The organism is Pseudophaeobacter sp. 1A16562 (assembly GCF_041008785.1).
Taxonomy (GTDB): Bacteria; Pseudomonadota; Alphaproteobacteria; order Rhodobacterales; family Rhodobacteraceae; genus Phycobacter; species Phycobacter gallaeciensis_A.
Genome location: NZ_JAXGFT010000011.1, coordinates 112,107 through 168,713 on the forward strand (window position 1 = coordinate 112,107; position 56,607 = coordinate 168,713).

Below are 56,607 nucleotides of genomic sequence, written 5' to 3' on the forward strand. Positions count from 1 at the left end.
CGCAGCGGCTGCACACCGATGAAGACTATGCAACCGCCATACATGGCAGCCTGATCGCCTCGGGCTTTCAGACCATGCTTGAGGTGTTCAAGCCGGTCATGACCGAGATGATGGTCGATGTTGCCAATATCGGCGGCATGGGCTTTGACAATTTGCGCTGGCTGCGGCCTGTGCACCCGAACGAACCCCTTGATGTCGAACTGACGGTCAACTCGGTCACACCGTCAAAAAGCAAGCCCGACAGAGGTGTTTTGCACTATACGCTCAGCGCCAGAAACCCCGAGGGCGAGGTCGTTTTTTCGACCGACACCCCCGTGATGATCCAGCGAAAACAAAATGACACAAACTGATATCCTTTCCAGCGAACAAGAAGACCTTCGCCTGTTGCGCGAGAGCGTGCGCACGTTGTTTGAACGGGCGGGCGGAAGTGACAGAGCCCGACAACTCCGTGATGCCGGGGGCGGTTTCGATCCGGAGATGGTCCGGGAACTGGCCGAGGCCGGTGTTTTCGGCGTGGCGGTGCCCGAAGATCAGGGCGGGCTTGGCATGGGCCTAGCCGCCGGGGGTGTCATCGCCGAGGAAGTCGGCCGTGTGATTGCCCCGGAACCGGTCGTGTCGACGATCGGTCTGAGCCTCGGCCTTCTGCGCCGCCTTTGTCCGGATCATCCGAAGATGGCACAGCTCATCGGCGGCGAAATTTCATTGGCGGTTGCCTGGCAGGAACGCGGCCCCGACGGGGCGCCTGCCGATGCGACCTGCCGATACGCGGACGGAAAGCTGACCGGTAGCAAGGCCTGGGTCGTCGGTGCGATCGGTTCGCACGGGTTCCTTGTCGTGGCCGAACAGGATGATGGTCCGGTTCTGGTTCTGGCTGAGGCAGACGCGCAGGGGCTTGTCATCGACAAGCGGACGCAGGCGGATGGCAGCTCTCTGGGCGAGCTTTCGTTTTCGGGAACTCCGGCCGCGGAATTGGCCAGCAGCGGTGCGGTTCTCACTGCACTGGCCGAGGCTGTCGCCGATGCAACGGCGCTTGCCGCGGCCGAGCTTGTCGGCCTGAGCGAGCGCGCCTTCGAGATCACGCTCGACTACATCAAGACGCGGGAGCAGTTCGACAAGCCGATCGGATCATTCCAGGTCATCCAGCACCGTGCCGTCGACCTCAACGTGATGTGCGAGGTCGCGCAGGCCGGAGTGCGGGAGGCGCTTGCGCAGATGGACAGCGAAACCGATCCGAAGGTTCGGGCCCCGATTGCCAGCCGCGCCAAAGCGCGCGCCGTCACGGCCGCCAAGAAAATCACCCGCGACGCCATCCAGCTGCACGGGGCCGTCGGGTACACGGATGAGTTCGATATCGGGCTCTACCTGAACCGGGCGCTGGTGCTGTCGGCCTGGTTGGGCGACGATGCCTATCACAGGCGGATATGGTTCGAGGCACGCGAAGCAGAGGGGGCAGCACAATGACCGACTGGAACGCTATGACCGATGCAGAGTTCCGCAAAGAAGTGCGCCAGTTCTTCGAGGCGGAATATCCCGAGGAGCTGCGTCACCTGCCGCACCGACCGAAGTTCGCCGAGATCGAACATTGGCACCGCAAGCTTCACGCCAAGGGCTGGGTCGCGCCAGCCTGGCCCGCTGAATTCGGCGGTATGGGGCTGAACGCCGCCAAGTTGCTGATCTTTTACGAAGAGCAGCAGCGCTGGGGCGTCAATCGCGGCCGCGACATGGGCGTGCAGATGGTCGGGCCGCTGATCATCAAATTCGGCACCCAGGAACAAAAAGATTACTGGCTGCCGCGTATCCTGAGTTGCGAAGATATCTGGTGTCAGGGCTATTCGGAACCCGGCGCCGGGTCCGATCTGGCGAACCTGCGCACACGCGCAGAGATTGACGGCGACGACTTTGTCATCAACGGACAGAAGATCTGGACCACGATGGCGCATGACGCCACGCATATTTTCATGCTGGTGCGCTCCGATCCCGATGCGCCGAAGAAACAGCAGGGCATCAGTTTCCTGCTCGCTCCGATGGATCAACCCGGAGTCGAGGTGCGCACCATCACGACCCTGTCGGGCGAGACCGAGTTTTGCGAGGTCTTCTTTGACAATGCACGGACGCCCCGCGAGAACCTCGTGGGCGAGCTGAACAAGGGTTGGACGATGGCCAAGGCTCTCTTGAGCTTCGAACGCATTTTCATCGGTTCGCCAAGTCTGGCCCAGAACGCTCTGGGACAGCTTGAAAGCTTTGCCCGTGGCCGTGGCGCGTTTGACGATCCGGTGTTCCGTGACCGCTTTGCCCAGGCGGCACTGGATGTGGAAGATCATGCCGCGCTTTATGCCCGTTTTGCAGATCAGCTCAAACGTGGCGAGACGCTCGGTGCGGATGTGTCCATGCTGAAGATTTGGGTGACTGAATGCTTCCAGCGCATCACCGAGCTGATGATCGAAGCAGCCGGTCCCGATGGCGGCTCCATCGGGCCGCTTCAGGTCGGCAACGTAAGTGTCGATGTTCTGGCGAGTTTCTACAAGGCCAGACCTACCACGATCTACGGTGGATCGAACGAAATCCAAAGAAACATCCTGTCCAAGGCCGTCCTGGGACTGCCTGGCTGACTCAATACCCCACGGAGGAAATAGAACCATGTCGGATCGTTATGCAAAATACGATAAACTGAAATTTGACTACCCGGCGGATCGCGTCCTGCGCATCACGTTCGACCGGCCCGAGACATTCAACTCGGTCGATGCCGAAACCCACACTCAGATGACGGACATGTGGATCGATATCGACCGTGACCCAGACATCAATTCGGTCATCGTGACCGGTGCGGGCAAGGCATTTTCCGCCGGGGGTGATTTCAGCCTGATCGAAAACATGATTGGCAATTCGCACGAGATCATGAAGACGTGGAAAGAAGCCAAGGATCTCGTCTATAACATCATCAACTGCAACAAGCCGATCATTTCCGCGATCAATGGCCCTGCGGCCGGCGCAGGCCTTGTGGTTGCCATCCTGGCCGACATCTCGATCGCCGGAAAGAAGGCCAAGATTGTCGATGGTCATCCCCGCCTTGGTGTTGCCGCCGGTGACGTCGCGGCGATTATCTGGCCGCTGCTGACCTCGATGGCCAAGGCGAAATACTATCTGATGACCTGCAAGCCGGTGTCGGGCGAAGAGGCCGAGCGTATCGGTCTGGTATCAATGTGCGTCGAGGATGACGAGCTGCAGCAGATCGCGCTGGATACAGCCGTCGAACTGGCCAACGGCTCGCAAAGCGCGATTCGCTGGACCAAGTATTCGCTGAACAACTGGCTGCGCCAGGCCGGGCCGATCTTTGATGCGTCGACCGCGCTGGAGATGCTTGGCTTCATGAGCGAGGACGTCAAGGAAGGTGTGTTGTCGCACCGCGAGAAGCGCGCGCCGAACTTCCGTAAGGACTGCCCGCTTTAACGCCCGATTGGACGAGGAGGCATGGAAATGTCTGATGATATCTACAAAGATATAGCTCAAGCCTATGCCGCTGCGGCCGAAAAAGCTCCTGGCCTGAAATCGCGATTTACGGCTGCCGGATTCGATCCGGCAGCTGTCACATCGGTGGCGGACCTCTCGCGTCTTCCAGTGATGAAAAAAGAAGAGCTTCTGAAGATCCAGCGCGAGAACCCGCCCTTTGGCGGGTTCCTGGCCTCGGATCTGAAGGATGTCGGGCGGATCTACGTGTCCCCCGGCCCGATTTTCGAACCGGCCCTTTCGGACGGTGGCGGCCACGGCCTTGACCGGCTGTTCAAGGCGGCAGGCGTGGGGCCGGGGGATATCATCCTGAACACCTGGATGTATCATCTGGTGCCCGCGGGGCTTTTGTTCGACGAAGCGGCACAGGCCGCAGGCGCCACGGTGATCCCCGGAGGCGTCGGCAATACGGAGCTTCAGGCACAGATCATCGCCGAAACCGGCGTGACTTCGATCTGCGCTTCGACCGCGTTTTTCCTGACGCTGGCGGACAAGGTGATCGAAACCTATGGCCGCGACGCATGGAAGGTGAAGACAGCCTTCCTCGGCGGTGAGATGGGCGACTGGATGGCCAAGCGCCGCCGGATCGAGGCCGAATACGGCGTGTCCACCTGGGCCGCCTATGCCACCGCCGATCTGGGCCTTGTCGCCTATGAGGATGGCGGCGAAGGCTACCTGGTTCATCCCGACCGCGTGGTGCAGATCTGCGATCCGGTCAGCGGCGAACAGGTCGCTCATGGCGAACCTGGCGAGGTTGTCGTGACCGCGCGCGATGCCACCTGGCCGATGATCCGGTTCGGCACCGGCGACAGCGCCTTTGCCCTGGAAAGCAACGCGGATGGCACCGTCAGCCGGATTTCAGCATTGCAGGGACGGGTCGGGGCAGCGGTCAAAGTGCGCGAGATTTTCGTTTATCCGCGCGTGGTTGAAGAAGTTGTCATCGGCACGCCGGGCGCAAAGGCCGCGCAGGCCGTGGTAACGCGCGAGAACGATCGCGACATGATCCGCCTCTCGCTTGTGCTGGAAGACGGTGCCGACGCTTCCGCCGCAGAAGCAGCCGCCGCTGATACCTTCAAACTGCATGCACGAATTCGTGCTGACGAGGTGAACATTGTTTCGGAACTACCCGAAAATGCAGAACTGATCGTCAACCAAAAAGACCGCTGAGATCGGGTTCTGTGCGCTTTGCCTGAATCCGACCTTTTAGCCGACACTGGCACGCGGGTTTTCGTGGACCCAAGACTTTCAACTTGGCGAAGGTCTTGGGGATCCCGGCCCCGCGCGCCCGTGGGGTGTCGCGGAAAGCGGCACAGGTCAAACGTGGTCGAAATCGACTGTCAGTTTTTTGGTTTTCGGACGGGCCTGGCAGGTCAGGACAAAGTTCTCCTTCAACTACCAAGGCTCCAAAGCATAGTTCAGCGTCATCTCTGCCTCGCCTTCGATAACTTTGGCGCGGCAGGTGGAACACATTGCGCCCTTGCAGCAATAGGGTAGTTCGATACCTGCTGCGGCGGCGGAGACCACGCTTTCCTGATCAGGTGTCATCACAAAGCTGCGGGCGGTGCCATCATGGATCGCCGTGACCTGAACTCCTTCTCCAGTGGCGGCTTCCGCCGTAAGCGGCGCAAGCGTGACGGTGGCGGTATTGTCAGCATCGGCGGGAGCGAACAGCTCGTCATGAAAACGGTTCTCTTCAACGCCTAGGTCGCGGAGCGCGGTCTTGAGTTCCTGAATCATCTCGGCGGGGCCGCAAAGAAAAGCATCTTCTATTTCTGCCGGAGCGAACAGGGCACCGGAGAACTTGCGCAGCTTTTCCGCATCAAGCCGGCCCGAGAATAGTGGGGAATCGGTGCCTTCGCGCGTCAGTGTATGAAAAAGAGAGAACCGTCCGGGATAGGTATCCTTGAGATCGTTCAATTCGTCGCGGAAGATGATGGAACTTAGCGTTCGACTGCCGTAAAAAAGGATGAAGTTGGCCCCGGCCTCGGTGGCAAGCACCGAGCGGATGATCGAAATGATTGGAGTAGTTCCACTGCCCGGGGCCAGGGCGAGATAGGTGCGTGGTCCGCCTTGTCGTATCTTTGATCCGAATGTGCCTTCGGGCGTCATGACATCAAGTTCGGTGCCCGGTGGCAGTTCGCTATGAACGAAAGAGGAAAACGCTCCGCCTTCCAGCAGCTTGACCAGAACGCGCAACTCGCCATCGTCTCGGCCGGAGCTGACCGAATAGCATCGCCGCACACCATCGATATCATCGGCACGGCGCAGCGTGACGTACTGGCCCGGGATGAATTGATAGTCGTCCGCCAGATCTTCGGGATTGGGCGAGCATTTCGCCGAACTGCTGGCGGGGCAGGATGTCGACGTCACATTGGCCGCCCGCCGCGTCGCCCGCTTGTCTGAGCTTTCCGCAAAGATAGCGGCGGAAGGGGGGCAGGCCGATGTGATAGAGATGGACGTGGCGGACCCGAAGTCGGTGGAAGCCGCGCTGAAGGGACGGGTCTTTGACACTGTCATCAACAATGCCGGAACGACGGCATCTCTTCCCGCATTGGAACACGGGCCGGCCGAAATCGACGCGATCATAGACACAAATCTCAAGGGCGCATTTCATGTCGCACGTATCGCCGCCAAAGCGATGATTGATGCCGGACGCGGGGGCTGTATCGTCAATGTCGCCTCGTTTCTGGGCACACGGGTGGCCAGCCATGTGTCCGCCTATGCCGCGTCTAAGGAAGGGCTGATTCAACTGACCCGGTCTCTGGCGCTTGAATGGGCGCGGCATGGCATCCGGGTGAATGCCATCTGCCCCGGTTATATCGAAACCGACCTGAACCGTGAGTTTTTTGCCACTGACGCGGGACAGGCATTGATCAAACGCGTCCCGCAGCGCCGGTTGGGGCATGATCCGTTGGCCGCCCCCCCCGGACCGGGGGCCTACGATAAGGCGACCGGGAATCCCCGGCCGCAATTCTTAGAGTCACGATTTCAGAACGCGTTAAGCCCGGTCAGGTTGCGCCCGATGACCAGTTTTTGGATTTCGGTGGTGCCATCGGGAATCGGCATGACCTTTGCATTGCGGAAGTGCCGTTCAACGTCGAACTCTTTGGTGATGCCGTTGCCGCCGTGGATCTGCACCGCTTTGCCGGCGATTTCGACGGCCATTTCGGTTGCATACCATTTCGCCATCGAGGTCTGGGTGTCACAGCGCACGCCCAGGTCCAGAAGTTGCAGCCCGCGCTGGCACAACAGGCGCGCGGCATCCAGGTGCGTGGCCATGTCGGCCAGGTAGCCTTGAATCAACTGGTGCCCGCCAATCGGCTTGCCATGCTGCTCGCGTTCCTGGGCATATTTGACCGCACATTCCAATGCCGCCTGACCAATGCCGATGCTGGTCAGGCCAACAAACACACGCGCGCTCTCAAACAGTTTCAACGTCTGGAACAGGCCGCCGCCTGCATTACCCAGAACATGCTCGGCGGTGGTTTCCGCCCGGTCGAAAAACAATTCACAGGTCGATGCACCGACAAGTCCCATCTTGCGCAATTCGCGGCTCTCATAGTTGCCGGTGTCGCGGTCGACGATGACCATGGAAATACCGTCGTCCAGATTGCAGACAACGATGGCGAAATCCGACTGGGCCCCATTGGAAATCCAGAGCTTCTGGCCAGTGACGAAAATCTTATCGCCCTCTCGGTCCGCACGTGTCTTGACCTCGCGTACGTTCGAACCGACCTCTGGTTCGGAAATACAGGTGGCACAGATCCGTTCGCTGCGCAGGAGCGGCTTCAGATAGGCCTCTTTCTGCGCCACATTTCCCAAGAGGTTGACCGCGAACACGGCATGACCCTGAATCAGCACCGCGATTGCCAGATCGGCCCATATCCGGGCCAGTTCCTCGTATAGGATGCCATAGGTCATGCGGTCGATTCCGGCACCGCCTTCCTCTTCGGGGATCAGGCCGCTGATCAGCCCGAATTCCTCGACCTTGGCGAACAGGGACTTCAGGGTTTTCGCATCGGGGGGGTGGCCGAGGTTCTCGTATTTCTCGGCCAGCGGCGCGAACTCTGCCTCGGCCATCTTGCGGAAGTTTTCCAGCAACATGCGTTGCTCATCTGTATAGATTGCCTGAGCGGCGGCGATCACGTTTTCCATGGTTCGTCTCCTTGTTTCAACGGCCCAGAATGATGACGCAGGCGGCCGCTTCTTCTACCCCGTGCAACCCCCCGCCGTTTTCGGCGATGGCATTCTTTGCCCCTTCGACCTGGCGCGCGCCAGCTTCGCCGCGCAGTTGCGTGACCAGTTCGAAAACCTGCCCTATCCCTGTGGCACCGACCGGGTGGCCCTTGGATTCCAACCCGCCCGAGGGGTTCACCGGAATGCGTCCGCCGATCTTTGTCTCGCCGCGCAGACTGGCGGGACCGCCCTCGCCGAATTCGACAAATCCGAGGTTCTCGATCTGGATCACTTCGCCCACGGCCGTGGCGTCATGCACTTCGGCCACCGATATATCCTCGGGGCCGATCCCGGCCTGTTCATAGGCCTCAAGCGCGGCAAGCCGGGTCAGGTGGTTCTTGTAATCTTCCGGCGGACGATCGGTGCCCGAGCGCAGGATCGCGGCCTTGACCTTGATCGCGCGCGCGGGATCTAGGCCCAGACGTTTTATCCCCTCGCCGGTGCATAAAACGGCCGCAGCGGCCCCGTCCGAGATCGGGGCGCACATCGGCAGGGTCAGCGGATAGGTGATCGGCGGCGCGGCCAATACCTGATCGACGCTCATGGCTTCTCGGTATTGCGCCAGTGGATTATGCACGGAATGCGCATGGTTCTTGGCGGCGACGGCGGCGAACTGTTCCTGAGTTGTGCCAAAGGTCTTCATGTGCAGCCGGGCGAAGCCTGCGTAGACATCCATGAACACGCTGTAGGGCTTGGGCGATTTCGATCCTTCGGGTTCCTCGACCCCTGCACCCAGATCGGCCAGCCGTTGCGCGACCTCTTCGCTGTTGCTGACGTCCCAGCCGCTGTCGAAGGCCGAAAACATCAACGCACGGTCGTCAGAATACATCTTTTCGGCGCCCACGGCGAGACAGCAGTCGCCATTGCCGGCCTTGAGGAAATCGACTGCCAGTTTGAACCCGGTCGAGGCGCTGGCGCAGGCGTTTTCGACATTCACCACCGGAATGCCCTGAATGCCCATTTCACGCAGCGCGATTTCGCCGCGGATCATGTGCTGGCCCTCCATGTGGCCCTGCACCGCGTTCGAGAAGAATGCGCCGTCGATACGATCTGCCGTCACTCGGGCATCGGAAAGCGCGGCGGCGACGGCCTCGCCGGTCATGTCCTTGATGGTTTTGTCCCGGAACTTTCCGAACGGCGTCATCCCGACGCCAACGATGTAAATGTCCTGCATCGTTTGTCCTCCTGACCTAGTATCCGCGAAACTGCGGTTTTCGTTTTTCATTGAACGCCGACAGACCCTCGTGCATGTCCCAGGATCGCATGTGCGCGCGCAGGTTCAGCATCTCTTCGGAAAGCGCGGCGGTTTCGTCCACGTCCAGCGACCGATTGGCAACCGTCTTCATGCGGCGTAAGACCGCCGGGCTTTTTTCTGCCAGCCTGTCGGTAAAGGCCTGCACCGCTTGTCGCAGGTCTTCGTCCGCGACGACCTTGTTCACCAGTCCCCAGTCCATCATGTCCCGTGCCGAAACGTTCTCGCCCGAGAACAGCAGGTATTTCGCGCGGTTCAGGCCAATCCTACGCGGCAGGATCGCCGCACCGCCGGCCCCGGGAAAGACGCCAAAGTTGGAATGTGCGTCGCCCAGTTGCGCGCTTTCGGCGGCAAAGACCAGATCGCAGGCCATCACCATTTCCAAACCGCCCGCCATCGCCAGCCCGTTCACTGCGGCGATCACCGGTTTCGGGCCATGTCGCATCAGCCCAAACGTGTGATCGACAAGATCCAGAAGATCCGGCTCGCCTGGTGCATGTTTGGCGCCAGCAACTTCTTTCAGATCGGCACCGGCGCAGAATGCCCGGCCAGAGCCGGTCAGGACAATTGTACGCACCCCATCGTCGGCCAGCGCCGATTCCAGTGCTGCCGCCATCTCGCGCAGCATCTGCGTTGACATTGCGTTGAGCTGTTCGGTGCGCTGGAAGGTAATCCATTCAGTTTTTTCGACCCGCTCAACGAATAGCGTCTGCTTTGCTTCACTCATGCTAAGCTCCTGATAATTATACATATTATTGGTTTTTCGCCTTGTCTTTTGCGGCGATTTGCGCTGCACTCGGGCGGACCCGCACGTGGAAAACAAAAGAGCTGGAGATTGATATGAGCACTACACCCCTGGCCGGCCTGAAAATTCTCAGCCTTGCCGAACAGTTTCCCGGTCCCTATGCCACAATGCTGTTGTCCGACATGGGAGCCGAGGTGATCATGATCGAACGACCGGGTGTCGGCGATCCGGCCCGGCAATTTCCGCCCTTGTTCCGGGCACTGAACCGAGGCAAGCGCAGCGTTGCGTTGGATCTGAAATCGGCCGAGGGGCTGGCACGGTTTCGCGAACTGGCCAAGGAATCGGATGTCATCGTCGAAGGGTTCCGCCCTGGCAAGCTTGCGGCCTTGGGTGCCGGTTTCGAGGACATGCGTCGTGTCAACTCGCGGCTGGTTTATGTATCGATTTCGGGTTACGGGCAGGACGGCCCCTATCGTGACAGGGCTGGCCATGACCTGAGCTATGAAGGGGTTGGCGGTTTGCTGGCCGATCAGGCCGATGCAAAGCAGCCCGGCCCTGTGCCGCCGATCCCCCTTGCGGATGTTGGCGCGGCGTTGTTCGCGGCGATCGCAATCCTGTCGGCGGTGGTGTCGAGCCAGCGCACAGGGCAGGGGCGTTACGTGGACGTGTCCATGTCGGATGCGGTGGTTTCGATGTTGACCGCATTCCTCGTTCCCGCCGCCAATGGAACACCGCTGGGCGAATTTATCGCCGAGCCGGGCTATGGCGTGTTCACCTGCAAAGACGGCAAGCTCTTGACCTTGTCCATCGCGCATGAGGACTGGTTCTGGAAACCGTTCTGCGATGTGATCAACAGGGCGGATCTTGCGCCGTTGACAGGCCGCGACCGTGTCGCCCGCAAGGCCGCGCTGCGCGAAGAAATCGCGGCGATTTTGGTCAACAAGACGCGCGCCGAATGGGGCGACCTTCTGGATAAGGCGGGGGTGCCATGGGGTCCGGTCAATTCCCTGGTCGAAACGTTGGACGACCCCCATGTGCGTGCGCGCCAGCTGCTGCGCAAGATTACGCATGACGGCGGCAAGGCCGAGACTTTTATTGTCCAGCCGTTGAAATTCGATGGTTTCGAAACCGCGATACCGGATCTGCCCCCCGAGCTCGGGGCAGATAATGACAGCGTTTTTTCGGACAGCTCCAACTAGAGGCGGCAGCCGTCCGATGGCGGCTCTAGCAGGCAAAAGAATACCCGCCATTCACCGGATAGGTTTGACCGGTGATCCAGCTGGCAGCATCCGAGCAGAGGAACAGGATCATTCCGGCGGGGTCTTCCGGCTCGCCCAGACGGCGGATCACGTACTGCGACAATGCCCGCTTCTCGGTCTCTGCATCCGGGATCAGGTCGGCGACAGCCGGAGTTCTTGTGCCCCCCAAGGCGACGCAATTCGCGGTGATCCCGAACCGGCCGCCGGCCTTTGCAATTGCCCGCATGAAGCCGGCCGCACCGGCCTTGGCCCCGGAATAAACCGCCAGATGCGGTTCACCGACACGGCCGGCGTCGGAAATGACGGTCACAATGCGCCCATAGCCACTGTTAACCATCAACGGCATGGCGTGACGGGTGCAGTTCAGCACCCCATCGAAATTGGTGGCCATCCAGCGGCGCCATTCGTCGGGATCGGATTCCCAAAAAGGGACCAGATCGTCGAGCCGCGATGTCGGCCCGGCGTTGCCCGCATTGTTGACCAGAATATCCACGCCGCCAAATGTGGTCTGCGTTTCGGCAAACGCCGCGCCAACCGCGTCGAAATCCGAGACGTCGAAGGCGAGTGGCAGAGCCTTTGCACCCGCTGCCTCCACTTCCGCGGCAACGCTTTCGGCCCGTTCGGCGTGAAAATCGTTGACAACGATGGCACCGGCTCCGTGTTCCGCCAGATAAAGCGCGGCTTGCCGACCAACGCCTTGCCCCGCTCCGGTTACAAATGCGGTACGACCTTTGATGGAAAGCAGGTTACTCATCTTCGTTCCTTTCTATCCCAGCCATCTCTTCCGGCGGCGATAGTGTTTGATATCTCGATAGCTTTTGCGCTCGCCCGATGCGGTGACGCCGAGATAGAATTCCTTGATGTCCTCGTTGTCAGCAAGCTTGTCGGCAGGGCCGTCCATCACGATCCGGCCGTTCTCCATCACATAGGCATAGTCGGCGATCGATAGCGCCGCGGCGCTGTTTTGTTCGACCAGGAAGAAGGTCGTGCCTTCTGACTTGAGCTGCTTGAGCACTTCATAAACATCCCGGATCATCATCGGGGCCAATCCCAACGACGGTTCGTCGATCGCGATGATCTTGGGGCTGGCCATCATGGCCCGGCCGATCAGCAGCAGTTGTTGTTCGCCACCAGACATGAAGCCAGAGGTGCGGTTGCGCAGGTCCGCAAGCCGGGGCATCAAGGTGTAAACATGGTCCAGGCGCTTTTTCAGCTCGGCGGAGTTGGGCACCATGTGCCCGCCGACGATCAGGTTTTGCTCTGACGTCAGATGCCGCAAAACGCGCCGCCCTTCCATCACATGGATGAGACCGTTCTTCACGACTTCCGAGGCTTCCATGTTCTGAATGGGAGTTCCGTCCAGAACGATGGACCCCGCCGAAACGGTTCCATCCTCGGATTTGAGCGTTCCCGAGATGGCTTTAAGCGTCGTGCTTTTTCCTGCGCCATTGCCACCGAGCAGAGCAACACATTGTCCCGCACGGACTGTCATGGACACGCCTTTGAGCGCCAGGATGACGTCGGAATATGTCACCTCTACGTTGTTGAGTTCCAGCATGGTCATATTGCCCGGGGCTAAGGATCAGAACGGGCGCCGCGACTGCGGCGCCCGGATTAATTCACCATTTCTCAACTTGCGGAACGTCGACACCCGTTGCCGCGATGGTGATTTTCCCATCTTTGACGGTGCCCACATTCACTTTGAGGCCTTCCAATGGGAACGGTGCTTCTGGCGTAAAGGACAAGGTCGGCAGGAACCCATGGGTTTCTTCGGTGGTGATCGGTTTGGCAAAAAGCGCCTCACGTACCATCTCTCCGGTCAGGCCCTCGGCGCCGTTCGCCTCGATCGCGTGATCGATCACGGTCACGGTATAGAGACCCTGAGATACGCCCATTGCGGTCACGACGTTCCAAGGTGCTTCGAGTCCGTAATCGGCAACCAATGTCTCGTAGAATTGTCGCGCGGGAGTGTCCTCATCGGCCGCAATCGCCATGCCGTAGGCTTCAAAGTCCCCCTCCATTTGCTCAAGCCCGCCAAGCGCGCCACCCGAGGCTGGAAGCCCGTTATGCGAACTCATCATGATCGGGATGTTCGCCCCGTTGGCCTGCAGCCCACGTTTCGCGGCAACCACGATAGAGGTGTTAGTTTGGATTACCAGCGCCTCGGCCCCGGCTCGTACAACGCGGCGCATTTGCCCCGTCAGATCGGTGGGTTGAACTTCGGTATAGATGACCTCGACGAGGTCGATCTCCTCGGGGTGCTCTTCGGCATAGAGTTCAAGGCCCTTTGCCATGTCGACATAGGCAGGCGATGCTTCGGAGGCGAGGATCGCAACCTTGAGCGGTTCGTCTCCTCCGCGCTGTTCACGCATCCAGTTCAGAAAGCCGACACTTTCGTGCGAATAGGTCGGGCGTGGGTTGAAAATCCAGGCATCCGGTTGCCAGGCAAAACCGTAGGCCGCTGTGGCCATGAACATCGGGATTTTGTCTTCCGGCAGGCGTTCGGAAAGGGCCGCGACGTCAGGCCCGCCGAGGCCGACAACCGCAATCGGGTCCAGTTCCGATTTGATCCCGGGCCAGAGACTTGCCACCTGTGCCGCGTCATAGCGGGTTTCGTAGTTTTTGTAGTTCAGCGTGACGCCAAGTTCCTTGCCGCGGGTTTCATTCCACCAGGTGAACACAGCTTCGCGTCCGCCTGCCAGGATGGGCATGATGTCAGCATAAGGGCCGGAAAAGTCCGACAGCAGGGCGAGATTATAGGTCTCTTCGGCCTGCGCCTTCAAAGGCATGGTCGCCGCGGCCGCCAAGGCAGCCGCTGCCAGTAAGCCGCGAAGACCTCGATTCGATTGGTAAGTCATATTCTTCCTCCCAGGTTTAGAGCCGCTCTATTTCTCAGTAAGGAAACGGCCAGATACGGTATGACGACTTCAGGATGTTCCAGCGGTGCATCAGCCCCTTGGGTTCGAGGATCATAAACAATGCGATCACGCCGCCAAGAACGACATTCATGCCAGCGAACACGATGTCACCGCCAAGGAATGATACCGAGTCGGCGATATTGGGGCCGACCGTCGCGATAATTTCCTGGATGATGCGGATAATGAAGACGCCGATCAGGGCCCCCACGATTGAACCCATCCCGCCGACGATGATCATCGCGACGAAGAAGATCGAGTGAAACAGGGTGAACTGGTCTACCCCCACGAAGCGGATCAGATAGGCCCAAAGCGCCCCGCCGACGCCCGCATAGAAAGCGCCGATCAGGAAGGCATTTGCCTTTGTGGCCGCGACATTGATCCCCATTATACCCGCGGCCACGTCATCATCCCTGACCGCCACGAAGGCACGGCCGAAGCGTGACCGAACGATCCCGAACGCGCCCGCCACCATGATCGCGGTCACGGCGAAATTCAGATAGAACTGCGAAGATTCGCTGACAAATCGCAGCCCGAAAAGCTCGGCCGGGGGCACGGTGATACCGTTCGACCCACCCAGCCAGGTTGACGGCAGGTTCAATACGGCAAAGTGGAACAGGAACTGAGCTGCAATCGTGGTCAGTGCCAGATAGAACCCCTTGATCCGCGCCGCGGTCAAGCCAAAGAGAAAGCCGAACAGCGCAGCCGAGAGCCCGGCCAGAGGAATGGTCAGCAGAAACGTAAGGCCGGTCTTCGAGGCCAGTATCGAGGCCGTATAGGCGCCGACCCCCATGAACGCCGCCTGACCCAGGTTGATCTGGCCCGCATAGCCGGTGCAGATCTGAAGCCCGACGGCGATGACGGCGCTGATCATCATCATATTCAGGATAGCGATGATACGGCTGCTCACCAGGTAAGGCGCCAACAGCAGTAGAGCCATGAATACGACGAGGGCCAGAAACTGCCAGCGCGTTCGGATCAAACGTCTGTCACTGCGATAGCTTGTCGGGAATACGCCAGAAGGATCCATGGATTACACCCGTTCGATTGTGCGCCAGCCGAACAGGCCGGTCGGCCGGATCAGCAGAATGGCAAGCATTATGATATATGGAACGACACTGCCGAGCGAGCCACCGATCAACGGATCAAGGTAGTTGGTGGTCAAGCTCTGCGCGATGCCGATGATTATTCCTGCCAAGATAAGCCCGCCGATGGATTCCAGCCCGGCAAAGAGCGCCACCGGCAGGGCCGCGAACCCGATATCCGAGGCCAGGAAGGTCAGCGATTTGCCGCTGAGAAAGATCATCGCACCAATTGTGGACAGGATTGCCCCGAGAACCCAGGCAACGGCAATCGAGCCTTTCACCGAAATGCCCATCGAGGAAGCTACGACGTGGTCCTCCGCCACAGCGGTCATACGGAGGCCGGACCGGGTCCGGTTGAAGAACCACGACAGGCCGACGGCCGCGACAATGGTGATGATCCCACCTATCAGGAGGTTCATCGGGATCAACATATCGCCGAGGAACAAGGGTTTCAGCGGAAAAATGATCGGGAAGGGTCTTACCGCGGGACCGAACACAAGCAGCACCAAACCGCGCAGCAGGATCAAAAGGCCGACGGTGACCATGACCATCGAGAAAACCGATTCACCGATCAGCTTTGTCAGGAAAATCCGTTCGATTGCGTACCCGACCAGCCCGGCCAGAACCAGCGAAAGGGGTATCGACAACCAAAGGCTAAGCCCCGCTTGCATCGTTGTGAACCAGACGATGAACCCGCCGATGATCACAAGCTCGCCCTGCGCGAAGTTGAACACCTTGCTGGCGCGGTAAATCACAACAAAGCCCATGGCCACCAGCGAATACAGAAGGCCGATCAAAGCCCCGGTAATGATGTCATTGATGAAATAGACCATTGTCGCCGACCTCCTTTAAGATTTGGACTGCCGCTTGGCAGCCTTCGATGCGTTTTCAACATCCGACACGCGAACCGTGGTCTTGAGAACGCCTTGACGGCCGTCCTGATAGGTCACAGCGATTTCGAGATCTGTCTCGTCATCGCCAGCATAGATCGCCTCGACGAGCTTGGCATACCGTTCCTCCAGAAAGGCCCGGCGAAGCTTTCGGCTGCGGGTCAACTCGCCTTCATCCGGGTCGAGTTCCTTGGGAAAATTCGCAAAACGTGCCACGCGCGAGCCTTCGGGCAGGAGCGCATTGATGCGCGCCACTTCGCCTTTGATAAGGTCCAGAACTTCGGGTTTCTGCGAGAGATCGGTGTAGGTCGAAAAGCTGATCTTGTTCTCTTCCGCCCAACGCCCGAGAACTTCCATATCGATATTGATAAGCGCGCTGACGAAGCTCCGGGTTTCGTCGCCCAAGGTCATGAGATCCTTGATGAAGGGGCTATACCGCAACCGCGTTTCGATGAATTGCGGCGGATAGCTGTGCCCATTTGCCAGGCGGCGCATATCCTTGACACGGTCAAAGAACAAAAGCTCGCCGTCGTCGGTCATCGACACCGCGTCACCGGTCTTGTACCAACCGTCTTCGGTCAATTCCTCTGCGGTCTTTTCGGGCTTGCCGTGATAGCCACCGAAGCCCGATCCGCCACGCACCTGAAGCTCCCCTTCGTCCGAGACCCTGTATTCCAGCGGTTCGCCGTAGTTCGTGTTGCTTTGCATCCAGCTGCCGCTGGTTTCCAGCTGATAGCTTTCGCCGACATGCGCGGTCAGAAGGCCGATTTCGGTCGCGCCATACACGTTGCGCAGCTTAACCCCCATCGCGTGGAACATACGAAAGACGTCAGGTGCCATCAGGGCGCCGCCGCTCATTGCGTTTTTGGCCTTACCAAGGCCAAGATTGTCGCGCAGGTGATGCAGCACCAGAGCTTCGGCAAAGGGAAGCTGCAGGCGTGCGGCAAGGCTGGGGCTACGCCCCTCCAGCCGTTCCACATAAACGTCGTGGCCGACCTTCATGCCCCAGTTGTACATCGCATTGCGGATTTTGCCCGCCCCCAGCATCCGGGCCTGAACGATGGAGGCGAGATTTTCCCACTGGCGCGGGCTGAACACCAGTGCGTCGACCGCCAGTTCGCGAATGTTGGTCAGTACGTCTTCAGGGCCTTCGGGGAAATTGACGACCATGGGCGCGATCAAACCGATCGACAGGCCGAAAATCTGTTCCGTGACCCAGGCCGGCGAAATGTAGGTCAGGTATTCGGTGCCCGGCGCGATTTCGATTGCCCCCATCACCCGCGAGCAATTGTCGAACAGGTAGCGATGGCTGATGACAACGCCCTTGGGTTTTCCCGTGGTACCCGAGGTATAGGACAGCAAGGCGGTATCGTCCGCCCGTCCACGTTTTACGTGTTCTTCAAATCTGGCGGGTTCCTTGGCGTGGATCTGACGCCCTGCCGCGCTCACACTTTCAAACGAATGCAACAGGGGATGATCATAGCCCCACAGACCGGAATCGTCCCAGTAAACGACCGCCAGGGCGCCCGAGTACTTGCCCGCAATCTCGATGCATTTATCGACCTGCTCCTGATCCTGCGCCAGAAAAATCCGCGTTTGCGAGTCTTCGGCCAGATACAGAATCTCTTCAGCGTTTTGATCCGGATAGACAGACAGGACTTTGCCGCCTAACGACTGGACGGCGTATTCAGCCCAGAAATGTTCGGGTTCGTTTTCGCCAATCATCATGACGGATTCGCCAGCCGACAAGCCCAGGTTCTCCAACCCGAGAGCCAGGGCGCGAACCCTGTCAAGAACATCGGCCCAGGTGAATTCACGCCAGATGCCCAGGCGCTTGTGCCGTTCGGCGAGGTTGGTCGGTGTGGATGTCGCTCGCGCGAGCAAAACCTGCGGCAGGGTTTCGCTATGTGTCACTGCTGGGTCCGAAAAGACCATTGCTGTCCGTTGTTTGACCATGCCGCTACCCCAGATATGCCTTTATGACAGCCGGGTCCTTCTGGATTTCTTCCGGGGTGCCTTCGGCGATGACCCGCCCGAAATCCAGCACCACGATCCGGTCGGCAAGGTCCATCACGACGCCCATGTCGTGCTCCACCAGAACTACCGGAATCTTGCGCGCCTCGCGCACATCGAGAATGAAGCGCGCCAGGTCTTCTTTTTCCTCCGAGTTCATGCCGGCCATCGGTTCATCCATCAGCAGGATCGACGGTTCCTGCGCCAATGCACGGCCCAGATCGACACGCTTGCGCAACCCATACCCCAACGTGCCCACGGGCCGGTTGCGGATTGCCTCGATCTCGAGAAAATCGATGATCTCCTCTGCGGCTTCACGATGTTCCGATTCCTCGCGCATCACGGGACCGAACTGGAAAAAGGCCTGGACTACATTCGATTTCATCAGCATGTGGCGGCCGATCATAATGTTTTCCACCACCGTCTGCCCGGCAAAAAGATGGGTGCCCTGAAACGTCCGCGCCAGACCGCGCCGGGCGATCTGGTCAACACGCAGGCCGGTCACGTCCTGCCCGGACAATTCGACACGGCCCTTCTGCGGACGGTAGAAGCCCGCAGTCACGTTCAGAAGTGATGTTTTTCCGGCTCCGTTCGGTCCGATAATTGCAAGCAATTCATCGTCGGCCACAGAAATGCTCACATCGTCGAGCGCGGTCACACCGCCAAATTTCAAAGTTGCACCACGCACCGCAAGCGGTGAGGATACGTGCCCGTTATTCGTGGTCATGTTGCGGCCCGTGCTTTTGCCCCACACCTCATGGAGGCGCGCATAGCCTGACCGCACGGTTTTTCGTTGGTTACGAGTTTTCCTCGCATTGTTCCTCCTCCCACCTCTAAATTCAGAGGTTTGCCTGGTTTATTTACCAAGTTTCTCCGCCATTCCTAACAGATGTTAGAAAATTTGGTCAACAATTGAATTCGCTACCGAAGAAAAACGATCAGACAGCCGCGTACTCTGCGGAAAAGCTTCGAAGACCGTTTTGATCCTGACACCAGACTGTCCCGGAGGTGCCGGTCTCTTCATTGTGCAGTTGCAATTCGCAGGGCAGGGTGAGTGGCGCGAGTCCGCGAAAAGAAAACCGGTGAGGCGATGTTTTCAACGCATCCGCCGCCAGATTCAGAAGTAGCGTGGCTTGCAAGGGGCCATGGACAACAAGCCCGGAATAGGCTTCGGTTTCGGTGGCGTAGATGTGGTCATAGTGAATGCGATGGGCATTGAACGTCAGCGCCGAATAGCTAAACAGCAGAACAGGATCCGGTGTCAGGGTCGATCTGAGCGTGGTGGGGTCACCCGCGTCAGGTGCGCTCTCGCCCGTGCGGGGGGCGGAAATCTCACGATAAACGATCGTTTGCTGCTCCCGGATACAAAGCCGGTTGCCACTCAGATACTCATGTTCGACGGTCACAAAGACCAATGGTCCACTACGGCCCTGCTTGGCCACAATATCCCTGATCGAAGAGCGTCGGGTGATGGTTTCGCCGATTTTCAGCGGCGCGATATGCGTAACATCGCCGCCAGCCCACATGCGGGCGGGCAGCGGAACAGGGGGCAGAAATCCACCCCTCGCGGCATGGCCGTCTTCTGACAGGGCGGTCGCTGGCACGGTATCAAGGGCAAGGCACCAATGAATTCCCAGCGGGACATCGCCCGCTCCATCCCAAAGATGCGGACCGAGCGTGGCGCGGAATTTGTCGATCAGCCCGTGCGTCAGAACATCTTCCTTAGTCTCGGTGCGTCCCAGCCAGGGCGCCAGCGCGTCAAGGTCGATCTCACCCATAATCCTAGCCTTCAGAACGATCTTGGCATGCCGAGGATATGTTCTCCGACATATGACAGGATCAGGTTGGTCGAGATCGGGGCGACCTGATAGAGGCGCGCCTCGCGGAACTTGCGCTCGACATCGTATTCCCGTGCGAAACCGAAGCCGCCATGGGTCTGAATGCAGGCATTGGCCGCTTCCCAGCTGGCCTCCGAAGCCAGCAGCTTAGCCATATTCGCCTGTGCTCCGCAATCCAGCCCAGCATCGAACCGCCTGCAGGCTTCAAAGCGCATCAGATTGGCGGCCTCGATGTTCACATAAGACCTGGCGATAGGGAATTGCACGCCTTGGTTCTGGCCGATGGGACGGTCAAAGACCACGCGGTCACCGGCATAGGCGCGGGCTTTGTCGACGAACCAGTATCCATCACCGATACATTCCGCCGCAATCAGGGTCCGTTCGGCGTTCAACCCGTCAAGAATATGGTAAAACCCGCGCCCCTCGGTGCCGATCAGGTTCTCGGCGGGGATTTCCAGGTTGTCGAAAAACACTTCATTGGTTTCGTGGCCGGGCATATTGGCGATGGGGCGGACCTCCATCCCGTTGCCGATAGCCTCTTTCAGATCGACCATAAAGATCGACAGGCCCTGCGACTTTTTCTTGACCTCGCTCAGCGGCGTGGTGCGTGCCAGCAGGATCATCAGGTCGGAATGCTGGATACGGCTGATCCAGACCTTCTGGCCATTGATCTCATACCGGTCACCTTTCTTGACCGCGGTGGTCTTCAGTTTGGTGGTGTCGGTCCCGGTTGTCGGTTCGGTCACGGCCATGGATTGCAGGCGCAACGCGCCGCTGGCGATGCCGGGCAGGTATTTCTGCTTTTGCTCATCCGAACCATGCCGCAGCAGCGTGCCCATGTTATACATCTGCCCGTGGCAATGGCCCGCGTTTCCGCCGCAGCGGTTCACCTCCTCCATGATGATCGAGGCTTCGGTCAACCCCAGACCCGAGCCACCGTATTCCTCTGGGATCATCGCGGCAAGCCAGCCCTCGCGGGTCAGCGCATCGACGAATTCCTCGGGGTAGGTTTCGTCTTCGCCGAACTTGCGATGATACTCTGGCGGAAACTGCGCGCAAAGTGCGCGCAAGGCGTCGCGCAGATCGGTGTGAGTGTCTGGGGCTGACGTCTGCATCGGTTACTTCGCTCCCGGACCCGACGTTTCAAGAATTTCCTGCTCGGCACGCTGCCAAAGCTCATAGGAAATCGGGTTTTCGCTCTCTTCGAGGATATGACCGACCAGACCGATGGCGCGTGCCATGACGCCAAAGCCCCGCACGATCTTCCAGGGGAAGCCAAATTCACAGCAGATCGCTCCGATCGCCCCGGTGGCGTTGATCGGCAGCATCTTACCCGATTTTTCTTCGGCAACGGCCTGAATTTTCTGGATCAACTCGATGTATTCACCGGACTTGCCGTTCTCGGCAGCGATCTGGAACAGGCGAGGTGTGCGCGGATCGACCGGCTTGTGCACCGGATGGCCCAGCCCCGGCACGATCATCTTGCGGGCGCGGAATTTTTCCACCGTCTCGACGGCCAGCGCATCCAGATCGACACCGGTGCCCAACTTGTCCTGTGGCAGTGCCTCGTAAAGCATCTTCGAGGCACCCTCCATAGAACCGACAAAGACGGTGCCCAGCCCGCACAAGCCAGCCGCCACAGCCGCCTGAAGCGATTCCGGCGCCCCCATATAGGTCATCCGCGCCGCCAGGGCCGAGGGCGTGATACCATGTTCGACCAAGGTAATGACGATAGCGTTAAAGACGCGGCTTTCCTCGGGCGTGGCCTTGCGACCCGTCAACTGCAGAAACGCCAGATCGCCGAGGTTCATGTGGCCCAGGATCTCGTTGGGCAGATCGAGCCCACGCACGCTGATCTTGTCAGAGGTGCTCCAGGCAATGTCGGAGCTGATTTTTTCTTTGCGTTTTCCCATCAAACCGGATCCCACGAAAAGACATCCGCCGAAACTTCGAGCGGCGTGAACTGTGATTTGAGCGCGGGAATGGCGCGCTCGGCGATTTCATCGGCGGTCCAGCCATCATCGGAATGAACCGACCGCACCGGGCGGGGCTGGTTGAACAGGAAGATCTCGTTCTTGCGAACCGCAAAGATTTGTCCTGACACGTCAGCCGCGCGGTCGCTCATCAGGAAACAGGCCATCGGTGCAACCTTGGCCGGTGTCATCTCCTTGATCTTTTCGACCCGTGCCACCTGTTCCGGGGTGTCTGTCTTGATAGACGAGATCATCCGGCTCCAGGCGAAGGGCGCGATGCAGTTTGACCGCACGTTCCAGCGTTTCAGGTCGAGCGCTACCGATTTCGAGAAGGCCGCGATGCCCAGCTTTGCCGCCGAATAATTCGCCTGCGCCAGATTGCCGATCAGCCCCGAGGTCGAGGTCATGTGCACCAGAGCACCGCCCTCTTGCTCGCGGAAATAATCGGCCGCCGCGCGGCTGGTGTTGAAGGCGCCATAGAGATGGACCTTCACCACCGCGTCGAAATCCTCGTAGGTCATTTTGTGGAAGAACCCGTCGCGCAGGATGCCGGCGTTGTTCACCACCGCGTCGATGCGGCCGAATTCCTTGACACCCGCCTCGATCATCGCGCGCGCGGCGTCCGGATCGGTGACGTTGCCGCCATCGGCGATCGCATCGCCGCCCGCCGCCTTGATCTCTTCGACGACTTTCTGCGCCGCAGTTTCTGTCTGACCGGTGCCTTTCAGGGATGCGCCCAGATCATTGACCACCACGGCGGCGCCTTCTGCGGCTGCCATCAAGGCGATATCACGCCCGATCCCACCGCCGGCCCCGGTGACCAGAACGACCTTTCCGTCAAGTGCTTTTGTCATCTTCTTGCTCCCTCAGCGTGACTTGCGGTATTTGTCCAACCCGCCGGTGTGCATGACCCGGCCCATGAGCGGCACACCGATGATCTCTTCTGCTTTGACCGCCGCTGCGATCAGCTTGTCCAGATCAATGCCGGTTTCGATGCCGAGCTCGTGACACAGGAACACTGAATCCTCGGTGCAGACATTTCCTGCGGCGCGCGCGTGGCCGTGGCCCGCGAAAGGACAGCCGCCAAGACCGGCGACGGAGCTTTCGAACATGTCCACGCCCATCGACAGGGCCGCATAAACGTTGGCGATCCCCAGCCCACGTGTGTCATGGATGTGCATACCGATGCGCGCCTCGGGCGCCAATTCGCGCAGGGCGCCGATCATCCGTTTGACCGCCTCGGGGTTTCCCCAACCCATGGTGTCGGCGACCACGAGGATCGGCACGGGGATGTTCTCTTCTTCGCATAGCTGAAGGATAAAGCGGAAATCGTCCAAGATGCGTTCTTGGGGGATGGGGCCCTCGAGGTTGCAGCCGAAGGCGGTCATCACATAGGCCGCGTCGACGGTATATCCCTCTTCCTTGTAAAGACGGACCCAGTCACGTTGTTTTTCCCGCATCTCGGCCGAGGAACAATTGTTGTTCGATTGGGCGAATGCTTCGGAAGGATAGAACAGCAGACGCGGGTCGATATCGACCTCATGCGCGGTCAGGGCCTTGCGAAACCCTTTGTCGTTCAGCCACAGCGATGTGTAGTTCACGCCCGGTTTGCGCTTGATACGCTGGAACAACTCGCCGGTGTCCGCCATCTGAGGAACGTATTTCGGGCTGACAAAGCTGCCGACCTGAATGCGTTTCAAGCCGGTTTCGCTGAGCATGTCGATCAGTTCGATCCGCTCTTCGATCGGGTAAATCTTCTTTTCGATCTGAAAACCCTCACGCGGGCCTTCTTCACGAAATTCTACGAATTTGGGAAAGTCGCTCATTTCATCACTCCTCGGATGGCAGGATCTCGGCGATGACCTGGCCGCGATCGACCATGTCCCCATTCGAGACGGATATATTGCTGGCGATCCCGGCCGCGGCCGCCCGGATCGAGATTTCGAGTTTCATGGATTCCATGACCGCGACCACGTCGCCTTCGGCCACGCTCTGACCATCGGAGACCTTGATTTCGACAATCATGCCGGTCAGCGGAGAGGTCACGGCGCGATCCGCCGCGGCATTGTCGCCGGCAAAGGCAAGGGGCGCGGCGGGCCGAAATACCAGGCGGCCTTCGGGCGTATCCAGTTCGATCACGCCCGCGTGCAGGCGCGCGTCGATCAGATGGACGGTGTCGCCTTCGCCGACACGCCAACGGCCCGGGGTCAGTTCACGTGCCGACAGTATCAGCGCCTCGCCTTTCTCCGAATGGATGGTGTACTTGGCACCCGGTTTGACAGGACTGACGCGCAGTTCTTCGGATACCTCGTCAGAATCGGTAAGCGTCACGCGCTGCCCCGCTTCAATCGCATCGCCGCCCAGTCCAAGCCGCCAGCCGGTAAAGGCATCACGGTTGGTCCAGGGATTGGCGTTTGTGTCGCTGCGCGACTGGGTCACGAAGAGAATGGCAGCGGTCGCCTTCCACAGATCGGGGCGGGTCAGGCCGGGTGCCTGTGTCAGCTCATCCAGCCTGCCGTCGATCCAGCGGGTATGCACCTGCATCCGTTCGAATTCATGGTTTCGCGCCAGCGCCGTTAGAAAGGCGCGATTGGTCTCGACACCTTCGACCGCGACATGATCAAGCGCCGTGGCCAGACGTGCCAATGCGGTTTCCCGGTCGGGCGCGTGCACGATCAGCTTGGCGATCATCGGGTCGTAGTAGGGCGTGACGGCATCGCCTTCTTCGACGCCGCTGTCGATGCGCAGGCCCGATGGCAGGCTGAGCGTGGAGAGCGTGCCCGTCGACGGGGCGAATTGCATCGCCGGATCTTCGGCGTAAAGCCGCGCCTCGACCGCGTGGCCGTTGATCGTCAGATCGTCCTGCACCAGTCCAAGGCCCGCGCCTTCGGCAATCCGCAGGTGAAGCGCGACAAGGTCCAGCCCGGTGATCGCTTCGGTGACGGGATGTTCCACCTGAATGCGCGGGTTCACCTCAAGGAAGAAATACTCGCCACCCGCGACCAGAAATTCGACCGTGCCCAGCCCGCGATAGTCCAGCGTTTCGCCCAAGCGCACCGCGTCGCGTGCGATGTCGTCCAGAAGCGTTCGGGGCAGACCCCAGGCCGGGGCTTCCTCGATGACCTTCTGGTGGCGGCGCTGAAGCGTGCAATCGCGTTCGAACAGATGCACCACATGGCCTTTGCCGTCACCTGCGATCTGCACTTCAACATGGCGCGCCTCGGGCAGGAAACGCTCCAACAGCAGCCCTTCGGAGCCGAAGGTGGATTTTGCTTCGCGCAGCGCGCCTTCGATGTCCTCGACCAGCGTGGTTTCGTCAGTGACGAGCCGTTGTCCGCGCCCACCACCGCCGCCGACCGCCTTGAGCAGCACCGGCAGGCCCATTTGGCGCACCTCCTCGGCAATCTGCTCGGGATCGGACCGCGCACCTTCGGCGCCCGAAATCACCGGGACGCTGGCCGCCACGGCGGCCTCTTTGGCGCTGGCCTTGTCGCCGAAACGTTCAAGCGTTTCAGGCGTCGGCCCCATGAAGATCATGCCGGCGGCTTCGACCGAACGAGCAAAATCGGGGTTTTCGGCCAGAAAGCCATAACCGGGATGGATCGCATCCGCGCCCACTGATTGCGCAGCGGCAATCACCGCGTCGATTTTCAGATAGCTCTCGGATGCAGGTCCGGCGCCGATACAGACAGATTTGCCAATCTCGCGGACATGCAGGGCATTGGCGTCGGCCTGCGAATGCACGCCGACGGGAATGATACCGCTGGCCCGCGCAGTGCGCGCGATCCGGCAGGCAATTTCGCCGCGGTTGGCGATCAGAAGCGTCTTGATTTTCACGGTTCGCTCCTCACATCCTGAACACGCCGAATTTGGTATCGACCTTGGGTCTGCGCGATGTCACATCCAGCATCAGCGCCATGACATCACGGGTCTCACAGGGCTCGATCACGCTGTCGATCCAAAGGTTGGAAGCAAAATTATAGGCTCCCTGAAAATCTTCGTATTCCTTGCGGATCGGTGCCTTGAAGGCTTCCTCCTCCTCGGGGGTCCAGCTTTTGCCTTCGCGTTCGTTGATCTGCGCGCGGACCTGAGCCAGCACGCTGGCGGCCTGTTCCGGCCCCATGATCGCCGACCGTCCCGTCGGCCAGGCAAACATTGCGTCCGGCTGGAACGGGCGGCCCAGCATGGCCAGGTATCCCGCCCCATAGGAGCCGCCGGTGATAATGGTGAATTTCGGCACCCGGGCCGAAGACATGGCCGTGATCATCTTGGCGCCAGCCTTGGCAATGCCCATCTGCTCGACCTCGCGGCCCACCATGAAGCCGTTCACATCGGCCAGGAACAGCAGCGGAATATCACGCTGGACGCAGAGATTGATGAAATGCGTGGCCTTCAGTGCGGCTTCGACGAAAAGCACGCCTGTATTTGCGAGAATACCGACCTCGTGGCCGTGGATGCGGCCCCAGCCGGTCATGATCGTGTCGCCATAAAGCGGTTTGAATTCGTGAAAATCGCTCTCATCGACCAACCGAGCCACGATTTCGCGGTTGTCGGTCGGCACCTTGGGGTCGCGGCTGATGAGTCCATAAATCTCTTCGACCGGGTAGGCGGGCGCACGGGGCGTTTCGGGCGTCTTGCGGGGTTGGGGTTTTTCGCCAAGATGGCTGACAATTTCGCGCGTGATGGCCAGAGCGTGGGCGTCATCTTCGGCCAAATGGTCTGTCACACCGGAGACGGACGAATGCATCTTGCCGCCACCCAGTTCTTCGGCTTCGACCTTTTCGCCGGTTGCGGCAAAGGTCAATTCCGGTCCGCCTAGATACATAAAGCCCTGACCGCGCACGATCACCACTTCGTCACAGAGCGCGGGGATATAGGCACCACCCGCGGTGCAGGGCCCCATGACCACGGCGATTTGCGGCACACCATCGCCAGACATGCCGATCTGTTGGTGAAAGATGGAGCCGAACTGGCCTTCGTCGGGGAAAAGGTTGGCCTGGTCGGGCAGGAAGGCACCGCCGGAGTCCACGAGGGTGATGACGGGCAGGCGGTTTTTCCAGGCAATTTTCTGTGCCCGGACGTGTTTGCGGCAGGTGATCCCGAAATAGGTGCCGCCCTTTACGGTGGCATCATTGGCGATGATCATGCACTGACGGCCTTCGATCACGCCAATACCGGTGATGATGCCGGCGCCGGGTGGAACTCCCTTGTGCATATTCAGTCCGGCCAACTCGCCGAGTTCCAGAAATGGTGTGCCCGGGTCGATCAGTCGTTCGATCCGTTCGCGCGGCAGGATTTTGCCTTTGTCCACATGACGTTTGCGCGCCATTTCGGGGCCGCCGACGCGCTGTAAGAGCCGGAGGGCATGTAGTTCATCGACCTTTTCGCGGTAAGACACGTCGTTGGCGCGGAAGTCGTCCGACGCGGTGTCGAGAAGGGATTTCATTCTAGTCATGGCAGGTCTGGATATTTCCTGAGAACGAAGGCGACCTTGGCGGCGCCAGGTTTTTCGAAAGTGTCGGCCGCAACCAGGTGAACGTCGGCCTTGAAGACCAAGGATTCGCGCAGGCGCTGCTCGATTTTCTTTTTGAGGGTGACGTCATCGGCCGGATCGCGATTGGGGCCGCGTTCGACAATCACCGTCAGCGCGCCCTGCGTGGTGTGGCCCTCGAAATCGGCCACGATGCGCATGACGCCATTGGTGTCCGGCACCATTTCGGTAATGACGCTGTTGATCGCCGACGGGAAGACATTGGCCCCCCGGACGATCAGCATGTCGTCGGTCCGGCCGGTACAGCGGATCTTCGGCCCGGTGCGGCCGCAGGAGCATTCGGTATCGATCACTTCGATATAATCGCCTGACCGGAACCGCACGAGCGGGCTCGCCTGGCGGCCGAGCGCGGTATAGACCATCTCGCCCTCGGCACCTTTTTCCCAGGGGATGATTTCGCCGCTTTCGGGGTCGAGCAATTCGGTGATGATATAGTCCATGTTGACCATGTGCATACCCGACTGGGCGTCGCACTCGGCCCAGTATGTCACGCCCAGATCGGTGCCGCCCAGCATCTCGGTGCATTTCGCACCCCAGGCCTTTTCGATCTTTGCCCGAATTGCGGGAATGCCGCCGCCGGGTTCGCCGCCGACGATCACGCGCTCGATACCCAGTTCGCTGGCCTTGCATCCCAGCACCTCGGGAGCCTTTTCGGCCAGGTGCAGAACAAAGTTCGGAGCGCCGACCACGCAACGCGGCCGCGTGTCTGCGCAGGCGCGCAGCAGACGTTCTGCACCGCCATCCGCCCCCACCGGCACATCGATCGTGCCCATGTACTGCAATCCCTGCATCACCGGGATGCCGCCGACAAAGCCCTTGGCCAGCGAAAACGCGTGCAACACCATATCGCCCGGTCGCACCCCGTTGGCGAAGAAGCAGCGCGCCGTCATCTCGTGCCACATTTCGGCGTCGGATTCGGTCAGGGCCACATACGAGGGGCTGCCGGTGGTGCCCGACGAGGCCTGCATCTGGATGATGTCCGACATTGGTGCCGCGCGGTGCTTGCCGAAGGGCGGTTCCGCAGCAAGGCTTTCGCGGATCTCGGTCTTGTAGGTGTAAGGCAGCTTCTGCAGGTCTTCGATGCTGCGAATCTCGTCGAAATCGACACCGGCGTCGGCGAACTTTTCCTGATAGAAGGTCGAATTCGACTTGAGATAGGCCATCTGGTCACGCAGCCGCTCTTCCTGAATACGGCGCACCTCGTCGAGCGGCGTGCCCTCGATCGCGTGCCAGAAGCGATCATTTACCTTGTCGGCGGCATCCTCCCGCCGGAAGCGCATTCCAAATTGCATGTCGTTCTCCGTTCCAAGCCGTGGCGATCAATAGGATCGTGGCAGGCCCATGACCTTTTCGCCGATAAAGCTCAGGCACAGTTCGCGGTTCACCGGCGCTGTGCGCAGCAGGCGGACCAGCGGGTACATTTCGTAAAGTCCCGTATCTTCGGTAAAGCCCGATCCACCATGCGCCTGAAGCGCCGCGTCGACCGCTTCGATCCCGGCTTCGGCGGCGGCATATTTCGCCATGTTCGACGACGCACCGGCAGGCAGCTTGTTGTCGAACTCCCATGCCGCGCGCCGGGTCATCAGACTGGCCATCTCGACCGCTGTGTGCGCCTTGGCCATCGGATGCTGCACGCCCTGGTGCGCACCGATGGGTTGGCCGAACACATTGCGCTCGGAGGCATAGGCCACGCCCTTGTTCAGGGCGAACCGGCCGATGCCGCAGCACAAGGCGGCCAGGATGATACGCTCGGGGTTGAGGCTGTCGAACAGGATCGAGAACCCTTCGTCCACCTCGCCGACCACATCCTCGGGGCCGAGATCCACATCGTCGAAGAACAGTGTCCACTGCTCCTCGGGCAGGGGGATCGAGATCTTCACCCGCTGCTTGTCGACGCCTTTTTTCTTCAGATCCACGGCGAACAGGGTAAAGCCGTCGGTCTTGCGGCTGACCTCGGTATGCGGTTTGGTCCGCGCCACCACGAGGCAGTAGTCGGCCACTTCGGCCCCGGTGATGAAGGTCTTTTCGCCCGACAGGCTGAACCGGTTGCCTCGACGCTTGGCCAGCGTAGTGGCCTTCATCGTGTTAGACCCGGCCCCCGGTTCGGTGATCGCGAAACAGAACTGGATATCACCGCGGCAGGCAGCCGGCAGCAGTTCTTTCTTGTGGAACTCGCTCCCGTGGCTGGCGATATGGGCCAGCGACATGGTCGGCCCGACCACCATCATCAAAAGAGGAATGCCGTGATTGGCGGTGCCCTCCATGAACAGGGCCATTTCGGTCATACCAAGGCCCGCGCCGCCATATTCCTCGGGCACCATGATGCCGAGGAAGCCGTCATCGGCGATCTGGCGGAACATTTCGTGCGGAAACTCGTGCTTGCGTGCGTGTCTCAGCCAGTAATCGTTGTCGAACTTCTGCGCCAGCTGGCCGCCATAGTCGTAAATCTGGCGTTGTTCGTCGTTCAAAATGAAATCCATGCTTCGTCCTCAAGCCTTGAATTCGGGGGCGCGCCGGTTCTCGAATGCATCGAGGCCCTCGGCCACGTCATCGCTGGGCAGTGCGCGCACGGCGGCATCGCGCTCAAGCCGCATCTGCTGGTCGATACCAAGGTCCGCGCCTTCGCGCGCCAACCGCTTCATCTCGGCGATGCCGGGACGTGAACGGGTGGCGATTTTCTCGCAGTATTCCAGCGCAGACTTGTGCAGGTCCGCATCCGGCACGATGTAGTTGACCAATCCGGCCTCTTTGGCCTCGTCCGACTTGAGCCAGCGGGCCGAGAACATCAGGTCGAGCGCCCTGCGCTGCCCCATCAACCGTGTCAACCGCTGCGAGCCACCCCAACCGGGAATCAGCCCGAATTGCGCGTGCTGATCGCCAAACTGGGCGCTTTCGGCCGCGAAACACACATCGCATGCCAGCATCAGTTCGATCCCGCCGGCCAGACACAACCCCTGCACTGCCACCACGACAGGGAGGGAGGAGGTTTCGAGCGCACGCAGGTTGTTCATGCCAAAGGCGATGAAATGGTCCAGCGCGGCGGGATCGTTCAATTTACCTTTCACTTCCACCAGATCGGCACCGGTGCAAAAGTGCTTGCCCTGCGCCCGGATGAGGATCGCCCGAATAGCGGGGTTCGCCTCGAATTCCGCACGCGCGACAGAAATACGCTCATGCACCTCAAGTGACAGGCAATTGAATTTCTCGGGGCGGGCCAGTTCGATGATGCCGGTGTTGCCCTCGGAAGTGACGAGGATGGGGTCGCTCATTTCGAGGCTCCCTTCGCCTTCTTGTCATACTGCAGCGCCATGCGACCGACCTTCTCGCGGGCGATCACCAGCTTCTGGATCTGCGCGGTGCCGTCACCGATCTGCAAGCCGAGCACATCGTTGTAGCGCTGGTGGTGGGGCAGGTCGGTGGTGTAGCCGTAATGTCCGTGCAGGATCAGGCACTGGTGCAGGATCTCGCAGGCGGTTTTGGGCAGGTACCATTTGCACATGGCGGCCTGAGAGGTGTGGGGCAGGCCACGGTCGCGCAGGTCCAACGTGTAATAGCAAAGCTGGCGCATCATGGTCAGTTGGGTCTCGGCCTCGGCCAAGGGAAAGCTGACACCCTGATACTGCACGATCGGGGCTCCGAATGCCTCGCGCTCCTGAACGTAGGCCCAGGTTTCATCCACCGACGCTTGCGCGGCCCCCAGGCACTCCAGCCCGATCAGTGCGCGGGAATAGTCGAAGCCCGCCATGATCGTGCCAAAGGCATGGTCCTGTTCCGCCATCATGTTTTCAGCCGGCACGAAAACATCGTCAAAGAAAACCGAGCCGCGCCCGACAGGCTTGGTGCCGATGTCGTCAAAATGGGTGCGCTTGATGCCTTCCTGGTTCAGATCGACGAAAAAGGCGCTGACCCCGCGTGAGCCGCCATCAGGATCGCCGGTACGGGCAAAGACGACCGCCGCATCCGCCTGACTGGCAAAACTCATGGATGTCTTTTCACCGTTCAGCCGCCAGCCGTTGCCGGATTTCTCGGCCCTCAGAATCAGGTTCGCCGCATCCGAACCGCCGCGCGGCTCTGTCAGGCCCAGGCCAATGACCGCATCACCCGAAACAACCTTGGGCACCCATTCCGACGCGATGTCCTTGGAGGCATGTTTGGCAACCATTCCGCCCATGAGAGAGCCCAGAAGCTGCACGTAACTTGCGTTGAAATCGGCATAGGCGATCTCTTCGACGATCAGCCCTGACGTGACAGAGCTTTCGCCGAGACCCCCGAATTCCTCGGGCAGATCGGCCCCGATCAGCCCCAGTGCGCCCATCTCCTTGATCAGCGCACGGTCGAATGTATGGCCGCTGGCGCGTTCTTGATATGTGGGCGCAAGCCTTTCAGTTGCGAAGCGCTTTGCGGTCTCGCGAAACGCCTTCTGATCGTCTGTAGGCTGGAATTGCATCGGTGCTCCTCCCCATGAGCGAAAATCTTCTTTCCAAAAATCTAACAAATGTTAGAATGTAGATCAAGTGCAGTTTTGAGGAGGAGAACCAAAGTGAAAAATAGACCAGATGGAAGCTTTGAAACCATGCTCTCGCCCATCCGCGCAGGCCAGCATACATTGCGAAATCGTGTCATCATGGGGTCGATGCACACGCGGTTGGAAACCGAGCCTGACGGCATAGCCAAACAGATCGCGTTTTACGCCGAGCGTGCGCGGGGGGAGGCGGCGATTCTGGTCACCGGCGGGTTTTCGCCCAATGCCGAGGGCATATTCGATCCAGAAGGTCCGAGAATCGATGACCCGGAAGAAGCGCTTGACCTGCGCCCGATCTGCGAGGCGGTGCAGGCCGAAGGCAGCCTGGTCTGCGCGCAACTCCTCCACGCCGGGCGCTATGCCAAGATCGAAGGGTGTGTGGCCCCGTCGCCGATCCGCGCCCCGATCAACCGTTTCATCCCGCGTGAAATGACCGAAGCCGACATTCTCCGTACCATCGAGGATTTTGCCGTAGCGGCCGCCAATGCGCTGGCCGCAGGCTTTGATGGCGTCGAGATCATGGGGTCCGAGGGATACCTGATCAACGAATTCACCGTCACCCACACCAACAAGCGCCAAGACGACTGGGGCGGCAGCGCCGCGAACCGCCACCGATTCCCGGTCGAGATCGTGCGCGCGGTGCGCGAACGTTGCGGCCCCGACTTTCTGGTCATCTACCGGATTTCGGCGGCCGATCTGGTCGAGGGCGGCGCGCCCGCCGAAGAAATTGCCGCACTGGCCCGCAAGATCGAGGCTGCGGGTGCGGATATCCTGAACACCGGCATCGGCTGGCATGAGGCCCGCGTGCCGACGATCGCCTACCCGGTGCCGCGCGGTGCCTGGCGCAAGGCGGCAGCCAACGTCAAAGCGGCGGTGTCGATCCCGGTAGTCGCCTCGAACCGGATCAACACACCCCAGCTTGCAGAAGACATACTTGCCTCTGGCGATGCGGACATGATCTCGATGGCGCGCCCGTTTCTGGCCGATCCGCATTTCGTGAAAAAGACGCGCGAGGGCCGCGCAGACGAGATCAACACCTGCATTGCCTGCAACCAGGCCTGCCTGGATTTCATTTTTTCGGACCGGCCGGTCGGATGTCTGGTCAATCCAAGGGCCGGGCGTGAAACGGAATTCCGGGATACGCCAACCGACACGCCAAAGAAAGTGGCCGTCGTTGGCGGTGGTGCCGCGGGCATGGCCACAGCCGCCGAGGCGGCACGGCTGGGCCACGATGTCACCCTGTTCGAAGCGCAGGACAAATTGGGCGGTCAGCTGAATCTGGCCCGCGCCGCACCAGGCAAGGACGAATTCGACGAAACCCTGCGGTATTATGCCGGTCAGATGCAGAAACACGGGGTCACGCAGCGTCTGGGACAGCGGGCAGAGGCGAGCGATCTTGAGGGATTTGACCATGTGGTCATCGCCACCGGGGTCACGCCGCGCATTCCCGACCTGCCGGGTATCGACCATCCCAGCGTCGCGACCTACGCCGAAATTCTGTCCGGTGACCGCGAGGCGGGCGACCGTGTCGTGGTGATGGGGGCGGGGGGCATCGGTCATGATGTGGCCGAGTTCCTAGTGACCAAACCCGCCGAGACCGCGAATTCCGACGTCTTTTGCGAAACCTGGGGAGTGGACCCCGAGTTTGTCTCCTCGGGTGCCCTGGCGGGCGACCCTCTGGCACCGAAGCCGTCGCGCCGCAAGGTCGTCATGCTGCAGCGCAAGACCGCTAAACCGGGCGCGGGGCTTGGTGTTTCGACAGGGTGGATCCTGCGCAACGCGCTGCGCAAACATGGGGTCGAGGCAATGGGCGGGGTGACCTATGAACATATCGACGATGCGGGGCTGCACATCGTCGCGGACGGAAACCCGACGGTCATCGCAGCCGATACAATTGTGCTGTGCACCGGTCAGGAACCGGAACGGGCCCTGGCCAAAGAGGTTGTAGCGCGCGGCGTCCCGGTTACGATGATCGGCGGGGCAAAGGAGGCCGCCGAACTGGATGCGCTGCGCGCCATTGATGAGGGCGTGCGCCTGGCGCAGGATCTCTGAACCGAGGCTCGGGCAAGGGGGAAACTATGCTGACCGACGTCATCCGCGCGGGGCGCGCTGATCTGTATTCGATCTTTCGAACCCGCGCACATGACTGCGCCCGCGCCCTCGCCATCGAGGACGGCAGCAGAAAACTGACCTATGCAGAACTGCTGGAGCGGGTCGATCGTCTGGCGGCTGTATTTCTGGCACGAGGCGTGGCGCCCGGAGACAGGATCGCGATCCTGTCGCATAACCGCTCAGAATACCTGGAGGTCGAACTTGCAGCAGCGGGAATCGGCGCGATCGTCGCCTGTCTGAACTGGCGGCTTGCCCCCGATGAACTGCGGCACTGCATCGATCTGGTCGAGCCGGTTCTCGCGGTTGTCGAACCGGAACTTTCAGAAGCTTACCGCGCCGTCGCGTCGACACCCTGTCTAACCGTCGGGCCAGACCTGGAAACGGCCATTGCCGGGGTCGAGCCGGACCCGCGCACCGGAACCATGGTTGACGACCCCGAGGCCGGTCTGACGATCCTCTATACCTCGGGGACCACGGGCCTGCCCAAGGGGGCGCATATCAGCCACCGCGCGCATATCGCCCGATCCATGGTTTTTGCGGCCCAGCTGGCGCTGGATCCCGGCGACGGGTTCATCGCCTGGGCGCCGATGTTCCACATGGCCTCCACCGATCATGCGCTGGCAACGATCCTGCGGGGCGGGACCGTGGTGATGGTGGACGGGCTGCAGCCCGCCGTCATCAACGAGGCGCTGTCACGCCACAGGATCGGCTGGTTCGTGATGATGCCCGGGGCACTGGAGGCTTTTATTAACGAACGGCACGCCAACCCTTTGCCGCTGAAGGGGATCAAGGTTTGCGGCGCAATGGCTGATCTGGTGCCGCCGCATCAGATCGCGGAACTGACCGGTCTTCTGGACACGCCCTATCTGAATTCCTTCGGGGCGACCGAAACCGGCCTGCCGCCGGGAACCGCCGATCTGATCGCGCCGGGTGTGACCCCGGACCGGCTGTCCAAGCGCATCAGCGCCTTTTGCGAGGTGCGGCTGGTCGATCCCGACGACCGCGAAGTCCCCGATGGAACGCCGGGCGAAATGGCGCTTCGGGGTCCGACGCTGTTTTCCGGGTACTGGAACGCCGACGACACCAATGCCCGTGACTTTCGCAACGGCTTTTTCCACATGGGCGATCTGTTCCGGCGCAATGCGGACGGCACCGTCGACTTTGTGGATCGGGCGAAATACCTGATCAAGACCGGAGGTGAAAACGTCTATCCGGCGGAAATCGAACGTGTGCTTCTTTCTCATCCCGATGTGATCGATGCCGCCGTGGTAAGGGCCTTCGACGCGAAATGGGGGGAAAGCCCGGTGGCCTTTGTCGCCTGTGACGATGACGGGCCGGATGCCGAGGCGCTGCTGAACTTGTGCCGCGAAAGCCTCGCTGGCTATAAGCGACCACGCGAAATTCGCTTCATCGCGTTCGAGGATTTTCCCAGATCGACCAGCGGCAAGATCCAGCGGCATATCCTCGAAGCCCGGCTCGCAGATTAATTTTCGCTCTGACCCGATCGTCAGCCAGCCACGCCAGTTCGCCCCAATAGCGATAAAAGCGTTCTTATCCTCGTTGCCACGAGCTTCTTATCCCCGCCCTTTGGAGTAACCCCCTGAAAGTGATCCACCATCTGGGATAGATTGACCCGCGATTGAAGCGCAGCCCTCTGTCGGACTACACGGCTAGGGTTTTCCGGGTGTTTGAGCTCAGGAGGATTCGTAGATCCCTGAGCCATTCATCAGTGCGATCGGTGGTTTGTTCCCGGTTGCGCTGTGGGGGCAGCAGTAACCCGGCGCATCGCACCGACGGGCATGGACTGCCGGCAATTGCCGGTTGGGGCTGCTGCGGGCCTTCAAGGGAAAGTCGGCGACTATCCGATGTGCGGGACAAAGCGGACATTCGCCAAGCGACCTCAAACGTCCGGTTCTGTACTGCGGCCCGACAAAACGATATCAAGTGATCAGCGGTCAGCCGATCGCACCTGTGTAACTGTCTTCTTCGGCCCTCCTGTCTGCATGATCTGGGACAGGTAAGAATTGCGCCGTCTGATGAAGTCACGCAGAAGGGTCGGGTAATCTTCACTGACGGCATTCTTCACAGAAACCCGACGCTCCAGTTCATGTCGCCAGGCCCTTACACGGGCAAGCCCTGTGAAGACGCCAAACTCTCCGATGGTGTCAAAAACGTCGAAATAGCGGAAGACCGGGCCGAATACGACATCGACGAGGCTGAACCGGTGGCCATCGAACCATGGTCCCTCCCCAAGCTCCGCGTCCAGCCGAAGGAACTTTGCGCGGAGCGCCGCCACTTTTTCTTCCAACGCTTTCTCGTTCGGCGCCGAGTAGAACCCCGCAATGTCGTTCAAGACAGCAGATCCAAATTCAATCCAGGCACGGTGGCGGGCGCGATCGAGAGCGTCGTGCGGATGAAGCGCGTGGGGTTGTGTATCCTCAAGATATTCGAGGATAACCGCAGATTCGAAAATCGGCGTCCCGTCCACAACCAGGACAGGCGTCTTGCCCAGCGGAGATATGGCAAGAAACCAGTCGGGCTTGTTCGAAAGATCGATGTCAGTTCTCTCGAACGTGACACCTTTCTCAGTGAGCGAGATCGCCGCGCGCTGCACATATGGGCAGAGCGCATGGCTAATGAGGTGGAGGCTCATGTTGTCTCTCCCGCCATCTGCACGTTACCGGGCGCGAAGGAAGGGCTGAGGGCGAAACGGCCGTCGCCCAGAAGCCCTTGCACGATGGCAAGCAGCGTCAGATAGGCCGGGTATTCCCACCCGCCGTTCTCGTATCCGAACATCCAGCCGTTTCCGGAGTGAGCCCAGGTCGCACCGGCCAGGATGGGCACGGTCGCCGACGCGACCCACCGAGCCTGTACGCCGAGGACCAAAAGGGCACCGGCAATCGCCTCGACTGCAAAGACCATATAAGCAAACCAGCCGGGCAGCCCGATCGAAATGAAGAACTGCGCCGTTCCGGGAAGTGTGAAAATGAAGAGCTTGAGAAACAGGCTGTGCGCCAGGAACATGATCCCGAGTGCTATACGGAGCAGGAATATCCCAAATTCTGTGAGGTGCGATTGTGACATGATATGATCCCATATGTCGATGCAGTTGCATCTATATATAGCGCGTCACATGCGATGTCAAGGTTGATGCACTTACATGTACATGATAGGTGCTGGATATGAACGAGATTGACCATGCTACTGAGGCCGCCTGGACAGCCCTCATGACTAAAAGCCGCGTTTTGCTTGAGGCTGTCGAAACGTCTCTGAAATCGGCAGGATACCCGCCAATTGCATGGTATGACGCGCTTCTCGAACTCGAGAAGGCTGGCCCGGACGGACTCCGGCCATTCGAACTCAAAGACCGGATTTTGTTACCCCAATACGGTACCTCGCGGCTGCTGAACCGTATGGTGAAAGCAGGGCTGGTGAACCGACAGGACTGCTTGGAAGATGGGCGAGGTCAAAACATTTCTATCTCTGAAAAGGGTAAATCTGTCAGGAGGGCGATGTGGCCGATCTATGAACGGGTTCTGTCGGAAAGGATCGGCGCAAAGCTGAAACCCAAAGACGCCGCTCAATTGGCCTCGCTACTCTCAAAGCTCTGAAGTCTAGGTCGACTGACGCGAAACCTGTCTGTGACTTTCCACGCTAAGTGGCCCTGAATTTTTTTCACGTTAATTGGCCGACAGTTGCCTATGTCGGTGTGCGAAGGGTGTTTCGGGCTGTTTCGACGTCCTTTCGCATCCAACAGACCTCTGCGTGATCGTTGATAAATCCCATGGCCTGCATGAATGCATATACGGTGGCCGGCCCCACGAATTTGAAGCCAAGCTTTCGTAGGTCTTTGGACAGGGTCTCGGACGCTGGTGATTTGGACCGCATTTGTGGCAGTGCGTCGTCCTTGGCAGGTTCATATAGCCAGATGAATGCGGCGAAGGAGCCTTCCTCTTGGACGACCTCGAAAGTACGGCGAGCGTTGTTGATCACGGCTTCGATCTTGCCTCGATAGCGAACAATTCCTTCATCGGCAAGTAGGCGCTTAATATCGTTGTCGTCAAAGTTCGCAACTCCCCGAAAGTCGAACCCGGCGAAGGCAGCACGAAAGTTCTCGCGCTTGGCCGGAATGGTGCGCCAGCTCCGCCCTGACTGGAAACTCCGGCGTGACGGCAGCCCATCGGCACCGTGGGCGTCCATCCGTTCCAATTACGGTTGCAGCATCAGGCCGCTGCCGCATAAACTTGAACAGAAACTGAACCAGATCCTCCGTTACGATACAGTCTCAGCTCTCCGAAAAACCCTGACGAGGGACAATCGGCGACCGCACTGCTAAAGGCTAACATTACCGCTTGGCAGGTCTGAACCTGCTGGCGGCGATCTGGATACCGCGCGCGCCTACGGGAAACGGTTGGCCGAGGTCGCGAGCCGCTGGAACAGCTGATCCAGCTGTCTGAATAATCGGCCCGGCCGCCCGGATCGGATGTGCTGCGGCCGGGTTGCGCTCAGTCCGCGACCCCCGCCCGCCCGATCAGCGCCATGAGCGTTCCGGTCATCGTTGCGACGAGCTTTTCATCCTGGCTCTTCACGGCATAGGCACGCGCCTCGCATATGGTCAGCGTCCTGCCTGGTTTCACCACGTCAGCGACGAAGCGAAACCGTTCGCCGTCCGCCGGGTTGAGTAGGTTGATCTTGAATTCGGCCGTCAACACTGCCGCGTCCGCTGGCATCAGCGAAAAGGCCGCGTATCCGCAGGCGCTGTCCAGCGCTGTCGACAGGATTCCGGCATGCAAAAACCCATGCTGCTGGGTCAGTGCAACCTGATGTGCCATTTCCAGAACGATGCGGCCGGGTAACAACTCGGCAATGCTGATCCCCAACGTGTTCATCACCTTCTGGCGATCGAAACTGTTGCGCACGCGTGCGTCATAGTCGGGGTTTTTCGGTTTGAATTGTGTCATGGCGGGTCTTCCTCTTCGATTTCATTCGTCAATGACCAATCTTAGGCGGTCTTTGAGGCGCGTATCTTGTAGCGAAAGGTCAAAACGACGCGGAATAGACAGAGCGCGCAACGCGCCGGGCGGTTTGCCGGCGAAGATCCGGCAAGCGGCGGACAAGTGAGATTGATCGTAGTATCCGGCGTCCAGCGCCAGATCGCTCAGCAGCAGGGTCTTTGACGCAAGCTGCCCGAGAGCCCGGCGAAAGCGTCGCAAGGTCGCAAGCCGCCGCCGCGACACGCCGGTTTCCGCCCGCACCTTTCGACGTTTGGTCCGGTCGCTGTAAGCTCCGGTTGGTGCGGCAAAGCGCAGGTCTCTCGCAAGGCCGTCAAGCACCGCGATGAGCGCAGGCAGGTCATCGTCCCCGTTCTGAACCCGGGCCAGTTCTGAGGCCAGCATGTCCAGCCCTTTGGAGTCGGGAAATCGCTGCGGTCGTGACGACAGTCGCAGCCCGGCCACGACACCCAGGAATGGCCTTGGGCGGGGCGAAAAATAGGGGCGCGGTTCTGCCAGCGATACGCGCCCGCCGCCGCTGTCGTCGCGCGTTACCGAAAGGGTAAAGAGGTCGGTTGCGAACCGCCCGTGTCCACCACCGCTCAGCACACCGGTATCGCGGAACACGAACAAATGGTCGATCTGTTTGGCCGCTTCCTCAGGCGGAGCCAGTTCGAGATAACGCGGCGGCTCCATCAGGTTACTTGACGAAAGCATCCCGGTTCTCGGCGACGAAATCGGCAAATCGGCGCGCCGGGCGTCCCATCACATCACTGACCGTGGTCTCGATGCCGGCAAGGTAGCCCTTGGGCGCGATGGAAGCCAATTCGACCATGGCTCTGGCGACCTCGTCCTGCATTCCGCCAGCCACCATGCCCGCCTTGGCATTTTCGGCCGACAGGGACACGCACGACACTGTTCGTCCCGTCACCCCGGACAGAAGGGCCGCGATGTCATCCCCTGCAAGAGCTTCGGGCCCGGTCAGGCCAAGAGCCTTGCCTTCGTAACCCGGAGCGGTCAGCGCCTCGGCGGCGACATCCGCGATGTCGCGGGCGTCGATCCAGGCCACGGGGCCGCCCAGATCGTCATAGTACACGGCGTCCTTTGCAATGTTGCCGGCCTGCCACAGCAGGTTCTGCATGAAATAGGTCGGCTGGACAAAGGTCCAGTCAAGGCCGCTTTGCTTCAGCAGCTCCTGGGTTTCGGAATGCCACTTTCCAAAGGTCAGCCCCGCCTTGGGCGACGCGCCAAGCCCCGTGGCCACAACGATATGGCGCACGCCCGCGGCCTTGGCCGCCTCGATCACGTTCGCCTTCCACTGGCGCATGTTCAGATGGGCAGGCGTGACCAGGTATATCTTTTCTGCCCCGTCACAGGCCCGCGCCAGCGCGGCAGGGTCCGTGAAATCCGCTGCGACCGCCTCGCATCCTTTGGCCCTTAGCGCATCTAACTTGGAGGGGGCGCTGGTGACAGCGCGCACGGACGCGCCTTTTGCCAGAAGCGTATCGACGAGGGGCGCGCCAGTCGTGCCCGTGGCTCCGAAAACAGTGATCATGACTTTTCCTTTTGCAGGTCTGCGATGGGCTGAATGGTTTCCGGGTTGCTGATCGACGACAGATCGCCCGGATCTTCACCGAGAAAGGCGGCACGCACGACACGGCGCATGGTTTTCATGCTGCGGGTCTTGGGCAGCGCTTCGACAAAGTGGATCTCGCGCGGGCGGAAGGGCTTCGAGACGATCTCTCCGACACGATCCTTGAGCCGGTTCACGAGCTCCGCGTCCGGCGACACATTTGGGGCCGCCACGCAGACGCAGACGACGGCCACGCCCTTGATGTCATCAGGTGCCGCGATGGCAGCGGCGTCCACCACCTCTCCGGTTTCGGTCAGGGCCGCCTCGATCTCGGGCGGGCCGATGCGTTTGCCGGCGATGTTCAGCGTGTCGTCCGACCGGCCCAGGATATACCATGTCCCGTCCGGATCGCAGCGCACCCAGTCGCCGTGCCGCCAGAGGCCGGGGAAGGTGGACCAGTAGGTTTCAAGGTAGCGATCGCGGTCCCCCCAGATGGCCGGGGTCAGACCCAGAGGCGGCTGGGTCACGACCAGTTCGCCGACCTCGCCCGGTGCGGCTTCGCTGCCGTCCTGGCGCAGAACCTTGGCCCCGACACCCAGGGCCTGGGCCGAAAATCCGCCGGGCTTGAGCTCGTGCAGCACGGTCGAGGTCAGGATCGCGCCAAAAAGCTCGGTCCCGCCCGAGATGTTCAGCGGCACGGCGCGGCGGCGACAGATATGATCGAGCTGCCAGAGCCAGGCATCCTCGGTCCAGGGCTCGCCGGTCGAGGCGACGATGCGCAGGGACGACAAGTCGTAGCCCGACAAAGATTCAGTATCCTGCGTCATGAACTGCCGTACCAGGGTCGGGGCCACGCCGAGATGCGTGACCTCCATCTCGGACGCAAGACGCAACAGCCTGAAGGGATCGCCGGGCATTGATGGTGCGCCCTCGGCCAGCACCAGAGTCGAACCGGACAAGAGCACCGACAAAAGGGTAAGCGGTCCCATGACCCACCCCATGTCGGTCATCCAGAGGTGCCGGTCATCCCGTTTCATGTCGAGGCAAAGCAGGAAATCGGCCGTGGCCTTGGCCTGCACGCCCAGATGGGTATGCACGACGCCCTTGGGCCGTCCGGTGGTGCCTGACGTATAGGCGATCAGAAAGGTGGCTTCGGCCTTGACCGGAACGGCGGCAAGCTCCGGACTGGCGCGGCCCACGGTTTCGCTCCAGTCCAGATCGCGGGCGGGATCGGCTACCGCACCGCCGAACCGTCGCAGGCTGATCACGGTATGAACCGATGGCACGTCGGTCAAAGCCTGGGCGAGGCTCGCCTCCATCCAGACCGGCTTGCCTCGCCGGGGTGTGGCATCCGCTGTCAGCACCGCCACGGCATCCGCGTCGTTCAGGCGCGATACGATGGCATGAGGCGCAAAACCGGAAAACAGCGGCACCGCAACCGCGCCCAGCCGGGCAATCCCCAGAAGCGCGGCCTCGATTTCGGGGATCATCGGCATATAGATGCCCACCGCCTGACCGGGCCTTACACCGCGCGTGGCAAGGGCCGAGGCAACGCGGGAGGCTTCGGCGGTAAGGTCGGAATAGGTCCAGCGGCGGCGGCTTCCGTCTTCGCCGACCCAGTCGATTGCGACCTTGTCGCCCAAGCCATCGACAATTCGGGCGTCAAGACAGGTTTCCGTCAGATTCAAAGTACTCCCGACGGCCCACCGGATCGATTCGGGCCCTTCGGAGATATCTCGCAACCGGCTGTAGGGCCGCGCGAACCGTATCCCGGCATGGTCAATGATCCGGCCCCAGAACCAGTCTGGGTCTTCATTCGAACGGCGGACGAGTTCCTCGTAACTGTCAATGCCGCAGCCCGTCAGAAATGCGGTCAGAGTGCTTGTCCGCTGGATGTCAGAGCCTGGCTGAAACATTCGCAACCTTTCTAGAATGAAAAAGGGCCGCACAAAAGGCGCGGCCAGTCGGGGAGGTAACTCTTTTGGCACGGTTTGGCAGCAACGCCTGGTGTCCGGCGCTGCTGTCATGGCTTCAACCGTGCATGGACAAGCCGCCCGAAACCGAAATCACCTGGCCGGTAATGAACCCTGCGTCGTCCGACGACAGGAAGCAGATGATGCCAGGGTAATCCGTCGGCTGCGCCAGGCGCTTCATCGGAATCGCCCGCTTGAGACCTTCGGCGATCTTTTGACCTGCCTCGCCCTCGGCAAATTGAGCGAACAGAGGTGTGTCGGTCGGTCCCGGGGCGACCGCATTCAATTGTATACCTTTGCGCGCCAGCTCGCGCGCCACGGTCTTCGTGAACGAAATGATGCCGCCCTTGCAGGCTGAATAAACCGCCTCGCCGGATGACCCGACACGACCAGCGTCAGAGGCGATGTTAACCACGCGACCGCCGCCGCTCTTGACCATGCCCGGAAGCACCGCGTGATGCATGTTGAGCGGGCCGTAAAGATTGATGTCGATAACCTTTTTCCAAAGATCGGCATCGGTGTCGAGAAACATTCTGCTGACGTCCCAGCCGGCGTTGTTCACCAGCACATCAATCGGGCCGCCGGATTCGAACTCGGCCACCGCCGTGTCGACTTGACTACGGTCGGTGATATCTACCTTGAAGGCCTGCGCCTTCCCGCCAGCCTCGGTGATCAGTCGGACAGTTTCCTCCGCCCCATCCTTGTTCAGATCGAAAACGGCAACTTCGGCGCCCTCTTCGCCGAACCGTTCGCAAACTGCGCGGCCAATGCCGCTTCCACCGCCGGTCACAATGACCCGTTTTCCACTCAACCCTCGCATGGAGGTCCTCCTCTTCCGATAAACCTTTGTCAAGAACTTGATTCGGAACGTTCCTTGGATTATTCTAACATTTGTTAGATTTAATGCAATGGACAGTCTCGTGTCCCGCAAGTATCGAAATGAAATGGTACACAAGACTGACCCCCCCAGGACACTGAGCGAAGACTTGAGCAAGTCTGAGAGGACACGTGAGGGTATCCTTTCGGCGGCTGCGCGACTTTTTCGGTATGAAGGCTATCACGCAACGACTATGCGCGACATCGCGCAGGGAGCTGGCATTGAGGCCGGCAGCATTTATTATCATTTTCAATCCAAGGACCAGATTCTGAGCGAAGTTCTCGATCTTGGCGTCCGTCAACTATATCAGGCGGTCAGTGAAATCGTTCGGTCGGCACCGACAAGTTCGGAGGATTTTCGCAAGACTTTCGGACTGCTGATTGAAACACACCTTGCCTACCTATTGACCGACAGCGACTTTACGTCAGCCAATATTCGGAACTATCCGATGTTGTCGGACGAAACACGCGCCCCGCATCGCGAATTGCGTGCATCATATGCGGGTGCCTGGGGCAAATTCCTGAATGACGCCAAACGCGCCGACCACCTTCGAAGCGACATATCCACTGCTGTGATCCGCCAGTTCATCCTGAGTGCCATGAACTGGACCGTAGAATGGTACGATGTCGACTCGTATCCGGTGCGCATACTCGCGGAACGAATGAGTAAGCTGATACTTGACGGAATGTGTCCACATCGCAAGGCGGATACCGAAGGCTTGAAGCTGTGCCCCGCCACTACCGCCAAAACCCCGGATCCCGACAGCAAGGCGGCTAAGACCCGTGCAGAAATTCTAAAGGCCGCAGCGCGCGTTCTGAGGGACAATGGCTACAAGGCGACCACGCTGAGAAAGATCGCGGAAGAAGCGGACATGAAAGCGGGCAGCGTCTATTACCATTTCAACTCCAAAGAAGCGATCGTTGACGAAGTTCTAAACGCCGGACTGAGGGACTTGCTATCAGGTGTCGAAGCCGCCGTTCGGAAATTCGATGCCCCGTACGATCATCACGCCAAGATAGCGACTGCAATCTGGGCGCACCTGGATTTCCTCTTCAAGGCAAGTGAATTCACCTCGGCGAATATCAGAAGCTATGGAATGCTCCCCAATCATTTCAGGGAGAGGCACAGGGGTATTCGCCATGAGTATGGAAAACTCTGGGATCGGATACTCCGTGAAGCTCAGGACGACGGTGCCATACGGTCGGATATCAAGATCGTCCCCTTGCGCCAAGTGATGTTGGGTGCCTTAAACTGGACGGTGGAATGGTTCGACCCGAACAAGGCAGGAGTGGAAGGATATCTATCACTGCCTGAATTCTCCAGCATGCTCATCAATCTGCTATTGGAAGGCATTTGTAACCGGGAAGCGACCCCGTCCACAGGACAAGGTAGCCCTGAAAGCGGTTGCCCCGGTCAGACCAGAAGGAAGTGATACAGCCCTTCGGCAACCGCCTTTTCCCGATCCGTCTGCCAGCTGAGCACGCTGACGCTTGCCATCCGCTTGCCTTTGCGCGTGACGTTAGCGCGCGCAAAAAGCGGTCCCTTCACACCGGGTCTGAGGTAATCGACGGTCAGGTTGATCGGCTTGGCCGGAACGTCGGCGAAATCGGGCTGTACCGCGATGGCGGCAGTGGCCTCCATAAAACTCGCGATTATGCCGCCATGGTAGTACTCCATGATCGGGTTACCGATATGGCGGTCATCAAAGGTCATTTCCGCCTCAGCATGGAGACTGTCTAGACTTCTGACCTCAAAGTTGAGAAATCGGAAGAACGGCACCCGGGATACATTGGCATTGACAGTTTGCACGTCCATCACGAGGTTTTTCCTTTTGTCATTGCGTCAAACAGGCTGGTTTCGCCGCGCGTCAATGCAAACGAGGCGGTTCCCCTAGCTATTTCAGCATCCTCATGGCCCGCGAACCAGACGCTGCCGGAATTGAAGGCGATGTGGCGGGTCTTGCGAAAACAATGCGCTTGAACGATGACATCCGCGCGCGAACGGGCCGGGCGCAGGTAATCAACTCTGAGGTCAAGAGTGGCCATGGTACTGACGCCTTCGATGGCAACAAAGTTCGCCAGTCCAAAGACACTGTCCAGAAGTGCCGTCAGGATACCACCGTGGAGCAGCGATTGTTCCGCATCGACGCAAAAGTCCGGATTGAACGGCATCCGAACCCGAACACCTTCCGTCGAGACCTCTTCGATCTCAAGCGCCATATGCGTTATCAGACCCTTGCCGCGCGCATTCCACATCTGCGCGATTTGCTCCATCTTCTTTTGGGTGATGTCTGACATGCGATCTTTCCTTTAACGCCCCGTGAAATTGGGTTTTCGTTTTTCGACGAACGCAGCAACCGCCTCGTGGTGGTCTTCGGTCTGATGCATGAGCGCCTGATAGGCCGCCGCGGAATTCAGGAAATCCGGCAGGTCCATCCGTTCGGCATTGCGCATCAGACGCTTGGCGACCCGCACCGCGCGCGGCGGTTTCGCGGCGATGACAGCGGCCCGTTCACGGGCCCGTTCCATCAATTTTTCATGAGGCACAAGTTCAAGCACCATACCAAGCTCCAGCGCTTCCTTGGCCTCGACCATGCGCCCCGAGAAGGTCAGATCGGCGGCCTTCTGGTGGCCCAGACGACGCAACAGGAACCAGCTGCCCGCATCGCCCGGAATGATTCCGAGATTCAGAAACACCTCGCCGAACCTTGCTTTTTCTGACGCGATGCGCATGTCGCACATCATGGTCAGGTCGCACCCCGCGCCCACCGCCGGGCCGTTGACTGCGGCGATCGTCGGAATATCCATGTTGTAGAGCGCAAGCGGCAGCCGCTGCACCCCATCAACATAACTCTGCGCCGCCGCCAGCGGCTCCTTGCGGAACACGCTGTCGGGATCGTTCATCTCCTTGATGTCCCCGCCTGCACAAAAGGCCGGGTCGGCCCCGGTCAGGATCATCACGCTGACCTGAGGATCGGCCTGCACCTTGGCGAAGGTCTCCAGAAGGGCAGCGATCATGTCGTTGCCGGTGACCGGGTTGCGCCGCTCGGGGTCGTTCAGCGTAACCGTAGCGATCCTGTCGGAAATCTCCAGAAGGACGGGCTGTTTATTCATTCTTGCCATCTCCCCGTTCGCGTTTCTCGAACATCGCGGGGTTGATCATGTCCCGCGCGTCATGACCCATATGCAAGGTTTCACCGCCGTCTACATAAATGTCTTCTCCGGTGATGAAACCGCCAAGTTTCGAGGCCAGGAAAATGATCGTGCCTGCGATGTCCTCGGCCGCCCCCATCCGGTTTAGCACCGAGCGGTTCAGCTTTTTCCACTGTTCCGGCGGAATCGGATAGCGGCCAAGCGCATCGGTCTTGATCGTGCCCGGCGCGACACAGTTCAGCCGGATGCCGTACTCGCCCCATTCGGCGGCCAGCGTTTTCATCATGCCCGTCACACCGGCGCGGGCGGCGACGGTGTGTGTAAAGCCGGTAAGCGCGGTGCGCGCAGAGATGGCGGTGACAAACACAACCGATCCACCATTGTCGTACATGAAGTGATCCGCCGCTGCCCGGGTCATCTGCCAAGATCCGATCAGGTTGTTGCGGATCACGGCTTCGAAGCCCTTGTTGGTGATATCGCGGGCGGCCGCGATATACTGGCCGCCGGCATTGTTCACCAAAACATCCAACTGCCCATAGTGGTCCTTGATCCGCCCCATCGCAGCTTCGATACTGTCTTCGTCGCGGGTGTCTCCGGGCACGACAAAGGCCTCGCCCCCCGCCGCCCGGATCATTTCGGCGGTCTCTTCCAGCGGCTCTTCGCGGCGCGCGAACAGCGCAAGCCTTGCCCCGCAAGCGGCCATTTCGATCGCCGTCGCCCGGCCCATTCCAGATCCGGACCCCGTGACCAGGGCAACTTGACCCGCCATGAGATCCGACGCGTAACGCCTTGATTTCGCTTCGCTCATGTTCCGCCCCTAGTTCTTCAGCAATTCGCCAGAGATGATGAGTTTGCGAACCTCCTGGGTGCCTGCGCCGACCTCAAGCACGCGACCGGTCCGGTATAGCCGGTTCACTTCTGTATCACGCATGTAACCCGAGCCGCCGTGAATCTGGACAGCTTTGTCCAGCACGAAGGATGTCGCCTCAGCGGCCTTGTAGATCGCCGCAGCGGTGAGCTTGTGTATTTCGCCGCGCCCGCCTTCGCCCTCTTCGAGGCCTTCACACATGGCAGCGGTGCGCAAGGACAGGCTCCGCGCGGCCTCGATCTGCGTATACATGTCGGCCAGCATCGCCTGAACCATCTGAAAACTGGCGATCGGTTTGCCGAATTGCTGGCGTGTCTTGGCGTAATCGATGGAAATATCCAGCGCCCGCTGCGCAATGCCCAGAGCGTTGAAACAGACGATGGCACGTTCCAGATCAAGTCCGGACATGGTAACGGCAACCCCGCCATCCAGCTTGCCGACCATGTTTCTGGCCGGAACACGGCAATCTTCGAATACCAGTTCGCCCGTCGGCGAGCCCCGGAATCCCATCTTGTTCAGCTTCTGCGCCACCTTGAAACCGGGCGTGTCGGTTTCCACGATAAAGGCGGAAATGCCCTTGGCCCCTTTTTCGGGCGATGTCTTGGCATAGACCAGCACCAGATCGGCAATCGGCCCATTGGTGATGTAGATCTTGGCGCCGTTCAGGATGTAGTCGTCGCCATCCTTTTTGGCCGTGGTCCGCATCGAGCCAAGCGCATCAGACCCCGCGCCGGGTTCGGTCAGACCCAGGGCACCCACCAGCGTGCCGTCGCACAGACCTGGCAGGTATTTTCGGCGCAACTCGTCATTGGCGTTGCGATAGATATTATTGACGCAGAGGTTGTCGTGCGCCACATGGGTCAGTCCGATGGCCGCCGAGGCGCGCGACATTTCCTCGGTGATGATACAGGCCGAGGTAAAATCGAGCCCGGCACCGCCGAATTCCGTCGGCACGTTCAGTCCCAGGTAGCCCATTTCGCCCAGCTTGGGGAAAACCGAAGACGGCAGGTCATCAGTATCGTCCATTTCCGCATTCAGATGGTGGAATTCGGACATGAAGAACTTGCCGGCCTGATCGGCCAGGGCCTGCTGTTCGTCCGTCATGAAATGTGTTGGCAGAGCGGTGTCGTTGCGCAGTTGCTTGTTCATTGTCTCGTCCCCCTCAGGCGCGCAAAAGTTCTTCGGCAATGATGATCTTGCGGACTTCGCTTGTTCCCGCGCCGATCTCCAACAATTTGTTGGCGCGGAACAGCCGGTTGATCTCGGTGTCCTGCATGTAGCCAGAGCCACCATGAATATGACAGGCTTCGGTCACCGCCTTGTTGAATGCCTCGCCTGCGTAAAGACAGGCCGCCGCGGTCAGTTTGTGGATTTCGCCACGGCCCCCGGCCCCTTTTGGTAGGCCCGTACAGGCGGCCAGTGCCCGATAACCGAATGCGCGCGCGGTTTCGACCTCGGTGTAGATCTCGGCCAGTTTCGACTGCATCATCTGGAAACTTGCAATCGGTTTGCCGAATTGTTCGCGAATCTTGGCGTATTCCAGCCCTAGTTCCAGGGCGCGTTCGGCCATGCCAACGCAGACTGAGGCAACCATAGCACGCTCCAGATCCAACCCGCTCATTACCACCGAAACGCCGGTGTTTTCCGGTCCAACCATGGCGGATGCGGGTACGCGGCAATCCTCAAACACCAGTTCTCCGGTTGGCGAGCCGCGAAAGCCCATCTTGTCAAGCTTTTGCGCCACCTTGAAACCGGGATTGTCCGTCTCGATGATGAAAGCAGAAATGCCCTTGGCGCCCTTCGACTTGTCGGTTTTGGCATAAAGCAGGATCACATCGGCAATGGGGCCGTTGGTGATGTAAATCTTCGAGCCGTTGATGACATAATCATCACCGTCGCGGCGGGCAGTTGTGGCCATGGATCCGAGCGCATCGGATCCCGCACCCGGTTCGGTCAGGCCCAAAGCACCAACCAGCTCGCCCGAGCAAAGGCCCGGCACGTATTTCTTCACATGCTCTTCGGATCCATTGCGCAGCAGGTTATTCAGGCACAGGTTGTCATGCGCCCCGTGTGAGAGGCCCACAGCCGGATTCCACTTCGAAATCACCTCGGACACCAGCGCCTGGGTGAACTCGTTCTGTCCCGATCCGCCAAGCTCTTCGGGTGCGGTAATCCCCAGCAGGCCCAGCTCGCCCATCTGCTTGAACAGATCATCGGGCCACCATTCCTCGTCATCCATACGCGCTTGCAGTGGGTGTAGCACCTCGCGCGACACCCGATCCACGTGATCGACGATCTGCCGTTGCTCATCAGTCAAAGAATAGTTCGCCCTGATGGCTTCCAGATCAGCCGAGATGGCCTCACTTTGAGTGGTCATATCATCCTCCCGAAAAATGTCGTCCGCCGTGTTGACCAAAATCAAACATATGTTAGAAAATAGATCAAGCCAAGCTTTTGACGACCTGACGTAAGAAAGCGCGGTGTCCTGCAATACAGAGGGGGGGGGAGCTTCGGAAATGACTGAGAGCGTTGTTCAATCGCAGGCGCTCGGCAAAGAAGTGCGTATCACGATTCGACGTCCTGACAATCGAAATGCCCTCAACCGTGAGGTCGCAGACGGGATCATGGCCGCCATATGTGCTGCCGAGAGGGACAGCGATTGCCGCGTGATCGTTCTGACCGGCGAGGGCGAGCGCGCCTTCTGTGCCGGGGGCGACATCAAGGCGGGGGCGGATGGCGGCCCGTTTGTTCAGGATCCGGCGGACCCGGATCATTTTGCCGGAAGGTTGTTCGAGACGATACAGGCGTGCCGAAAGCCAACGATCGCGCGCATCAATGGCGTCGCTATGGGGGCAGGAGCGGGCATCATCTGTGCCTGCGATCTGGCTGTGATGGCGGATCATGCTCGCATCGGAACGCCGGAAGTGAAGGTGGGTCTGTTTCCCATGACGATCGTGCCACCCATGATGCGCGTGCTGCCCCGGCGGAGGCTGATGGAGATGTTCATCACCGGCGTTCCTCTGACGGCCGAGGAAGCCCTGCAGTTCAATCTGGTCAACTATGTGACCGATGCCGCGGGGCTGGACGACAAGGTTGCAGAACTGGTTGCCCAGATCGCCGCGCAGTCGCCGAGCGCGATCCGGCTGGGAAAATACGCCTGTCACGCGATGGAGGACATGACCTATCCGCAGCAGATGCGGTTTGCAGAAACACTGTTACCGCGTGTGGCGCAGACCGAAGACGCGCGCGAAGGCTTTGATGCCTTTATTGAGAAGCGCAAACCCGAATGGACGGGCCGCTGATCAAACGGGGAGGAGAGGAATATGTCGGAACGAAAGCTGCGCATCGGATGCGCGTCGGGTTTCTGGGGCGATACGCCGGAAGCGATCGGTCAACTGGTCTCAAAGGGCGAGATCGACTATCTGGTGTTTGACTATCTGGCAGAGGTGACAATGTCGCTGATGGCGCGGGCCCGCGCCAAAGCGCCCGAGTCGGGCTATGCGCCGGACTTCGTCAAGGCGCTGGCACCCTGGTTGTCGGATATCAAGGCAAAAGGGATCAAGGTCGTTGCCAATGCAGGGGGCGTGAACCCGCGTGGCTGCAGCGATGCGCTTGCCAAAGCCGCCGCCCAGGCCGGGATCGATCTGTCCGTCGGAGTCGTGCTAGGCGATGACCTGTTGCCCAGGGCCGATGAAATTCGCAAAAACGGTCAGACGGAAATGTTCTCGGGTGTCGCATTTCCAGATGATATCTGGAGCATGAATGCCTATCTGGGTGCCCGCCCCATCGCTGCCGCGCTGGATGCCGGGGCCGACATCGTGATCACCGGACGCTGCGCCGACAGCGCGGTCGCGCTTGGTCCCCTGATGCATGAATACGGTTGGGGCGACGATGACTGGGACAAGCTCAGCCAGGGATCGCTGGCCGGCCACCTGATCGAATGCGGCCCCCAGGGAACCGGCGGCAACTTCACCGACTGGCAGGACGTGCCGGGTTGGGACAATATGGGCATGCCCATCGTCGAGGTGTCCGAAGACGGCAGTTTCATCATGACCAAGACGCCTGACACCGGCGGGCTGGTCGTGCCCGGGTCAGTCGGAGAGCAGATGCTCTATGAAATCGGGGACCCGCGCGCCTACCTGTTGCCCGACGTGATCTGCGACTGGTCCGGGGTCACCCTGGAACAGGTCGGACCCGACCGGGTGCTGGTCAAGGGCGGCAGGGGGCTTGGGCGCGCCGACAGCTACAAGGTGTCGGCGACCCATGCCGATGGCTGGCGCGCGGTCTCTACCCTGACACTGGCCGCGATTGACGCACCCGCCAAGGCCGAACGTGTGGCCGAGGCGATCCTGACCCGCTGTCGCCGGATTTTCCGCGACCGCAACATGGGAGATTTCCGGCAGGTCAGCGTCGAGGTGCTGGGGGCCGAGGCGGCCTACGGCGCAAATGCGCGCGCCCGGACCCGCGAGGTGGTGCTCAAGATCGGCGCGGTCCATGACGATCGCGCCGCGCTGAACATCTTTGCCGGCGAAATCGCACCGATGGCGATTTCGACCGCGCAGGGTCTGACCGGGTTCTTCGCCGGACGGCCAAAGGTGCAGCCGGTGGTCCGTCTATTTTCCTTCCTTCAGAGCAAGGCCGAAACCCCCGTCGCGGTCGAGGTCGACGGCAAGGATGTGCCCGTGAGCGTGGCCACTACGCCAGTCCACCTTGATCCGCCTGCCGCACCGCCCGCAGATAGCCGCGAGCCCGGTCCGGACGTTGTCAAGGTCCGCCTCGTCGATTTGGCCTGGGGCCGCTCGGGCGACAAGGGGGACATCGCCAATATCGGCATCCTCGCGCGCAAGCCGGACTACCTACCATATATCCGCTCGGCTCTCAGCGAAGAGGTGGTGAAGGACTATTTCGCCCATGTCTGCGACGGCAGGGTAGAACGGTTCGACTTGCCTGGAAGCCATTCGCTGAATTTCCTGTTGCATGAATCGCTTGGCGGTGGCGGCATCGCCTCGGTCCGCATAGACCCGCAGGGCAAAGGGTTCGCGCAGATGCTGCTTGATATCGAAATTCCCGTGCCAGCCGATCTGGCCGCACGTGACGGACTGAATGCCGCGGCCCGGAACTAAGAGGACGACACCATGACCATTTCGAAACTCCTGGTCGCCAATCGGGGCGAGATCGCGGCGCGCGTGTTGCGCACCGCTAAGGCCCGCGGGCTTGCGACTGCCGTGTTGCGTCATGTCGCCGAGCAAGAGGGGCCGGCGCATCTGATCGCAGATGAGGTCGTGATGATCGACGGCCCGACGCCCGTGGCCGCCTATCTCGATATTCCTCAGATCGTCGAAGCCGCCAAAGGGATCGGCGCGGACGCGGTTCATCCCGGCTATGGCTTTCTGTCAGAGAATGCCGGTTTTGTCGCGGCGCTGGAAAAAGCCGGAGTGACCTTTGTCGGCCCGACGTCCGAGGTCATCGACCTGATGGGGGACAAGGTCCGCGCCCGCGCCTTCGTCGAGGAACGCGGGTTTCCCGTCGCCCCCTCGGCCATCGAGGATGATGATCCGGCGAGCTTTGTCGAACGCGCCCGCGCCGTTGGCTATCCGCTGCTCATCAAGCCCTCGGCCGGCGGTGGCGGCAAGGGCATGCGCGTCGTACGCGAGGACAGCACGCTGGAGACCGAAATCGAAACCGCGCGCCGCGAAGGCGAACGATATTTCGGCGACGGGCGGCTTTTCGTCGAACGCTATATCGAACGCCCGCGCCATATCGAGGTGCAGGTGATGGGCGACGGACAGGGCAACGTGGTCCATTTCTGGGAACGTGAATGTTCGATCCAGCGCCGGTTCCAGAAGATTATCGAGGAAACGCCGTCACCGGCGCTGACCCCCGAGCAACGGGATGAGATCTGCGAGACCGCTGCCGGAATTGCCCGCGCCGTCAAATACCGCGGGGCAGGGACTGTCGAATTCATCTATGCACAGGATGGGGCCTTTTATTTCCTGGAAATGAACACCCGCCTTCAGGTCGAACATCCGGTGACCGAGATGGTAACCGGCTTTGATCTGGTTGCCGAGCAGCTGCGTGTCGCGGCGGGCGACGGGCTGAGCGCCGTGCAGGCGGATATTCCCCAAACCGGACACTCGATCGAACTGCGCATCTGTGCCGAGGATGCGACCGCCGATTTTCGCCCCGCGATCGGCAATATCCTGCTGCTGGACGAACCCCAGGGCGAGGGGATCCGCGTAGACAGCGGCATTCTGGATGGCGGCAAGGTAACGACCGACTTCGACCCGATGTTGTCCAAGCTGATCGTGCATGGCCCGGATCGCGCGCAGGCCATCGCCCGTGCCCGGAGCGCGGTGCAAAGCTATGTGATTCTCGGGGTAACGACCAACACCGGTTACCTGGATGCAATCCTTGCACATCCGGATTTCGCCTCTGGTGACGTTTCAACTGGCTTCCTGGCTGAACAATCCGAAACGCTAACCGCGCCGGGCGAAGATGTCTCTGACTTGCTGATAGCGGCGGCGGCCCTATCGGACGAGCGCCTGGTGAGTGACGTAATGCAGATACCGGAAATGTACCGCAAGATGGGTGGGTGGAGAAACTGATGCAACGGATTTTTCAGATCGACGGAGAAGAGACTGATTGCTGGCTGGGTCATGATGGCAGCCGGTTCGTGCTCAACACCCCCACTGGCGCTGTTGCCTGCCAATTGGATCCGACGGGTCTGCCGGGCGGTTACAAGCTGCGGGCCAAGGGTGTTGTGCGCGAATTGCGACTGGCCGTGGGGCCGGAAGCAACTTTTGTGCACATGGACGGGCGAACCTACGAAGTCGGGCGGGTTGATCCCGCCGAACGCCTGGCCGGAAGCGACGGTGGCGCGAGCGACGACCGATTGGTGGCGCCCATGCCGGGTGTCGTGGTGTCAGTTGCGGTTAAACCCGGCGATGCGGTTGAAGAAGGCCAGCCACTTCTGGTGATCGAAAGCATGAAGTTGGAAACCACACTGACGGCGCCGCGCGACGGGGTCGTTGCCGAAATGCCATTCGCCGAAGGCGACAGTTTTGGTCTGAAAGACATCCTGGCCCAATTGGCTCCGGAGGAGGAGTGACCATGCGCAGAATTGAAAGTCAGATCGACACCAATGCCGCCGACTACAAGGCAAATTTCGCCGCCATGTCTGAACGGCTGAAGGAATTCCACGCTCGCCAGCACGCGGCGCGTTTCGAACGTCCGCAACGCGATATCGACCGCCTCGCCCGCCAGAACAAACTGGGCGTGCGCGAGCGGTTGAAACTGCTGCTGGACCCCGGCACTCCGTTTTTGGAATTTTCAACCCTGGCGGCCTGTCGTGAATATGACGGGGTGGTGCCCGGCGCAGGCGTGGTTACGGGGATCGGCATCGTGCAAGGCCGCGAGGTCGCCATTCATGCCAATGATGCCAGCGTCAAGGGCGGTGCCTGGTATCCGCATACCGTGAAAAAGGTCGTGCGTCTTCTGGATGTCGCGCTGGAAAACCGTCTGCCGGTCATCCATATCTGCGACAGCGCGGGCGGTTTCCTGCCGCTGCAGCACGGGGTGTTTCCCGACCGGTATCTGGGCGGGCGGGTGTTCCGCAACCAGGTCAAGCTGAGCCAGGCCAATATCCCGCAGATTGCCGTGGTCGGCGGACACTGCACGGCTGGCGGTGCCTATGTGCCGACGCTGAGCGACTACAACATCATCATCGAAGGCACAGGCGCGATTTTCCTTGGCGGTCCCCCGCTGGTCAAGGCGGCTACCGGCGAAGAGGTCGGTGTTCAGGAGCTTGGCGGCGCGGTCATGCACACCTCGGTATCGGGCACCGGCGACTATCGCGCCGCGACCGAACAACACGCCTTTTCACTGGCGCGCGAGATTGTCAGCCAATGGATGCGCACCCCGAAAACGATCATCGAAACCGCCGCTTTTGAAGAGCCATACTACGACCCCAAGGAGCTTTATGGGATCATCCCCAAGGACCGGAAAACCCAGTTTGATATGCGCGAGGTTCTGGCGCGGATCGTCGATGGCTCGCGCTTTCACGAATACCAGCCCGACTATGGCACCACGATGGTTTGCGGCTTTGCCCATATCTGGGGTTACAAGGTCGGCATCCTTGCCAACAACGGGGTGCTGTTCAACGACAGTTCGCTCAAGGCAGCGCATTTCATGCAGTTGTGCAACCAGAACCGCACGCCTCTGGTCTTTTTCCAGAACATCACCGGCTATATGGTGGGCCGCGAATACGAAGAACGAGGCATCGCCAAGGATGGCGCCAAGATGCTGATGGCGCAGGGCGGCTCGGTCGTGCCGAAGTTTACCGTGATCGCCAATGCGTCTTACGGGGCCGGCAACTACGGGATGTGCGGACGGGCCTGGGACGCGCGCACGCTGTTCATGTGGCCCCAGGCCGAGATCGGCGTGATGGGGGCGGATCAGGCCGCAAATACCATGGCGGACGTCAAGATTCGGCAGCTTCAGCGCGAAGGCAAAGAGCTGACCGAAGAAGAAATCGCCGCGATCCGCGAACCGGTGCTGGAAAAATACAAGCGCGATGTCGAGGCTTATACCTCGACCTCGGAATTGTGGGACGACGGCATCCTCGATCCGGCGGACACACGCAACGCGCTTGGCATGTCGATTTCTGCCTCGCTCAATGCACCGATCGACGATCCGCACTACGGGATCTTCCGTCTGTAAAGGCTTGAGGGACGGCACACCGGGTCGGGGAGTGCCGTTCCGCGTCAAGGCGCTTCCATCTGGTGCTTTCGGAATCTGAAGTAGTCCTGACCGGTCCGGTTCCCGGACCGGTCAGGACGATGTCCGCCGCGCCTCCTGAATGGAGACGACGTCAGAGGCCGCCATGCCGGGCCGGTTTGCCTCGACCGCCTTCAGCGGCTCGACCGGCGTCAATCCGGCCAGACAGTCGCGCGCAAGTTGCTGGTATTCCGCGGTGCCGCGCGTTTTCCACGCGATTTCTTTCTCGCTGACCTCGCGGATCACCTTTGCCGGCGATCCCACCACCATCGAACGCGGCGGAATCACGGTTTCGCCACGCACAAACGCCTGCGCGCCGACAATCGATTCCGCCCCAAGCTCTACACCATCCATAATGACGGAATTCATTCCGACCAGAGCGTTCCGGCCCACTGTGCAACCGTGCAGGATCGCGCCATGGCCGATGTGGCCGTCGCTTTCCACCACGGCGTCGCGGCCGGGAAAGGAATGGATGATGCAATTGTCCTGAACATTGGCTCCAT

The 56,607-nt window shown here is 60.2% G+C and carries 52 protein-coding genes and 1 pseudogene (2 of these 53 running past the window's edge); 16 read left to right on the forward strand and 37 right to left on the reverse strand.

Annotation, left to right across the window (positions count from 1 at the left end; all coding sequences use genetic code 11):
* The 5 genes in view from SM764_RS15960 to SM764_RS15980 are tightly spaced (at most 28 nt apart) and all read left to right on the forward strand, a layout consistent with a single transcriptional unit that may run on beyond the window.
* Positions 1-350: the 3' portion of a MaoC family dehydratase gene (locus SM764_RS15960; protein WP_136340184.1), read on the forward strand. 100 nt of this gene lie to the left of the window's left edge; only the last 350 of its 450 coding nucleotides appear in the window; its start codon lies beyond the left edge, outside the window; it ends in the stop codon at positions 348-350.
* Positions 337-1,461, forward strand: a complete 1,125-nt coding sequence (locus SM764_RS15965; protein ID WP_136340185.1) for an acyl-CoA dehydrogenase family protein — start codon at positions 337-339, stop codon at positions 1,459-1,461. Before SM764_RS15960 ends, SM764_RS15965 begins: the two co-directional genes overlap by 14 nt.
* Positions 1,458-2,609 (forward strand): acyl-CoA dehydrogenase family protein, encoded by a 1,152-nt coding sequence (locus SM764_RS15970; RefSeq protein WP_152467119.1) that lies wholly within the window; start codon positions 1,458-1,460, stop codon positions 2,607-2,609. Before SM764_RS15965 ends, SM764_RS15970 begins: the two co-directional genes overlap by 4 nt.
* A 28-nt stretch (positions 2,610-2,637) precedes the next feature.
* Entirely contained in the window at positions 2,638-3,447 is an 810-nt protein-coding gene (locus SM764_RS15975) for an enoyl-CoA hydratase/isomerase family protein (protein ID WP_028095226.1), read from the forward strand.
* A gap of 27 nt (positions 3,448-3,474) precedes the next feature.
* Positions 3,475-4,671 carry a phenylacetate--CoA ligase family protein gene (locus SM764_RS15980; protein WP_232237126.1) on the forward strand — a complete coding sequence of 399 codons (1,197 nt, stop codon included), beginning with the start codon at positions 3,475-3,477 and terminating at the stop codon, positions 4,669-4,671.
* A gap of 225 nt (positions 4,672-4,896) precedes the next feature.
* Here the strand turns inward: SM764_RS15980 and SM764_RS15985 are convergent, their stop codons facing one another.
* Entirely contained in the window at positions 4,897-5,874 is a 978-nt protein-coding gene (locus SM764_RS15985) for an FAD-binding oxidoreductase (protein WP_168733229.1), read from the reverse strand.
* Between SM764_RS15985 and SM764_RS15990 the strand changes: the two are divergent.
* Positions 5,825-6,346 (forward strand): annotated as a pseudogene (locus SM764_RS15990) (SDR family NAD(P)-dependent oxidoreductase); the annotation flags it as partial. The gene SM764_RS15985 and the pseudogene SM764_RS15990 overlap by 50 nt on opposite strands.
* Before the next feature lie 146 nt (positions 6,347-6,492).
* On the opposite strand, the gene SM764_RS15995 reads toward SM764_RS15990, so the two are convergent.
* From SM764_RS15995 to SM764_RS16005, 3 genes are read right to left on the reverse strand one after another with little or no spacing between them, the layout of a single operon-like run.
* A complete protein-coding gene (locus tag SM764_RS15995; protein ID WP_136340189.1) occupies positions 6,493-7,659 on the reverse strand; it encodes an acyl-CoA dehydrogenase family protein in 1,167 nt (388 codons plus the stop codon).
* A 16-nt stretch (positions 7,660-7,675) separates the two neighbouring features.
* Positions 7,676-8,914: a thiolase family protein gene (locus SM764_RS16000; protein WP_152467122.1), complete on the reverse strand. Its 1,239-nt coding sequence runs from the start codon at positions 8,912-8,914 to the stop codon at positions 7,676-7,678.
* 16 nt (positions 8,915-8,930) lie between these two features.
* A complete protein-coding gene (locus SM764_RS16005; protein WP_152467123.1) occupies positions 8,931-9,719 on the reverse strand; it encodes an enoyl-CoA hydratase/isomerase family protein in 789 nt (262 codons plus the stop codon).
* A gap of 113 nt (positions 9,720-9,832) precedes the next feature.
* Here SM764_RS16005 and SM764_RS16010 point away from each other — a divergent pair, with 113 nt between their 5' ends.
* Positions 9,833-10,936 (forward strand): CaiB/BaiF CoA transferase family protein, encoded by a 1,104-nt coding sequence (locus SM764_RS16010; RefSeq protein ID WP_232237125.1) that lies wholly within the window; start codon positions 9,833-9,835, stop codon positions 10,934-10,936.
* A gap of 25 nt (positions 10,937-10,961) precedes the next feature.
* Here SM764_RS16010 and SM764_RS16015 read toward each other — a convergent pair whose 3' ends face one another.
* From SM764_RS16015 to SM764_RS16100, 18 genes are all read right to left on the reverse strand, one after another.
* Positions 10,962-11,750: an SDR family NAD(P)-dependent oxidoreductase gene (locus SM764_RS16015; RefSeq protein WP_043753691.1), complete on the reverse strand. Its 789-nt coding sequence runs from the start codon at positions 11,748-11,750 to the stop codon at positions 10,962-10,964.
* A gap of 12 nt (positions 11,751-11,762) precedes the next feature.
* Complete coding sequence (locus SM764_RS16020) at positions 11,763-12,554, reverse strand: ABC transporter ATP-binding protein (RefSeq protein WP_028288589.1); 792 nt, start codon at positions 12,552-12,554, stop codon at positions 11,763-11,765.
* A 61-nt stretch (positions 12,555-12,615) separates the two neighbouring features.
* Complete coding sequence (locus tag SM764_RS16025; RefSeq protein ID WP_051630972.1) at positions 12,616-13,854, reverse strand: ABC transporter substrate-binding protein; 1,239 nt, start codon at positions 13,852-13,854, stop codon at positions 12,616-12,618.
* 34 nt (positions 13,855-13,888) lie between these two features.
* Complete coding sequence (locus tag SM764_RS16030) at positions 13,889-14,941, reverse strand: branched-chain amino acid ABC transporter permease (RefSeq protein ID WP_027264390.1); 1,053 nt, start codon at positions 14,939-14,941, stop codon at positions 13,889-13,891.
* A 3-nt stretch (positions 14,942-14,944) separates the two neighbouring features.
* Entirely contained in the window at positions 14,945-15,829 is an 885-nt protein-coding gene (locus SM764_RS16035; protein WP_028288586.1) for a branched-chain amino acid ABC transporter permease, read from the reverse strand.
* 15 nt (positions 15,830-15,844) lie between these two features.
* Positions 15,845-17,800, reverse strand: coding sequence for an AMP-binding protein (locus SM764_RS16040; protein WP_233145719.1), 1,956 nt, complete (start codon positions 17,798-17,800; stop codon positions 15,845-15,847).
* 46 nt (positions 17,801-17,846) lie between these two features.
* Positions 17,847-18,626, reverse strand: coding sequence for an ABC transporter ATP-binding protein (locus SM764_RS16045; protein WP_028288584.1), 780 nt, complete (start codon positions 18,624-18,626; stop codon positions 17,847-17,849).
* A gap of 211 nt (positions 18,627-18,837) precedes the next feature.
* A complete protein-coding gene (locus SM764_RS16050) occupies positions 18,838-19,677 on the reverse strand; it encodes an HTD2 family dehydratase (protein ID WP_152467124.1) in 840 nt (279 codons plus the stop codon).
* Between the two features lie 11 nt (positions 19,678-19,688).
* Positions 19,689-20,852 carry an acyl-CoA dehydrogenase family protein gene (locus SM764_RS16055; RefSeq protein WP_152467125.1) on the reverse strand — a complete coding sequence of 388 codons (1,164 nt, stop codon included), beginning with the start codon at positions 20,850-20,852 and terminating at the stop codon, positions 19,689-19,691.
* A gap of 3 nt (positions 20,853-20,855) precedes the next feature.
* Positions 20,856-21,650, reverse strand: coding sequence for a citryl-CoA lyase (locus tag SM764_RS16060; protein WP_152467126.1), 795 nt, complete (start codon positions 21,648-21,650; stop codon positions 20,856-20,858).
* On the reverse strand, positions 21,650-22,564 hold the full coding sequence (locus SM764_RS16065) for an SDR family NAD(P)-dependent oxidoreductase (protein WP_152467127.1): 915 nt from the start codon (positions 22,562-22,564) through the stop codon (positions 21,650-21,652). The genes SM764_RS16060 and SM764_RS16065 overlap by 1 nt, the downstream gene beginning before the upstream one ends.
* 12 nt (positions 22,565-22,576) lie before the next feature.
* Positions 22,577-23,536 carry a hydroxymethylglutaryl-CoA lyase gene (locus SM764_RS16070; protein ID WP_152467128.1) on the reverse strand — a complete coding sequence of 320 codons (960 nt, stop codon included), beginning with the start codon at positions 23,534-23,536 and terminating at the stop codon, positions 22,577-22,579.
* Between the two features lie 4 nt (positions 23,537-23,540).
* Complete coding sequence (locus tag SM764_RS16075) at positions 23,541-25,547, reverse strand: acetyl/propionyl/methylcrotonyl-CoA carboxylase subunit alpha (protein ID WP_152467129.1); 2,007 nt, start codon at positions 25,545-25,547, stop codon at positions 23,541-23,543.
* A gap of 10 nt (positions 25,548-25,557) precedes the next feature.
* Entirely contained in the window at positions 25,558-27,165 is a 1,608-nt protein-coding gene (locus SM764_RS16080) for an acyl-CoA carboxylase subunit beta (protein ID WP_152467130.1), read from the reverse strand.
* Positions 27,162-28,553: a phenylacetate--CoA ligase family protein gene (locus SM764_RS16085; protein WP_136340197.1), complete on the reverse strand. Its 1,392-nt coding sequence runs from the start codon at positions 28,551-28,553 to the stop codon at positions 27,162-27,164. Before SM764_RS16085 ends, SM764_RS16080 begins: the two co-directional genes overlap by 4 nt.
* A gap of 27 nt (positions 28,554-28,580) precedes the next feature.
* A complete protein-coding gene (locus SM764_RS16090; RefSeq protein ID WP_027264402.1) occupies positions 28,581-29,741 on the reverse strand; it encodes an acyl-CoA dehydrogenase family protein in 1,161 nt (386 codons plus the stop codon).
* Positions 29,742-29,750: 9 nt separating this feature from the next.
* A complete protein-coding gene (locus tag SM764_RS16095; protein WP_027264403.1) occupies positions 29,751-30,530 on the reverse strand; it encodes an enoyl-CoA hydratase/isomerase family protein in 780 nt (259 codons plus the stop codon).
* On the reverse strand, positions 30,527-31,708 hold the full coding sequence (locus SM764_RS16100; protein WP_043753664.1) for an acyl-CoA dehydrogenase family protein: 1,182 nt from the start codon (positions 31,706-31,708) through the stop codon (positions 30,527-30,529). The genes SM764_RS16095 and SM764_RS16100 overlap by 4 nt, the downstream gene beginning before the upstream one ends.
* A 126-nt stretch (positions 31,709-31,834) precedes the next feature.
* On the opposite strand from SM764_RS16100, the gene SM764_RS16105 reads away from it, so the two are divergent.
* A complete protein-coding gene (locus SM764_RS16105) occupies positions 31,835-33,835 on the forward strand; it encodes an NADPH-dependent 2,4-dienoyl-CoA reductase (protein WP_152467196.1) in 2,001 nt (666 codons plus the stop codon).
* A 26-nt stretch (positions 33,836-33,861) separates the two neighbouring features.
* Positions 33,862-35,382 (forward strand): class I adenylate-forming enzyme family protein, encoded by a 1,521-nt coding sequence (locus SM764_RS16110; RefSeq protein ID WP_152467131.1) that lies wholly within the window; start codon positions 33,862-33,864, stop codon positions 35,380-35,382.
* 461 nt (positions 35,383-35,843) lie between these two features.
* Here the strand turns inward: SM764_RS16110 and SM764_RS16115 are convergent, their stop codons facing one another.
* Positions 35,844-36,548: a glutathione S-transferase family protein gene (locus tag SM764_RS16115; RefSeq protein ID WP_043753650.1), complete on the reverse strand. Its 705-nt coding sequence runs from the start codon at positions 36,546-36,548 to the stop codon at positions 35,844-35,846.
* Positions 36,545-36,979 carry a DoxX family protein gene (locus tag SM764_RS16120; RefSeq protein ID WP_036051600.1) on the reverse strand — a complete coding sequence of 145 codons (435 nt, stop codon included), beginning with the start codon at positions 36,977-36,979 and terminating at the stop codon, positions 36,545-36,547. The genes SM764_RS16115 and SM764_RS16120 overlap by 4 nt, the downstream gene beginning before the upstream one ends.
* A gap of 98 nt (positions 36,980-37,077) precedes the next feature.
* On the opposite strand from SM764_RS16120, the gene SM764_RS16125 reads away from it, so the two are divergent.
* The gene (locus tag SM764_RS16125; RefSeq protein WP_232237122.1) at positions 37,078-37,506 is read left to right on the forward strand and encodes a MarR family winged helix-turn-helix transcriptional regulator; all 429 of its coding nucleotides are present in this window, start codon (positions 37,078-37,080) and stop codon (positions 37,504-37,506) included.
* Between the two features lie 88 nt (positions 37,507-37,594).
* Here the strand turns inward: SM764_RS16125 and SM764_RS16130 are convergent, their stop codons facing one another.
* The 6 genes from SM764_RS16130 to SM764_RS16155 all read right to left on the reverse strand — a co-directional run bounded on the left by SM764_RS16130 (position 37,595) and on the right by SM764_RS16155 (position 43,252).
* Positions 37,595-38,095 carry a DNA-3-methyladenine glycosylase I gene (locus SM764_RS16130; protein ID WP_136340201.1) on the reverse strand — a complete coding sequence of 167 codons (501 nt, stop codon included), beginning with the start codon at positions 38,093-38,095 and terminating at the stop codon, positions 37,595-37,597.
* A 305-nt stretch (positions 38,096-38,400) separates the two neighbouring features.
* On the reverse strand, positions 38,401-38,856 hold the full coding sequence (locus tag SM764_RS16135; RefSeq protein ID WP_152467132.1) for a PaaI family thioesterase: 456 nt from the start codon (positions 38,854-38,856) through the stop codon (positions 38,401-38,403).
* Positions 38,857-38,877: 21 nt separating this feature from the next.
* A complete protein-coding gene (locus SM764_RS16140; protein WP_152467133.1) occupies positions 38,878-39,603 on the reverse strand; it encodes a helix-turn-helix domain-containing protein in 726 nt (241 codons plus the stop codon).
* The gene (locus tag SM764_RS16145; RefSeq protein ID WP_152467134.1) at positions 39,587-40,441 is read right to left on the reverse strand and encodes an SDR family oxidoreductase; all 855 of its coding nucleotides are present in this window, start codon (positions 40,439-40,441) and stop codon (positions 39,587-39,589) included. Before SM764_RS16145 ends, SM764_RS16140 begins: the two co-directional genes overlap by 17 nt.
* A complete protein-coding gene (locus tag SM764_RS16150) occupies positions 40,438-42,375 on the reverse strand; it encodes an AMP-binding protein (protein WP_197918524.1) in 1,938 nt (645 codons plus the stop codon). Before SM764_RS16150 ends, SM764_RS16145 begins: the two co-directional genes overlap by 4 nt.
* Before the next feature lie 115 nt (positions 42,376-42,490).
* The gene (locus SM764_RS16155; RefSeq protein ID WP_152467136.1) at positions 42,491-43,252 is read right to left on the reverse strand and encodes a glucose 1-dehydrogenase; all 762 of its coding nucleotides are present in this window, start codon (positions 43,250-43,252) and stop codon (positions 42,491-42,493) included.
* 124 nt (positions 43,253-43,376) lie between these two features.
* On the opposite strand from SM764_RS16155, the gene SM764_RS16160 reads away from it, so the two are divergent.
* Positions 43,377-44,741 (forward strand): TetR/AcrR family transcriptional regulator, encoded by a 1,365-nt coding sequence (locus tag SM764_RS16160; RefSeq protein WP_369002213.1) that lies wholly within the window; start codon positions 43,377-43,379, stop codon positions 44,739-44,741.
* Here the strand turns inward: SM764_RS16160 and SM764_RS16165 are convergent.
* From SM764_RS16165 to SM764_RS16190, 6 genes are read right to left on the reverse strand one after another with little or no spacing between them, the layout of a single operon-like run.
* On the reverse strand, positions 44,723-45,124 hold the full coding sequence (locus tag SM764_RS16165; RefSeq protein WP_028093915.1) for a PaaI family thioesterase: 402 nt from the start codon (positions 45,122-45,124) through the stop codon (positions 44,723-44,725). The genes SM764_RS16160 and SM764_RS16165 overlap by 19 nt on opposite strands.
* Positions 45,124-45,606 (reverse strand): PaaI family thioesterase, encoded by a 483-nt coding sequence (locus SM764_RS16170; protein ID WP_027264417.1) that lies wholly within the window; start codon positions 45,604-45,606, stop codon positions 45,124-45,126. Before SM764_RS16170 ends, SM764_RS16165 begins: the two co-directional genes overlap by 1 nt.
* A gap of 12 nt (positions 45,607-45,618) precedes the next feature.
* Positions 45,619-46,422 carry an enoyl-CoA hydratase-related protein gene (locus SM764_RS16175; protein ID WP_152467137.1) on the reverse strand — a complete coding sequence of 268 codons (804 nt, stop codon included), beginning with the start codon at positions 46,420-46,422 and terminating at the stop codon, positions 45,619-45,621.
* Positions 46,415-47,269, reverse strand: a complete 855-nt coding sequence (locus tag SM764_RS16180; protein ID WP_057796873.1) for an SDR family NAD(P)-dependent oxidoreductase — start codon at positions 47,267-47,269, stop codon at positions 46,415-46,417. The genes SM764_RS16175 and SM764_RS16180 overlap by 8 nt, the downstream gene beginning before the upstream one ends.
* A gap of 9 nt (positions 47,270-47,278) precedes the next feature.
* Complete coding sequence (locus SM764_RS16185) at positions 47,279-48,478, reverse strand: acyl-CoA dehydrogenase family protein (protein ID WP_152467138.1); 1,200 nt, start codon at positions 48,476-48,478, stop codon at positions 47,279-47,281.
* A gap of 13 nt (positions 48,479-48,491) precedes the next feature.
* Complete coding sequence (locus SM764_RS16190; protein WP_152467198.1) at positions 48,492-49,706, reverse strand: acyl-CoA dehydrogenase family protein; 1,215 nt, start codon at positions 49,704-49,706, stop codon at positions 48,492-48,494.
* A gap of 139 nt (positions 49,707-49,845) precedes the next feature.
* On the opposite strand from SM764_RS16190, the gene SM764_RS16195 reads away from it, so the two are divergent.
* The 5 genes from SM764_RS16195 to SM764_RS16215 are packed head-to-tail and all read left to right on the forward strand — an operon-like array spanning position 49,846 to position 56,047.
* Positions 49,846-50,631: an enoyl-CoA hydratase-related protein gene (locus SM764_RS16195; protein ID WP_043753629.1), complete on the forward strand. Its 786-nt coding sequence runs from the start codon at positions 49,846-49,848 to the stop codon at positions 50,629-50,631.
* Between the two features lie 21 nt (positions 50,632-50,652).
* The gene (locus SM764_RS16200; RefSeq protein WP_369002211.1) at positions 50,653-52,452 is read left to right on the forward strand and encodes an acyclic terpene utilization AtuA family protein; all 1,800 of its coding nucleotides are present in this window, start codon (positions 50,653-50,655) and stop codon (positions 52,450-52,452) included.
* Positions 52,453-52,464: 12 nt separating this feature from the next.
* Entirely contained in the window at positions 52,465-53,934 is a 1,470-nt protein-coding gene (locus SM764_RS16205) for an acetyl-CoA carboxylase biotin carboxylase subunit (protein WP_136340206.1), read from the forward strand.
* Complete coding sequence (locus tag SM764_RS16210; protein WP_232237131.1) at positions 53,934-54,437, forward strand: acyl-CoA carboxylase biotin carboxyl carrier protein subunit; 504 nt, start codon at positions 53,934-53,936, stop codon at positions 54,435-54,437. The genes SM764_RS16205 and SM764_RS16210 overlap by 1 nt, the downstream gene beginning before the upstream one ends.
* 2 nt (positions 54,438-54,439) lie before the next feature.
* Positions 54,440-56,047, forward strand: coding sequence for an acyl-CoA carboxylase subunit beta (locus SM764_RS16215; protein ID WP_043753618.1), 1,608 nt, complete (start codon positions 54,440-54,442; stop codon positions 56,045-56,047).
* Positions 56,048-56,158: 111 nt separating this feature from the next.
* On the opposite strand, the gene SM764_RS16220 is transcribed toward SM764_RS16215, so the two are convergent.
* A protein-coding gene (locus tag SM764_RS16220) for an acyltransferase (RefSeq protein ID WP_043753615.1) crosses the window boundary here: on the reverse strand, positions 56,159-56,607 show its 3' portion. Its footprint extends 163 nt past the window's final position; the window shows 449 of its 612 coding nt (coding positions 164-612); the start codon falls outside the window, past its right edge; the stop codon is at positions 56,159-56,161.

Excerpts from the sequence above, each read along its gene's own strand:
- SM764_RS16035 (WP_028288586.1), bottom strand. The coding sequence starts at position 15,829 with ATGGTCTATTTCATCAATGACATCATTACCGGGGCTTTGATCGGCCTT.
- SM764_RS16060 (WP_152467126.1), bottom strand. The coding sequence starts at position 21,650 with ATGGGAAAACGCAAAGAAAAAATCAGCTCCGACATTGCCTGGAGCACC.
- SM764_RS16155 (WP_152467136.1), bottom strand. The coding sequence starts at position 43,252 with ATGCGAGGGTTGAGTGGAAAACGGGTCATTGTGACCGGCGGTGGAAGC.
- SM764_RS16030 (WP_027264390.1), bottom strand. The coding sequence starts at position 14,941 with ATGGATCCTTCTGGCGTATTCCCGACAAGCTATCGCAGTGACAGACGT.
- SM764_RS16150 (WP_197918524.1), bottom strand. The coding sequence starts at position 42,375 with ATGTTTCAGCCAGGCTCTGACATCCAGCGGACAAGCACTCTGACCGCA.
- SM764_RS16020 (WP_028288589.1), bottom strand. The coding sequence starts at position 12,554 with ATGCTGGAACTCAACAACGTAGAGGTGACATATTCCGACGTCATCCTG.
- SM764_RS16025 (WP_051630972.1), bottom strand. The coding sequence starts at position 13,854 with ATGACTTACCAATCGAATCGAGGTCTTCGCGGCTTACTGGCAGCGGCT.
- SM764_RS16130 (WP_136340201.1), bottom strand. The coding sequence starts at position 38,095 with ATGGACGCCCACGGTGCCGATGGGCTGCCGTCACGCCGGAGTTTCCAG.
- SM764_RS15995 (WP_136340189.1), bottom strand. The coding sequence starts at position 7,659 with ATGGAAAACGTGATCGCCGCCGCTCAGGCAATCTATACAGATGAGCAA.
- SM764_RS16050 (WP_152467124.1), bottom strand. The coding sequence starts at position 19,677 with ATGGGTGAGATCGACCTTGACGCGCTGGCGCCCTGGCTGGGACGCACC.
- SM764_RS16140 (WP_152467133.1), bottom strand. The coding sequence starts at position 39,603 with ATGCTTTCGTCAAGTAACCTGATGGAGCCGCCGCGTTATCTCGAACTG.
- SM764_RS16200 (WP_369002211.1), top strand. The coding sequence starts at position 50,653 with ATGTCGGAACGAAAGCTGCGCATCGGATGCGCGTCGGGTTTCTGGGGC.
- SM764_RS16185 (WP_152467138.1), bottom strand. The coding sequence starts at position 48,478 with ATGAACAAGCAACTGCGCAACGACACCGCTCTGCCAACACATTTCATG.
- SM764_RS16070 (WP_152467128.1), bottom strand. The coding sequence starts at position 23,536 with ATGAGCGACTTTCCCAAATTCGTAGAATTTCGTGAAGAAGGCCCGCGT.
- SM764_RS16105 (WP_152467196.1), top strand. The coding sequence starts at position 31,835 with ATGCTCTCGCCCATCCGCGCAGGCCAGCATACATTGCGAAATCGTGTC.
- SM764_RS16175 (WP_152467137.1), bottom strand. The coding sequence starts at position 46,422 with ATGAATAAACAGCCCGTCCTTCTGGAGATTTCCGACAGGATCGCTACG.
- SM764_RS16045 (WP_028288584.1), bottom strand. The coding sequence starts at position 18,626 with ATGACCACGAATAACGGGCACGTATCCTCACCGCTTGCGGTGCGTGGT.
- SM764_RS16065 (WP_152467127.1), bottom strand. The coding sequence starts at position 22,564 with ATGACAAAAGCACTTGACGGAAAGGTCGTTCTGGTCACCGGGGCCGGC.
- SM764_RS16010 (WP_232237125.1), top strand. The coding sequence starts at position 9,833 with ATGAGCACTACACCCCTGGCCGGCCTGAAAATTCTCAGCCTTGCCGAA.
- SM764_RS16005 (WP_152467123.1), bottom strand. The coding sequence starts at position 9,719 with ATGAGTGAAGCAAAGCAGACGCTATTCGTTGAGCGGGTCGAAAAAACT.
- SM764_RS16110 (WP_152467131.1), top strand. The coding sequence starts at position 33,862 with ATGCTGACCGACGTCATCCGCGCGGGGCGCGCTGATCTGTATTCGATC.
- SM764_RS16125 (WP_232237122.1), top strand. The coding sequence starts at position 37,078 with ATGAACGAGATTGACCATGCTACTGAGGCCGCCTGGACAGCCCTCATG.
- SM764_RS16205 (WP_136340206.1), top strand. The coding sequence starts at position 52,465 with ATGACCATTTCGAAACTCCTGGTCGCCAATCGGGGCGAGATCGCGGCG.
- SM764_RS16170 (WP_027264417.1), bottom strand. The coding sequence starts at position 45,606 with ATGTCAGACATCACCCAAAAGAAGATGGAGCAAATCGCGCAGATGTGG.
- SM764_RS16090 (WP_027264402.1), bottom strand. The coding sequence starts at position 29,741 with ATGGATTTCATTTTGAACGACGAACAACGCCAGATTTACGACTATGGC.
- SM764_RS15965 (WP_136340185.1), top strand. The coding sequence starts at position 337 with ATGACACAAACTGATATCCTTTCCAGCGAACAAGAAGACCTTCGCCTG.
- SM764_RS16210 (WP_232237131.1), top strand. The coding sequence starts at position 53,934 with ATGCAACGGATTTTTCAGATCGACGGAGAAGAGACTGATTGCTGGCTG.
- SM764_RS16015 (WP_043753691.1), bottom strand. The coding sequence starts at position 11,750 with ATGAGTAACCTGCTTTCCATCAAAGGTCGTACCGCATTTGTAACCGGA.
- SM764_RS16120 (WP_036051600.1), bottom strand. The coding sequence starts at position 36,979 with ATGTCACAATCGCACCTCACAGAATTTGGGATATTCCTGCTCCGTATA.
- SM764_RS16115 (WP_043753650.1), bottom strand. The coding sequence starts at position 36,548 with ATGAGCCTCCACCTCATTAGCCATGCGCTCTGCCCATATGTGCAGCGC.
- SM764_RS15975 (WP_028095226.1), top strand. The coding sequence starts at position 2,638 with ATGTCGGATCGTTATGCAAAATACGATAAACTGAAATTTGACTACCCG.
- SM764_RS16145 (WP_152467134.1), bottom strand. The coding sequence starts at position 40,441 with ATGATCACTGTTTTCGGAGCCACGGGCACGACTGGCGCGCCCCTCGTC.
- SM764_RS15970 (WP_152467119.1), top strand. The coding sequence starts at position 1,458 with ATGACCGACTGGAACGCTATGACCGATGCAGAGTTCCGCAAAGAAGTG.
- SM764_RS16135 (WP_152467132.1), bottom strand. The coding sequence starts at position 38,856 with ATGACACAATTCAAACCGAAAAACCCCGACTATGACGCACGCGTGCGC.
- SM764_RS16055 (WP_152467125.1), bottom strand. The coding sequence starts at position 20,852 with ATGCAGACGTCAGCCCCAGACACTCACACCGATCTGCGCGACGCCTTG.
- SM764_RS16095 (WP_027264403.1), bottom strand. The coding sequence starts at position 30,530 with ATGAGCGACCCCATCCTCGTCACTTCCGAGGGCAACACCGGCATCATC.
- SM764_RS15980 (WP_232237126.1), top strand. The coding sequence starts at position 3,475 with ATGTCTGATGATATCTACAAAGATATAGCTCAAGCCTATGCCGCTGCG.
- SM764_RS16160 (WP_369002213.1), top strand. The coding sequence starts at position 43,377 with ATGGTACACAAGACTGACCCCCCCAGGACACTGAGCGAAGACTTGAGC.
- SM764_RS16085 (WP_136340197.1), bottom strand. The coding sequence starts at position 28,553 with ATGCAATTTGGAATGCGCTTCCGGCGGGAGGATGCCGCCGACAAGGTA.
- SM764_RS16000 (WP_152467122.1), bottom strand. The coding sequence starts at position 8,914 with ATGCAGGACATTTACATCGTTGGCGTCGGGATGACGCCGTTCGGAAAG.
- SM764_RS16180 (WP_057796873.1), bottom strand. The coding sequence starts at position 47,269 with ATGAGCGAAGCGAAATCAAGGCGTTACGCGTCGGATCTCATGGCGGGT.
- SM764_RS16165 (WP_028093915.1), bottom strand. The coding sequence starts at position 45,124 with ATGGACGTGCAAACTGTCAATGCCAATGTATCCCGGGTGCCGTTCTTC.
- SM764_RS16100 (WP_043753664.1), bottom strand. The coding sequence starts at position 31,708 with ATGCAATTCCAGCCTACAGACGATCAGAAGGCGTTTCGCGAGACCGCA.
- SM764_RS16080 (WP_152467130.1), bottom strand. The coding sequence starts at position 27,165 with ATGACTAGAATGAAATCCCTTCTCGACACCGCGTCGGACGACTTCCGC.
- SM764_RS16190 (WP_152467198.1), bottom strand. The coding sequence starts at position 49,706 with ATGACCACTCAAAGTGAGGCCATCTCGGCTGATCTGGAAGCCATCAGG.
- SM764_RS16195 (WP_043753629.1), top strand. The coding sequence starts at position 49,846 with ATGACTGAGAGCGTTGTTCAATCGCAGGCGCTCGGCAAAGAAGTGCGT.
- SM764_RS16215 (WP_043753618.1), top strand. The coding sequence starts at position 54,440 with ATGCGCAGAATTGAAAGTCAGATCGACACCAATGCCGCCGACTACAAG.